General features: G+C 70.2%; 44 protein-coding genes. 19 read left to right on the forward strand and 25 right to left on the reverse strand.

The annotated features are described in order from the left end of the window. Positions 1 to 45: 45 nt before the first annotated feature. From ACE3TE_RS10265 to rpsU, 5 genes are all read right to left on the reverse strand, one after another. On the reverse strand, positions 46 to 2,010 hold the full coding sequence (locus ACE3TE_RS10265) for a S9 family peptidase (RefSeq protein WP_374604656.1): 1,965 nt from the start codon (positions 2,008 to 2,010) through the stop codon (positions 46 to 48). A gap of 155 nt (positions 2,011 to 2,165) precedes the next feature. Beyond that, positions 2,166 to 3,182 (reverse strand): mechanosensitive ion channel family protein, encoded by a 1,017-nt coding sequence (locus tag ACE3TE_RS10270; protein WP_374604657.1) that lies wholly within the window; start codon positions 3,180 to 3,182, stop codon positions 2,166 to 2,168. 8 nt (positions 3,183 to 3,190) lie between these two features. Beyond that, a complete protein-coding gene (dnaG, locus tag ACE3TE_RS10275) occupies positions 3,191 to 4,927 on the reverse strand; it encodes a DNA primase (RefSeq protein ID WP_374604659.1) in 1,737 nt (578 codons plus the stop codon). A gap of 87 nt (positions 4,928 to 5,014) precedes the next feature. Beyond that, on the reverse strand, positions 5,015 to 5,461 hold the full coding sequence (locus ACE3TE_RS10280; RefSeq protein ID WP_374604660.1) for a GatB/YqeY domain-containing protein: 447 nt from the start codon (positions 5,459 to 5,461) through the stop codon (positions 5,015 to 5,017). 103 nt (positions 5,462 to 5,564) lie between these two features. Beyond that, the gene (rpsU, locus tag ACE3TE_RS10285; protein ID WP_034223607.1) at positions 5,565 to 5,780 is read right to left on the reverse strand and encodes a 30S ribosomal protein S21; all 216 of its coding nucleotides are present in this window, start codon (positions 5,778 to 5,780) and stop codon (positions 5,565 to 5,567) included. A gap of 137 nt (positions 5,781 to 5,917) precedes the next feature. On the opposite strand from rpsU, the gene tsaD reads away from it, so the two are divergent. From tsaD to folK, 3 genes are all read left to right on the forward strand, one after another. Then, the gene (gene tsaD / locus ACE3TE_RS10290) at positions 5,918 to 6,940 is read left to right on the forward strand and encodes a tRNA (adenosine(37)-N6)-threonylcarbamoyltransferase complex transferase subunit TsaD (protein WP_374604662.1); all 1,023 of its coding nucleotides are present in this window, start codon (positions 5,918 to 5,920) and stop codon (positions 6,938 to 6,940) included. 95 nt (positions 6,941 to 7,035) lie between these two features. Next, the gene (gene folB / locus ACE3TE_RS10295; protein ID WP_374604664.1) at positions 7,036 to 7,392 is read left to right on the forward strand and encodes a dihydroneopterin aldolase; all 357 of its coding nucleotides are present in this window, start codon (positions 7,036 to 7,038) and stop codon (positions 7,390 to 7,392) included. Beyond that, a complete protein-coding gene (gene folK, locus ACE3TE_RS10300; RefSeq protein ID WP_374604666.1) occupies positions 7,389 to 7,913 on the forward strand; it encodes a 2-amino-4-hydroxy-6-hydroxymethyldihydropteridine diphosphokinase in 525 nt (174 codons plus the stop codon). The genes folB and folK overlap by 4 nt, the downstream gene beginning before the upstream one ends. Here folK and ACE3TE_RS10305 read toward each other — a convergent pair. Then, positions 7,910 to 9,571 carry a hypothetical protein gene (locus tag ACE3TE_RS10305; protein ID WP_374604668.1) on the reverse strand — a complete coding sequence of 554 codons (1,662 nt, stop codon included), beginning with the start codon at positions 9,569 to 9,571 and terminating at the stop codon, positions 7,910 to 7,912. The two genes, folK and ACE3TE_RS10305, sit on opposite strands and share 4 nt — an antisense overlap. A 127-nt stretch (positions 9,572 to 9,698) precedes the next feature. On the opposite strand from ACE3TE_RS10305, the gene ACE3TE_RS10310 reads away from it, so the two are divergent. Continuing rightward, the gene (locus ACE3TE_RS10310) at positions 9,699 to 10,532 is read left to right on the forward strand and encodes a DUF6159 family protein (protein WP_374604670.1); all 834 of its coding nucleotides are present in this window, start codon (positions 9,699 to 9,701) and stop codon (positions 10,530 to 10,532) included. Between the two features lie 111 nt (positions 10,533 to 10,643). Here ACE3TE_RS10310 and ACE3TE_RS10315 read toward each other — a convergent pair whose 3' ends face one another. After that, positions 10,644 to 11,384 (reverse strand): pteridine reductase, encoded by a 741-nt coding sequence (locus ACE3TE_RS10315; RefSeq protein WP_374604672.1) that lies wholly within the window; start codon positions 11,382 to 11,384, stop codon positions 10,644 to 10,646. 56 nt (positions 11,385 to 11,440) lie between these two features. Here ACE3TE_RS10315 and ACE3TE_RS10320 point away from each other — a divergent pair, with 56 nt between their 5' ends. Both ACE3TE_RS10320 and ACE3TE_RS10325 read left to right on the forward strand, forming a co-directional pair. Continuing rightward, positions 11,441 to 12,625 carry a class I SAM-dependent methyltransferase gene (locus tag ACE3TE_RS10320; protein ID WP_374604674.1) on the forward strand — a complete coding sequence of 395 codons (1,185 nt, stop codon included), beginning with the start codon at positions 11,441 to 11,443 and terminating at the stop codon, positions 12,623 to 12,625. After that, complete coding sequence (locus ACE3TE_RS10325; protein WP_374604676.1) at positions 12,625 to 13,023, forward strand: VanZ family protein; 399 nt, start codon at positions 12,625 to 12,627, stop codon at positions 13,021 to 13,023. Before ACE3TE_RS10320 ends, ACE3TE_RS10325 begins: the two co-directional genes overlap by 1 nt. A 69-nt stretch (positions 13,024 to 13,092) precedes the next feature. Here the strand turns inward: ACE3TE_RS10325 and ACE3TE_RS10330 are convergent, their stop codons facing one another. Genes ACE3TE_RS10330 through ACE3TE_RS10340 form a run of 3 tightly spaced genes read right to left on the reverse strand, consistent with a single transcriptional unit; the run spans position 13,093 to position 17,247 of the window. Continuing rightward, entirely contained in the window at positions 13,093 to 14,325 is a 1,233-nt protein-coding gene (locus ACE3TE_RS10330; protein ID WP_374604678.1) for a multifunctional CCA addition/repair protein, read from the reverse strand. Positions 14,326 to 14,329: 4 nt separating this feature from the next. Continuing rightward, the gene (locus ACE3TE_RS10335; RefSeq protein ID WP_374604680.1) at positions 14,330 to 15,271 is read right to left on the reverse strand and encodes a complex I NDUFA9 subunit family protein; all 942 of its coding nucleotides are present in this window, start codon (positions 15,269 to 15,271) and stop codon (positions 14,330 to 14,332) included. Then, positions 15,268 to 17,247 (reverse strand): transglycosylase SLT domain-containing protein, encoded by a 1,980-nt coding sequence (locus tag ACE3TE_RS10340; RefSeq protein ID WP_374604682.1) that lies wholly within the window; start codon positions 17,245 to 17,247, stop codon positions 15,268 to 15,270. The genes ACE3TE_RS10335 and ACE3TE_RS10340 overlap by 4 nt, the downstream gene beginning before the upstream one ends. A 49-nt stretch (positions 17,248 to 17,296) precedes the next feature. Here ACE3TE_RS10340 and ACE3TE_RS10345 point away from each other — a divergent pair, with 49 nt between their 5' ends. Beyond that, positions 17,297 to 18,091 (forward strand): sulfite exporter TauE/SafE family protein, encoded by a 795-nt coding sequence (locus ACE3TE_RS10345; protein ID WP_374604684.1) that lies wholly within the window; start codon positions 17,297 to 17,299, stop codon positions 18,089 to 18,091. 140 nt (positions 18,092 to 18,231) lie between these two features. After that, the gene (locus tag ACE3TE_RS10350; protein ID WP_374604686.1) at positions 18,232 to 21,123 is read left to right on the forward strand and encodes a TonB-dependent receptor plug domain-containing protein; all 2,892 of its coding nucleotides are present in this window, start codon (positions 18,232 to 18,234) and stop codon (positions 21,121 to 21,123) included. A gap of 658 nt (positions 21,124 to 21,781) precedes the next feature. On the opposite strand, the gene ACE3TE_RS10355 is transcribed toward ACE3TE_RS10350, so the two are convergent. From ACE3TE_RS10355 to ACE3TE_RS10365, 3 genes are all read right to left on the reverse strand, one after another. Further along, positions 21,782 to 22,498 carry an endonuclease/exonuclease/phosphatase family protein gene (locus ACE3TE_RS10355; protein WP_374604733.1) on the reverse strand — a complete coding sequence of 239 codons (717 nt, stop codon included), beginning with the start codon at positions 22,496 to 22,498 and terminating at the stop codon, positions 21,782 to 21,784. 140 nt (positions 22,499 to 22,638) lie between these two features. Further along, positions 22,639 to 23,508 (reverse strand): thiol:disulfide interchange protein DsbA/DsbL, encoded by an 870-nt coding sequence (locus ACE3TE_RS10360; RefSeq protein WP_374604688.1) that lies wholly within the window; start codon positions 23,506 to 23,508, stop codon positions 22,639 to 22,641. 94 nt (positions 23,509 to 23,602) lie between these two features. Continuing rightward, on the reverse strand, positions 23,603 to 24,403 hold the full coding sequence (locus tag ACE3TE_RS10365) for a cytochrome c (RefSeq protein WP_374604690.1): 801 nt from the start codon (positions 24,401 to 24,403) through the stop codon (positions 23,603 to 23,605). Between the two features lie 185 nt (positions 24,404 to 24,588). Between ACE3TE_RS10365 and yihA the strand changes: the two genes are divergently transcribed. Further along, positions 24,589 to 25,176: a ribosome biogenesis GTP-binding protein YihA/YsxC gene (yihA, locus tag ACE3TE_RS10370; protein ID WP_374604692.1), complete on the forward strand. Its 588-nt coding sequence runs from the start codon at positions 24,589 to 24,591 to the stop codon at positions 25,174 to 25,176. A 4-nt stretch (positions 25,177 to 25,180) separates the two neighbouring features. Here yihA and ACE3TE_RS10375 read toward each other — a convergent pair whose 3' ends face one another. The 3 genes from ACE3TE_RS10375 to ACE3TE_RS10385 are packed head-to-tail and all read right to left on the reverse strand — an operon-like array spanning position 25,181 to position 28,182. Further along, complete coding sequence (locus ACE3TE_RS10375) at positions 25,181 to 25,663, reverse strand: hypothetical protein (protein ID WP_374604694.1); 483 nt, start codon at positions 25,661 to 25,663, stop codon at positions 25,181 to 25,183. 27 nt (positions 25,664 to 25,690) lie between these two features. Further along, positions 25,691 to 26,602 (reverse strand): ABC transporter permease subunit, encoded by a 912-nt coding sequence (locus tag ACE3TE_RS10380; protein ID WP_374604696.1) that lies wholly within the window; start codon positions 26,600 to 26,602, stop codon positions 25,691 to 25,693. Then, positions 26,599 to 28,182 (reverse strand): ABC transporter substrate-binding protein, encoded by a 1,584-nt coding sequence (locus tag ACE3TE_RS10385; protein WP_374604698.1) that lies wholly within the window; start codon positions 28,180 to 28,182, stop codon positions 26,599 to 26,601. Before ACE3TE_RS10385 ends, ACE3TE_RS10380 begins: the two co-directional genes overlap by 4 nt. A gap of 54 nt (positions 28,183 to 28,236) precedes the next feature. Here ACE3TE_RS10385 and ACE3TE_RS10390 point away from each other — a divergent pair, with 54 nt between their 5' ends. From ACE3TE_RS10390 to ppc, 3 genes are all read left to right on the forward strand, one after another. Further along, positions 28,237 to 29,601, forward strand: coding sequence for a glutamate--cysteine ligase (locus tag ACE3TE_RS10390; protein WP_374604700.1), 1,365 nt, complete (start codon positions 28,237 to 28,239; stop codon positions 29,599 to 29,601). Next, a complete protein-coding gene (locus ACE3TE_RS10395) occupies positions 29,601 to 30,326 on the forward strand; it encodes a UPF0149 family protein (protein WP_374604702.1) in 726 nt (241 codons plus the stop codon). The genes ACE3TE_RS10390 and ACE3TE_RS10395 overlap by 1 nt, the downstream gene beginning before the upstream one ends. A 97-nt stretch (positions 30,327 to 30,423) precedes the next feature. Further along, a complete protein-coding gene (gene ppc, locus ACE3TE_RS10400) occupies positions 30,424 to 33,150 on the forward strand; it encodes a phosphoenolpyruvate carboxylase (protein ID WP_374604703.1) in 2,727 nt (908 codons plus the stop codon). 49 nt (positions 33,151 to 33,199) lie between these two features. Here the strand turns inward: ppc and ACE3TE_RS10405 are convergent, their stop codons facing one another. Then, positions 33,200 to 33,544 carry a hypothetical protein gene (locus ACE3TE_RS10405; RefSeq protein ID WP_374604705.1) on the reverse strand — a complete coding sequence of 115 codons (345 nt, stop codon included), beginning with the start codon at positions 33,542 to 33,544 and terminating at the stop codon, positions 33,200 to 33,202. Positions 33,545 to 33,676: 132 nt separating this feature from the next. On the opposite strand from ACE3TE_RS10405, the gene ACE3TE_RS10410 reads away from it, so the two are divergent. Next, positions 33,677 to 34,216, forward strand: a complete 540-nt coding sequence (locus ACE3TE_RS10410) for a hypothetical protein (RefSeq protein WP_374604707.1) — start codon at positions 33,677 to 33,679, stop codon at positions 34,214 to 34,216. A gap of 43 nt (positions 34,217 to 34,259) precedes the next feature. Here the strand turns inward: ACE3TE_RS10410 and ACE3TE_RS10415 are convergent, their stop codons facing one another. Continuing rightward, positions 34,260 to 37,508 carry an amidohydrolase family protein gene (locus ACE3TE_RS10415; protein WP_374604709.1) on the reverse strand — a complete coding sequence of 1,083 codons (3,249 nt, stop codon included), beginning with the start codon at positions 37,506 to 37,508 and terminating at the stop codon, positions 34,260 to 34,262. 278 nt (positions 37,509 to 37,786) lie between these two features. Here ACE3TE_RS10415 and ACE3TE_RS10420 point away from each other — a divergent pair, with 278 nt between their 5' ends. Beyond that, positions 37,787 to 38,605 carry a GGDEF domain-containing protein gene (locus tag ACE3TE_RS10420; protein WP_374604711.1) on the forward strand — a complete coding sequence of 273 codons (819 nt, stop codon included), beginning with the start codon at positions 37,787 to 37,789 and terminating at the stop codon, positions 38,603 to 38,605. Positions 38,606 to 38,719: 114 nt separating this feature from the next. Continuing rightward, the gene (locus ACE3TE_RS10425) at positions 38,720 to 41,128 is read left to right on the forward strand and encodes a TonB family protein (protein WP_374604713.1); all 2,409 of its coding nucleotides are present in this window, start codon (positions 38,720 to 38,722) and stop codon (positions 41,126 to 41,128) included. 107 nt (positions 41,129 to 41,235) lie between these two features. On the opposite strand, the gene ACE3TE_RS10430 is transcribed toward ACE3TE_RS10425, so the two are convergent. Beyond that, the gene (locus ACE3TE_RS10430) at positions 41,236 to 42,501 is read right to left on the reverse strand and encodes an amidohydrolase family protein (RefSeq protein WP_374604715.1); all 1,266 of its coding nucleotides are present in this window, start codon (positions 42,499 to 42,501) and stop codon (positions 41,236 to 41,238) included. Continuing rightward, positions 42,498 to 43,889, reverse strand: a complete 1,392-nt coding sequence (locus ACE3TE_RS10435) for an amidohydrolase (RefSeq protein WP_374604717.1) — start codon at positions 43,887 to 43,889, stop codon at positions 42,498 to 42,500. Before ACE3TE_RS10435 ends, ACE3TE_RS10430 begins: the two co-directional genes overlap by 4 nt. Positions 43,890 to 44,029: 140 nt before the next feature. Here ACE3TE_RS10435 and ACE3TE_RS10440 point away from each other — a divergent pair, with 140 nt between their 5' ends. Next, positions 44,030 to 44,803: an AMP nucleosidase gene (locus ACE3TE_RS10440; RefSeq protein WP_374604719.1), complete on the forward strand. Its 774-nt coding sequence runs from the start codon at positions 44,030 to 44,032 to the stop codon at positions 44,801 to 44,803. A 4-nt stretch (positions 44,804 to 44,807) separates the two neighbouring features. Then, entirely contained in the window at positions 44,808 to 45,422 is a 615-nt protein-coding gene (locus ACE3TE_RS10445; protein ID WP_374604721.1) for a class I SAM-dependent methyltransferase, read from the forward strand. Between the two features lie 85 nt (positions 45,423 to 45,507). Here ACE3TE_RS10445 and ACE3TE_RS10450 read toward each other — a convergent pair whose 3' ends face one another. The 5 genes from ACE3TE_RS10450 to ACE3TE_RS10470 all read right to left on the reverse strand — a co-directional run bounded on the left by ACE3TE_RS10450 (position 45,508) and on the right by ACE3TE_RS10470 (position 49,416). Further along, a complete protein-coding gene (locus ACE3TE_RS10450) occupies positions 45,508 to 45,846 on the reverse strand; it encodes a hypothetical protein (protein WP_374604723.1) in 339 nt (112 codons plus the stop codon). Between the two features lie 153 nt (positions 45,847 to 45,999). Further along, the gene (grxD, locus tag ACE3TE_RS10455; RefSeq protein WP_374604725.1) at positions 46,000 to 46,929 is read right to left on the reverse strand and encodes a Grx4 family monothiol glutaredoxin; all 930 of its coding nucleotides are present in this window, start codon (positions 46,927 to 46,929) and stop codon (positions 46,000 to 46,002) included. A 134-nt stretch (positions 46,930 to 47,063) separates the two neighbouring features. Continuing rightward, entirely contained in the window at positions 47,064 to 47,702 is a 639-nt protein-coding gene (locus tag ACE3TE_RS10460) for an SGNH/GDSL hydrolase family protein (protein ID WP_374604735.1), read from the reverse strand. Positions 47,703 to 47,715: 13 nt separating this feature from the next. Then, a complete protein-coding gene (locus ACE3TE_RS10465; RefSeq protein ID WP_374604727.1) occupies positions 47,716 to 48,957 on the reverse strand; it encodes an aminotransferase class I/II-fold pyridoxal phosphate-dependent enzyme in 1,242 nt (413 codons plus the stop codon). A gap of 72 nt (positions 48,958 to 49,029) precedes the next feature. Beyond that, positions 49,030 to 49,416 (reverse strand): DUF4345 family protein, encoded by a 387-nt coding sequence (locus tag ACE3TE_RS10470; RefSeq protein WP_374604728.1) that lies wholly within the window; start codon positions 49,414 to 49,416, stop codon positions 49,030 to 49,032. A gap of 61 nt (positions 49,417 to 49,477) precedes the next feature. Here ACE3TE_RS10470 and rsgA point away from each other — a divergent pair, with 61 nt between their 5' ends. Continuing rightward, on the forward strand, positions 49,478 to 50,557 hold the full coding sequence (gene rsgA / locus ACE3TE_RS10475; protein ID WP_374604730.1) for a ribosome small subunit-dependent GTPase A: 1,080 nt from the start codon (positions 49,478 to 49,480) through the stop codon (positions 50,555 to 50,557). Positions 50,558 to 50,574: 17 nt separating this feature from the next. Continuing rightward, positions 50,575 to 51,819 carry a flavohemoglobin expression-modulating QEGLA motif protein gene (locus ACE3TE_RS10480; protein WP_374604731.1) on the forward strand — a complete coding sequence of 415 codons (1,245 nt, stop codon included), beginning with the start codon at positions 50,575 to 50,577 and terminating at the stop codon, positions 51,817 to 51,819. Positions 51,820 to 51,898 lie beyond the last annotated feature (79 nt).

Here is a 51,898-nt window from a genome sequence, read left to right on the forward strand (position 1 = left end):
AAATTCGACTCTGACCCCGGTTTTTCCGCACCCGTCCCCCGAAGCTCACTCCGCCAGCAGGTGCTCCTGCCAGAACAGCATCGCCGCCGCGCCGAAGTAGTCGCTGTTGCCCTTCTTGCGGAAGCCGTGGCCCTCGTCCTTGAACATCAGGTACCAGACCTCGCCGCCGTTGCCGCGCACCGCCTTCACGATCTGCTCGGCCTCGGTCCAGGGCACACGCGGGTCGTTGTAGCCCTGGGCCACGAACAGCGGTGACGTGATGCGGTGGGCGTTGTTGAGCGGCGCGATGCGGTCGTGGAAGGCCTTCATTTCCGGGATGCGCTCGTCGCCGTATTCGGCCCGGCGCAGGTCGCGGCGGTAGTCCTCGGTGTTCTTGAGGAAGGTGCCGAAGTCGGAGATGCCGACCACGTCGATGCCGGCGCGGATGCGCTCGGGGTAGTCGACCATCGAGGCCAGCACCATGTAGCCGCCGTAGCTGCCGCCCATCACGCCGACGCGGTCGGCGTCGAGTTCGGGGCGGGTGCCGATCCAGTCGAGCAGGGCGCCGATGTCCTTCACCGAGTCCTTGCGCAGCAGGCCGTTGTCGAGCTGCAGGTAGGTCTTGCCGTAGCCGGCCGAGCCGCGGACGTTCGGCACCAGCACCGCCACCTTCAGTTCATTGAGCAGGAACTGCGTGGTCGGATTGAAGGTCGGGAAGGCCTGCGATTCCGGGCCGCCGTGGATGCTCACGACCACCGGGAAGGGGCCGTCGCCCTCGGGGCGGTAATAGAACGCGGGAATGGTGCGCGGCTTGCCGTCCACCTGATCGAAGCTCGGGAAGCGCACCAGCTCGGGCGCGCGGAAGCGCGAGGCGTCCAGGCCGCCGACTTCGCTTTCGGTCCAGCGCACCAGCTCGCCGCCGGCCAGGTCGACCACGTAGACGTCGCTGGGCGAGGTCGCGCTGTTGAGCGTCATCGCCAGGCGCTTGCCGTCGGGCGAGAAGCCGAAGCCGCCGATCACGCCGACCGGCAGCTCCGGCATGCGCACTTCCTTGTGGCCGGGCAGGCTGACCACATGCAGCTTGCTGATGCCGTCCTCGTTGGTGGCGTAGGCGAGGTGGCTGCCGTCCGGCGCGATGTCCAGGTCGGTCACGTTCCAGGGAATGTGGCCGCTGACGAAGCTCGGCGCGCCGCCGCGCGGATCGTGGTGGCGCAGGGTCTGGAACTCCCGGCCCTCGTCGGACACGTAATACACGCTGCGGCCGTCCGGGGCGTACACGAAGGCGCTGAAGCCGGCCCGGTCGCCATCCACCGGGAACAGGCGCAGTTTTCCGGTGGCCAGGTCGACTTCACCCGGGTAGGCCTCGTTGATCGACACGTACTTCATCACCAGCAGGCGCTTGCCGTCGGGCGAGAAGTCCATCGCCGTCCACATCCCGCCTTCCTGCAGCACGATGCGTGCGTCGCCGCTGGCCAGGTCGCGGACCCAGATGTCGTAGTCGGTGCCGTTGCGGGCCGTGCTGGCCCAGGCCAGCTGCTTGCCGTCGGGCGAGAACAGCGGCTGGGTGTTCTGGCTGCGGCCACCGTCGGTGAGCATGCGGGCGTCGCGGCTGTCGAGGTCGTACCAGAACAGCTGCCAGAACTCCGAACCGCCGACGTCCTTGCCGAACACGAAGCCGTTGCGGCCGGGCGTGGTGGTCACGGCCGACAGCGGCTCGTTGTAGAAGGTGATCTGCTCGCGCATCCCCAGCGGTTCGCGTACGCGATGCACCTGGCTGGTCTCGCCGAAGCGGGTGCTGATCGCCAGGCTGCCGTCGGGAAGCCAGCCGGAGAAACTGGCGCCGCGGGTGTTCTGGTAGCGGTTGAGGCGCTCGACCAGTTCGGCCGGCACCTCGGGCAGGTTCTCGCTGACCCGGTTGCCGGCCTCGAGGCGCGCGACCGGTTTCGCGAGCGGGACGGGTTCAACCTGGGACTCGGCCAAGACGGGCGGCGCCAGCAGGGCCGCGGAGAGGATCATGGCGATCAAACGCATGCGTGGGTTCCCCGATGTGGTCAGGCACCCAGCATAACCGGGGTCAGAGTCGAATTTCCGGACTGCTGAAGTGCGCGGGGATGCGGAAATTCGACTCTGACCCGGGTTTTGGAAATTCGACTCTGACCCCGGTTTTTTGCCCGTCCCCTTCTTTGCTACTCGCGCGGGGCCGACGGGTCCAGCAGGTTTTCGCCGGCGGTTTCGCGCTGCTCCTGGTCGATCTGGCGGTCGATGTCGTTGCGGGCGCGGGTGTCCACGGGCGGCTCCAACGGGGTCTGCGTCGCTGGTGCCGACGGCGGGGCCGGCCTGGCGCCGGCGTCCGTCTTGTTGCTGATCTGCACGCGGTAGGTGGGTTCGGGCATGTCCAGGCCGGCGCGTTCAAGCGCCAGCTTCACGCGGCGGATGGCCTCGCCCATCACCGTGCCGAAGTCATGGCTGCGCTGGTCGACCCAGCCGAAATAACGCACCTTCACGCTGGAGTCGCCCAGCCCGATGATCTGCGCGCGCGGCGGCGGTTCCGTCAGCAGCCCCTCGATGCCGCGCAGGGTTTCCACGCCCAGTGACTGGGCGTGCACCAGGTCCTCGTCCACGCCGATGCCGACGTCGAATTCAAAGCGGCGGCTCGGGTTGCGCGTGTAGTTGAGCGTGACGCCGCGGAAGACCAGCGCGTTGGGCAGGCGCAGGTGGTTGCCGTCGGGGGTCATCAGGATGGTCGCGCGCGAGGTCAGCGCGACGATCACGCCCTCGTTGCCGTCGATCACCACGTGGTCGCGCGGCGCGAAGGGCTGGCGCAGGCTCATCAGCAGGCCCGCCAGGTAATTCTCCAGGATGTCCTTGAAGGCGAAGCCCAGCGCCACGCCGAGCACGCCGGCCGTGCCCAGCACGGCGCCCACGAGCGCCGTGGCGTCGAGGATCTCCAGCGCTATCAGCAGGCCTGCCAGCAGCACCAGCCAGCGCACCGTCGTGCGGGCCAGGTCCTGCATGAAGGGGTTCCTGCGCGCGATCCGGCCCACGATCGCGCGCCGCGAAAGCCAGCCGCCCAGCAGCCAGGCCAGAAGCACCACGACCAGCGCGACCGCAAGCAGCGGCAGGTACTCCAGCCAGGCCTGCGCCTCCGCGGCCAGGCGTTCCAGGCTGGGGGCGAGTTCGGTGGCGCGGGTGTCGGCGGCCATGCGGTCTCCTATCGTGGGGTGGCGTGCAGCTCCCGCAGCTCCGCCTTCTCGGGATCGCTCAGGCCGGACATCCCGACCTCGCGGATGCGCGCCTGCAGCTCGTCGATGCGCTGCTGGCTGACCTGGCGGTCGAGCTGGGCCAGCGCATCGACCAGCTCATGTCGCCACGCGGCTTCTTCGCCGGGGAAGCCCTGCAGCGCGAGCTTCTGCAGCGCCGGCTCTTCCTCGCGATCGGCGAAGTGCTCCAGCACGGCGCCGGTGGTGATGCCCGGGCGGTTGCGCACCAGCTCCAGCAGTTCCACCAGCAGCGGGATGCCGGGCTGGCGCAGCACGGCGAAGCGGTAGGGCGGCTCGATCGCCTCGGACAGCGTGGGCTTTTGCAGCAGCAGCGCGATCGCGGTGCGTACCAGGCTGCGCCGGGGTGCCGCCGCGCCGCCGCGGTTGCCGCGCATGGACGGGGTGGGGCGCGTGGGCTCGGCCGCGGGCGCAGGCTGGCCGACGCCGGTGAGTTCGGTCAGGCGCTGCTTCATCAGGTCGAGGAAGGCGCCGTCGGGAATGCCGGCGATCAGCGGTTTGGCGCGTTCGGCCAGGCGCGCCTTGCCCTCCATGCCGGCCAGGTTCACGTCCTTGGACAATTCGTTGAAGAAGAACTCCGACAGCGGCGTGGCCTGCGCCAGGCGCGCATCGAAACCGGCCGCGCCTTCCTTGCGCACGATGCTGTCGGGGTCCTCGCCTTCGGGCAGGAACAGGAAAAACGCCTGGCGGCCGTCGCGCATGCGCGGCAGCACCGATTCGAGCCCCTTCCACGCGGCGCCGCGGCCGGCGCGGTCGCCGTCGAAGCAGAAGTACACGTCGGCGGCGTTGCGGAACAGCAGCTCGGCGTGGTCAGGGGTGGTCGCGGTGCCCAGCGTGGCGACGGCGGTGTTCACGCCGAACTGGAACAGCGCCACGACGTCCATGTAACCCTCGACGACGATCAGCCGCGGGATCTTCGCGTGCGCCTGGCGCACCTGCCACAGGCCGTAGAGTTCGCGGCCCTTGTGGAAGAGCGGGGTTTCCGGCGAGTTGAGGTACTTCGGGCCGTCGTCCTTTTCCAGCACCCGGCCGCCGAAGGCGATGACGCGGCCGCGACGGTCGTGGATCGGGAACATCACGCGGTCGCGGAACTTGTCGTAGACGCGGCCGGCGTCGTTGCGCGAGAACAGGCCGACTTTTTCCAGCAGGGCCAGCCGGCGTTCGTCGGTGCCCAGCGCGGACTTCAACCCTTCCCAGCCATCGGGTGCGTAGCCGATGCCGAAACGCGCCTGGTTCTCGGCATCGACGCCGCGGCGCTCCAGGTAGGCGCGCGCCTTCGGATTGCCCTGCAGCTGCTGCTGGAAGAATTTCGCGGCGGCGTCGACGGCAAGATAGAGCTCGCGTGATTCACCCGACTCGTTGCGCTGGCGCGTGTCGCGCGGCACTTCCATGCCCACGCGCTTGGCCAGCTCCTCGACCGCGTCGAGGAACTCGAGGCGGTCGTAGTTCATCAGGAAGCTGATGGCGGTGCCGTGCGCCCCGCAGCCGAAGCAGTGGTAGAACTGCTTGGTCGGCGACACCGTGAACGAGGGCGAACGTTCGTCGTGGAACGGGCACCGCGCCGAATACTCCCGCCCCTGCCGCTTGAGCGGCACGCGCGAACCCACCACCTCGACGATATCCGTCCGGGCGAGCAGGTCGTCAATGAACGCGTCGGGTATCCGTGCCATGGCGTTGAGAATGCCATGTGGGAGGGACTTCAGTCCCGATGCTTCCGGCCCCGGATCCTCGGGACTGAAGTCCCTCCCACAGTGGCGTCAGCCGGCCAGGGACTTCTTGACGAGCTGGGAGACCAGGCCCATGTCGGCCTTGCCGGCCAGGCGGGGCTTGAGCGCGCCCATCAGCTTGCCCATGTCGGCCGGGCCCGCGGCGTTGGTCTCGGCCTTGGCGCTGTCGATCGCGGCCTGGATCTCGGCTTCGGACATCTTCTCGGGCAGGTAGGTTTCGAGCACGCCCAGCTCGTAGCGTTCGACCGCGGCCAGGTCCTCGCGGCCGGCGCCTTCGTACTGGCTGATCGAGTCCTTGCGCTGCTTGACCATCTTTTCCAGCACGGCCAGCACCAGTTCGTCGGTCATCTCGACGCGCTCGTCGACTTCCTTCTGCTTGATCGCGGCAAGGATCAGCCGGACCACGCCGAGGCGGTCCTTTTCGCCGGACTTCATCGCGGCCTTCATGTCTTCGGTCAGCTGGGTCTTGAGGCTCATCGGGGTTCTCCGGGGGTCAGGCGGTCAGGGCGCCGGCTTGGCGCCAGAAACACAAAAAGCCGGCCACGCTCGCGCGTGCCGGCTTTCTGGCAAGCTACGCGGCTCAGTACAGGCGCTGGCGCTTGGTGACGTCGCGCGAGCTGCGGCGCAGCTGGCGCTTCACCGCGGCGGCGGCCTTGCGCTTGCGCTCCTGGGTCGGCTTCTCGTAGTACTCGCGCTTGCGGGTTTCGGCGAGGACGCCGGCCTTCTCGCAAGTGCGCTTGAAGCGACGCAGCGCAAACTCAAACGGCTCGTTTTCGCGGACTTTGACAGACGGCATGTTCGGTTCCTGGGATCTATGGATGTCGCACGGCAACGCCGGCGAGCCGCGTATGATACGCGGGTCCGGCGCCGGCAGGCAAGCCAGCCCGGGCTTTTTCCCCCGAGGCACCCCCTAAATCCCGAAAAAACAGGCACATGCGCGTCCTGGGAATCGAAACCAGCTGTGACGAAACCGGCGTGGCGGTCTACGACACCGACCGCGGCCTGCTGTCGCACGCGCTGTTCAGCCAGGTCGCCCTGCACGCCGAGTACGGCGGGGTGGTGCCCGAGCTGGCCAGCCGCGACCACGTGCGCAAGCTGCTGCCCCTGGTCCGGCAGGTCCTGGCCGAAGCCGGCCTGGCCCCGGCCGACCTCGACGGCGTGGCCTACACCGCCGGCCCCGGCCTGGTCGGCGCCCTGATGGTTGGCGCCGCCACCGGCCGGGCCCTGGCCTGGGCGCTGGACCGTCCCGCCGTCGGGGTGCACCACATGGAAGGCCACCTGCTCGCGCCGCTGCTCGAAGACCCGGACTTGAAGCCGCCCTTCGTGGCCCTGCTGGTCTCGGGCGGCCATACCCAGCTGGTCGAGGTCGCCGCCATCGGTGAATACCGCCTGCTGGGCGAAACCCTGGACGACGCCGCCGGCGAGGCCTTCGACAAGACCGCCAAGATGATGGGCCTGCCGTACCCGGGCGGCCCGGAGCTGGCCCGGCTGGCCGAAGCCGGCCGGCCCGGCGTTTTCACTTTCTCTCGCCCGATGACCGACCGGCCCGGACTCGATTTCAGCTTCTCCGGCCTCAAGACCCAGGTATTGCTGGCCTGGCAGGCCTCGGACCAGGCCCCGGAAACCCGCGCCGACATCGCCCGCGGTTTCGAGGACGCCGTGGTCGAGACCCTGGCCATCAAATGCCAGCGTGCGCTCGACGCCACCGGCGCCAGCACCCTGGTCGTGGCCGGCGGCGTCGGCGCCAACGTCCGGCTGCGCGAGCGCCTGAAGAAACTTGTGGGAGGGCCGCGTGTTTGTTTCCCGCGCCCGGCCTTCTGCACCGACAACGGCGCGATGATCGCCTTCGCCGGCGCCCTGCGCCTGCAGGCCGGCCAGCACGAGGCCGCCGTCGTCACCGTGACGCCACGCTGGGACATGGCAAGCTTGGAATCTGTCAAACCAACCCACCTGTAGGAGCGCCTTCAGGCGCGAAGCCGTTTTTTGCCAAGGGCAAAGTCAAAAGATTCGCGCCTGAAGGCGCTCCTACAGGGTCAACGCCGGGAGATCACGTGGACAAGGTTTTCATCGAGGCGCTCGAGATCGAGTGCGTCATCGGCATCTACGACTGGGAGCGCAAGATCCGCCAGCCGGTCGTGTTCGACATCGAGATGGCGTTCGACAATACCCGGCCGGCCGCGACCGATGACATCAGGGACACGCTGGACTACAAGGCCGTCAGCAAGCGCCTGATCCAGTTCGTGTCCGAGTCCGACTTCGGCCTGGTCGAGTCCCTGGCCGAACGCTGCGCCGCGATCATCCTGGACGAATTCGGCGTGCAGCACGTGCGCCTGAAGCTGGCCAAGCCCGGCGCCGTGCGCGGCTCGCGCGCGGTCGGCGTGATCATCGAGCGCCAGCGTCCCGCGTGAGCACCGCCTGGCTGAGCCTGGGCAGCAACCAGTCGCCGACGGAAAACCTCGCCGGCGCCGCCCGCGCCCTGCGTGAAGAGTTCGGCGAGGTGGTGTTCTCGCCGGTCTACCGCACGCCGGCGGTGGGCTTCGAGGGCCCCGATTTCCTCAACGCCGCCGCGATCATCAGCACGACGCTGTCGCCGGTCGCCCTGAATGACTGGCTACACGCGCTCGAGGACCGCTTCGGCCGCGATCGCAGCGGCCCGCGTTTTTCCAGCCGGCCGCTCGACATCGACATCGTTTTCTACGACGACCTCGTGCTCGAGGGCCCCGGCAACCTGAAGCTGCCGCGGCCCGAGCTGCAGTTCGCCTTCGTGCTCAAGCCGCTGGCGGACATCGCGCCAGCCCATCCGGTGCCCGGCGATGGCCGCACGCTGGCCGACCTGTGGGCCGCGCACCCGGAGAACGCCGCGCCGCCAGCACGCGAGCCGATGGACCTGGCCCGCGCCGCCGCCAAGCCCGCGGACCCCGCGGCCTAGTCGCAGCGCCCGGCGCCGCCGGCGAAATCGCGGTTCATCCGCTGCACCGGCTCGCGCAGCGAGGCCGGCGTGCCGTCGAGTTCGTACAGGCCGCCGTACTGCACGTGGTCGAAGATCATCGCGTCGCGCAGCGCGAACCCGCCGCTGCGTGCCGCCAGCGCGAATTCCAGCCCCGCCTCGCCCGGCACCGGCGCGATCGCCGCGCAGCGACGCTGGGTACCGGCTTGATCGAAGTCGAGCAGCACCGGCTCGCCGCCGGCGCGGACCTCGATGACGCCCGGCGCGCGCACCTCGGCCTGCACGCAGACCTGGTCCTGCAGCGTGTCGCCGCTGCGCGGCAGCCGGCCATGGCGTTCCGGCACCAGCTGCGCCAGCCGGTCGCCGGCCGCGAACGCCAGCTGGAAGTCGCCGCCGGGCAGGCGTTCAAGCGCGTCTTCGACGGCGCCCTGTGCGCGCTGCAGCGACCAGCCCTCGAGGCCATAACCGAAGGCCGGGTTGTGCAGCGGGCTTTCGGCGTAGTCGCGCGCGGTCCACAGCCCGTAGCCGAGCACGTCGTGCCGGGCCATCGTGCACACCGCCGCATGCAGGAAAGCGGCGGTTTCTTCCGGGCGGATCACCGCGTTGTTGTCGTAGCCCGGCGTGTTGTCGACGAAGTTGAACTGGTCGATGAACATCGGTCGCCCGGCCTCGCCGAACCGTTCAAGCATCGAGTCCAGCAGCTGCAGGCTGCGCGCTGCCGGCAGTCGTTCGCCCTGGTTGAGCGCGCCCCAGAACGGCGCCCAGTACAGCGTGAGCGGCTGGCCCGGCGGCAGCTCGAGCATGCCCGGGTGGCCGATCCATTCGGCGACCACCGGCTGGCCGTCGGGGCCGGTTTCGTAGCGCGGATCGCTGTCCACGCGCACCTCCAGCGAAAACGCCGGGAACAGCTCCGCCGCGGGCGGCACCAGGCGCTGCGCCAGCAGCCAGTCCCAGAAGCCGTGGAAAAGGCGCGCGTCGCGCACCGGGTCGGGCAGGGCGGTGCTGCGCGCCGGGTCGGCCGGCAGGGTCGCGAGATAGGCCTCCCAGTCCGCACGCGCGCTCTCGTCCACGCGCCGCAGCCACAGGTCTTCCCAGCTCATGAAGGCCAGCACGACGTGGTCCTGCCCCTGCACCTCGCGCGCGACGCGCTGGAGGAAGGCGTTGAAGGCCTCGCGCACTTGCGGATCGTTGAGCACGCGCTGCTGGCGCTCGCCGATGTCGCCGGCGTCGGGGTGGAAACTCCAGCCGTAGCCGAGCCGCAGCATCACCTTCAGGCCGGCCTCGTCGGCGCGCTCGAGCAGGAAACGCAGGCGTTCGAACGCGCGTTCGTCGTACTCGCAGCACGGGTCGAACACCGGCTGGAAGTCGCCCCAGGCCACCAGCAGCACCACGGTGTCGAAGCCGTCGGCGCGCAGCCGGGCGAAATCCTCGGCGACGTGTTCGCGGCGGAAGCCCGACAGGAAGTTCTTCGGCCACTGGCGACCGAACCAGTGGGCGGCGACGTGGCGTTCGGGTGCGTCCGCGACGACTGCCGGCACCGGCGCGTCCTGCGGCGCCGGCGGGGCCGGTTCGACGGGGCGGCAGCCGGCCAGAAAGGCAAGGCAGGCGAGCGCCGCGGTAACGGCGAGGCGTCGGGGCATGGGCAGGTCCGGTCGGAGTTCCGGCCGGATTATAGGCGGGTGGCGGTGCGGGCCAGGGGTGACTTCCGGCCTTGCGGCGCTGCAGCAAGGCCGCATAATCGGGGCGTCATTCGGGGAGGAAGATGCCATGTTCGACAGGATTTCCCGCAGCTGGCACCTGGTCAAGGCCAGCGCCGGCGTGCTGCGCACGGACAAGGAGCTGCTGCTGTTCCCGGTCATCTCGGGTTTCGCCACGCTGCTGGTGACGCTGACCTTCCTGCTGCCGGTGCTGGGCCTGCGCCTGCTCGAGGGCGGCGACATCGGGCCGCTGGGCTTCGTGATGCTGTTCCTGTTCTACGTCACCCAGTACTTCGTGATTTTTTTCTTCAATACGGCGCTGGTGGGCGCGGCGATGATCCGTCTCGAAGGCGGCGACCCGACCGTCGCCGACGGCCTGCGCATCGCGCGCTCGAAGATCGGCGTGATCCTGGGTTACGCCGCGATCGCCGCCACCGTCGGCCTGGTGCTCAAGTCCCTGGGCGAGAAGGCCGGCGGGCTGGGCAGGATGGTCATCAACATGATCGGCATGGCCTGGACCTTCGCCACCTTCCTGGTGGTGCCGATCCTGGTCACGCGCGACGTCGGGCCGATCGACGCGGTGAAGGAAAGCGTCACGCTGCTCAAGCGCACCTGGGGCGAAAACGTCGTCGGCAATGTCGGCATCAACTTCGCCTTCGGGCTGATCACCGCCGCGGTGGTGGTGCTGGCGATCGCGATGGTGTTCGGCGCGGCGATGCTCGGCGGCCCGGAGTTTGCGGTCGCGGCCGCGGTGGTCGGCGTGATTGCCGTGGCGGGCGTGGCGGTGTTCCAGGCGGCGCTGTCGGGCATCTATTCGGCCGCGGTGTATCGCTACGCGATCGACGGCCAGGCCCCGGAAGGTTTCGCCGGCGGCGAACTGCAGGCCGCGTTCCGCCCGAAGTAGCGGCTTCCTGTGTAGGAGCGCCTTCAGGCGCGAATCCCTTCCTGGCCAAAGGCCAGGTCGAAAGATTCGCGCCTGAAGGCGCTCCTACAGGTGGGGCGGGTGGTTGCGGGGTCAGATGTTCAGCGAGCGGCCGCCGTCGACGCGGATCACCTGGCCGGTGGTGTAGCGCGCGTCCTGGACCAGCCAGCGCACGGCATCGGCCACGTCCTGCGGCTCGCCGGCGCGGCCCAGGGCGGTCGCGGCCAGCATCGCCTGCTTCTCGTGTTCGGCCTTGCCTTCCTCGGGCCACAGCACGGCGCCGGGCGCGACGGCGTTGACGCGAATCCGCGGGCCAAGCTCGCGCGCCAGCGACTGGGTCATCATTAGCAGGGCCGCCTTGGCCATGCAGTAGATCGTGTGCGCGGGCAGGGGGCGTTCGCCGTAGATGTCGGCCAGGTTCACGATGGCGCCGCCGGCCTCGCGCAGCAGCGGCGCGGCGGCCTGGGCCAGGAAGAAGGGCGCGCGGGCGTTGGACGCGAACAGCTCGTCCCAGTCGGCCGGCGTGGCCGCGCCGACCGGCGTCGGCCGGAAGCTGCTGGCGTTGTTCACCAGGGCGTCGAGCCGGCCGAAGCGCGCCTGCACGGCCTGCACCAGCGCCGCGGGCGCGGCCGGGTCGGCCAGTTCGGCCTGCAGTACCAGGGTGCTGCCGGCGCGATCGGCTTCGAGATCCGCCACCAGCGCCGCCATCTCGTCCGCGGAGCGGCGGTGGTGCAGGGCCAGGTCGAAACCGGCGGCATGCAGGCGGCGGGCGATCACGGCGCCTACGCGCCTGGCGGCGCCGGTGACAAGCGCGACGGGACGGTCGGTGGGCATTCAGGGGCTCCGGGTATTTGCCGGTATCCTGCGCGTTGGCAGATGAAGATTCCAACATGAGTGCAAGAATGCCGGCGCCCGGCGCCGACGCCCGGGCCCACAGCGACCGCCTGCTGGCCCTGGTCAGGGACCAGATCGCCGCCGCGGGTGGCGCCATCCCGTTTTCCCGCTACATGGAGCTGGCGCTGTATGCGCCGGGCCTGGGCTATTACAGCGCGGGCGCGCGCAAGTTCGGCGCCGCCGGCGATTTCGTCACCTCGCCGGAGCTGGGCCCGACCTTCGCCGAATGCGTGGCGGCCTGCGCCGCCGACGTTTTCGCCCAGCTGGGCGGGCGCGCCGAGTTCCTGGAACTGGGCGGCGGCAGCGGCGCCTTCGCCGAGGCCGCGCTGCGCCGGCTCGACGAGCTAGATGCCGTGCCCGCGCGCTACCTGATCCTGGAACCCAGCGCCGACCTGCGCGAACGCCAGCTTGAACGCCTTCGCGACAACCTGCCGTCGCGCCTGTCCGACCGCGTGCACTGGCTCGACGGCCCCCCGGAAAAAACCTGGCGCGGCGTCCTGTTCGCCAATGAAGTGATCGATGCGCTGCCGACGCCGCGTTTCGCGATCCGCGACGGCGAGGTGTACGAGGAGTACGTGGCCCTGGGTGCCGACGGCCAGCTGACCCGCGTCGACCAGCCCGCCGACGCCCTGCTGAACGCCGCGGTGCGCCACGTCGAACGCGACCTCGGCGCGCCCTTCGCCGACGGCTACCGCTCCGAGCTGCTGCCGCAGCTTCCGTACTGGATCCAGGCCGTGGGCGGGCTGCTGCACGACGGCATGATGCTTTTCGTCGACTACGGCTACCCGCGCCGCGAGTACTACCTGCCCGAACGCAGCGACGGCACGCTGGTCTGCCACCGCCAGCACCACGCGCACGGCGACCCCTTCGACCTGCCCGGCCTGACCGACATCACCGCCTTCGTGGACTTCACCGCGCTGGCCGAAGCCGGCGTCGGCGCCGGTTTCGACCTGGCCGGCTACTGCGCGCAGTCGAGCTTCCTGATCAACAGCGGCCTGCCCGAACGGCTGGCCGCCATCGAAGCGATCCAAGACCCGGTGGCGCGGCTTGCACGCACCAACGAAATCAAGCGCCTGACCCTGCCCGGCGAGATGGGCGAACGTTTCCAGGCCATGGCCTTCCAGCGCGGTGTCGACGTGCGCCCGCTGTTCGCGCGCGGCGACCTGGGCCGGAGGCTGTGATGCTGCGTCCCTTTCGTTTCCCCGGGCTCTGGCTGGGGCTGTGGCTGCTGGGCTGGCTGCTGTGCGTGGTGCTGTCGCTGATGCCCTCGGTGAACCTGCCGGGCCCGGCGCACTCGGACAAGATCGGGCATTTCCTCGCCTATTTTTCCCTGACCGCCTGGGCGGTGTGGACCTTCCGCGCCCGCCGCGCGCACCTGCTGGCGGCGCTGGCCCTGGTCGGGCTGGGCATCGCGATGGAGTTCGCCCAGGCCAACCTGACCAGGGTCCGGCTGGGCGACGTGCGCGACGCGCTGGCGAACACGCTGGGCGTGGCGGTGGGCCTGTCGCTGACCTTCACGCCGCTGCAGTTCCTGCTCGAGCGCGTGGACCAGGCCCTGTTTCGCCCGAAGAACCCGTAGGAGCGCCTTCAGGCGCGAATCTTTTGACTTGGCCTTTGGCCAGGAAGAAATTCGCGCCTGAAGGCGCTCCTACCGGGGCGTCGATTCCCTGGCGGCTTTGATGGCCTCGATGCGCGCCTCGCGCAGCCAGTCGCCCACGGCCGGCCCGCTCAGGCCCTTGGCGACGGCGTGGCCGGCCGACACCGACGCGGCGGCTTCGTGCAGTTTCAGCAGCAGGCCAGCCGACGGGTAATCGGCCTCTTCGCGCCCCAGCCGGCCGCGTGAGTCGGCCTCGCAGACCAGCGTCAGCTGGCGCACCCGCCCGGGCTTGCGGAAGGCGTCGCAGCGCGAGAGCAGTTCGTGCACGGTGTCCGGGCGCAGTTCGGCCAGGCGATGCACGTTCAGGTGTTCACGGCAGCAGATCTCGGCGACCGCGGCGTATTCGGCAGGAACCTTGTAGCGCGCACAGACCGCGCGCAGCGGCCGCACGCCGGAATGTTCGTGGCCGATGTGGCGCGGCAGCTTGTCCGACGGGGTCAGCGCCTTGCCCAGGTCGTGGGTGAGCGCGCAGAAACCCACCAGCGCATCACCTGGCGCCAGGCGCGCGGCCATGTCCAGCACCATCTGCACGTGCACGCCGGTGTCCACTTCCGGGTGGTATTCCGGACGCTGCGGCACGCCGTACAGCGCGTCCACTTCCGGCAGCAGCGTCGCCAGCGCGCCGCAGTCGCGCAGCAGGGCGATGGCGGCGGACGGGCGCGGCATTTCCAGCGCCTTCTTCAGCTCCTGCCAGACGCGTTCGGGCACCAGGTGGTCGACTTCACCAGCCGCGACCATGTCGCGCATCAGCGCCAGCGTTTCCGGCGCCACCGTGAACCCCAACGGCGCGAAGCGCGCCAGGAAACGCGCGGCCCGCAGGATGCGCACCGGGTCTTCGGCAAAGGCCGGCGAAACGTGGCGCAGCACGCGCGCTTCGACGTCCGCCGCGCCGCCGAAGGGGTCGGTGAGCGTTCCGTCCTCGGCCTGCGCGATGGCGTTGATGGTGAAGTCGCGCCGCGCCAGGTCCTGGTCCAGGGTGACGTCGGGCGCGGCGTGGAAAACGAAGCCGTGGTAACCGGGCGCAGTCTTGCGCTCGGTGCGGGCCAGCGCGTGTTCTTCCTTGGTTTCCGGGTGCAGGAATACCGGGAAGTCCTTGCCCACCGGCAGGTAGCCGGCGCGGATCATCTCTTCGGGCGTGCTGCCCACCACCACCCAGTCGCGGTCGCCGCCCGGCTGGCCGAGCAGCCGGTCACGAACGGCGCCGCCGACCAGGTAGCGCTGCATGGCTTCAGCGTGCCGCGCGGAAGCGCTGGTAGCGGGCCTGGCGCTCGTCCACGTGACCCAGGATCGCCGGCAGCTTGTCGGCCACGCGCGTGGCCGGGATGCCCAGGCGATGCAGGCCGTCGATGCCGCCGACCGAGTCGGTCATGAGCGAACGGAAGTTGTCGGACGAAAACGGCTTGCCCGGCACGAAGTCGAAGGCCAGCGCTTGCAGGCGCCCCAGCGCATCGGGAAGCGGCAGCACGAAGCGGCGCAGGCCCATCTGGCGCGCGGTCATCCGCACGATCTCGGCCAGGGTGAAAACGTCCGGCCCGTAAAGTTCGTAGACCTCGCCGCGGCTCGAGCGCAGGTACAGGCAGCGGCGCATCGCCTCGACGACGTCGCCGACGTAGACCGGCGCGAACTTCGCCTTCGCGCGCGCCAGCGGCATCACCGGCGCGATGCGCAGCAGACCGGCGAAGCGGCAGAACAGCCCGTCGCCCGGGCCAAACACCACCGACGGCTCGAAGATCGTCCAGTCCAGGCCCGAGGCCTTCACCGCCGCCTCGGCCTCGCCGCGCGACTTGAGGTAATGGCTGCGGCCGCGGCCGGCGTTGAGCGAACTCATCTGCAGCAGGCGGCGCACGCCGGCCAGCTGCATCGCGGCGATCACCAGCTTGGTCAGCTCCACGTGCGCACGGCGGAAACCGCGGCCGTTGTCGCCCTTTTCATTGAGGATGCCGACCAGGTTGATCACCGCGTCGGCGCCGGCAAACGCCGCGCGCAGCACGTCCGGGTCGTAGACATCGACCTCGCGCAGGGCCACGCCGGGCGGCAGCAGGCGATCGTAATGCGGGCCCAGGTTGCGGCTGAGCAGGGTGACGGCGTGGCCGTCGGCGGCGAGGCGGGCAACCAGGTGGCGACCGATGAAGCCGGTGCCTCCCAGGACGACGATCTTTAGCGGGGTCATGGCGTGGAGTCTGGACCTGGCGGAGTGGGGCAGGCAAAGGGGCGGCGGGCGGTCTTGGCCACGGTTCGGCCAAGCATGCGTTCGGTCACCGGCACCGCGGTGCCGTCGAGCCGCCAGTCATAGATGACGCTGAAGGCAAGCACGCGGGCGACGTACTCGCGGGTTTCCTTGTAGGTGACGGTTTCGATCCACAGGTCCGGGTCGAAGCCCGGGCGGTCCCGGTTCCACCGGTTCACCGGCGCGGGCCCGGCATTGTAGGCGGCGATGGCCTGGTAGGCGATGCCCGCGTGCCCGTCGAGCTCGTGGCGCAGGTGGGCGATGCCCAGCACCATGTTGGTTTCGGGGTTGTACAGGCTGTCGGCCCCGGTCCAGGGAATGCCCAGGCGCCGGGCGGTGCGTTCGGCGGTGGACGGCAGCAGCTGCATCAGGCCCATCGCGTTGGCATGCGAGCGCGCGCGCGGCATGAAGGCGCTTTCGGCGCGGGTCTGGGCGGCCACCCAGGCCGGGTCGACGCCGTGGCGGCGGGCTTCGCGGCGCAGCACGTTTTCGTGGTGCAGCGGGAAACGCAGCGAGTAGTAGCGCAGGTCGTCGGGCTTGTCGCCGATGGTGAACACCGCGCGGTCGTACCAGTGGGCGTCGCGGGCGAATTCGATCGCGACCTTGCGTTCCTCGTCGCTGAGCTCGCGCAGCAGCGCGGCCCATTCGCGGATCGCCGGCAGGCGGCGGTCGATCAGGTGCAGCTCCAGCGCCCGCGCCAGCCCCGGATGCCGGGCCACGCGGGCGCGCAGCGCGGCGTCGGTGGACGGCTCCAGCGGGCACAGCGCGTACGGCTGGCCCAGTCGGTCGGCGGCGAGGAAGCCGTGGAAGGTGGCGGTGCCTGCCGCCTTCGCGAACAGCGCCCGCGCCGCGTCCTTGCGACCCAGCCGTTCGAGCACGCGGGCTTCGAAGTACTGCCAGCGCGAGTCGTTCCGCTGCGCGGCGGGCATGCGCGACAGGGCATCGAGCGCGCCGGCGTCGTCGCTGCGGTTCAGGGCCTCGCGCACGCGCCATTCGTGCAGGCGTTCGTCGTAGGCGGCGGCGGGCACGGCCGCGAGGCGTTCGCGGGCGCCGGGCAGATACGAGGCCACGGTCCACAGCGCCACCTGGTAGAGCACCTTGCCGCGCGCGGCCTCGTCCAGGGCCAGTGCCTTGTCCAGCGCCGCCAGCCGGGTTTCGGCTTCGTCGGGCGACTTGCGCGCCAGCCGGGCCAGGCCTTCAGCGGCCACCGCGCGGCTGCGTGCGTCCTTCGGCCAGGCGGCGGCGCCGTCGTGGGGTTTGTCGATGAAATCGGCGTAGCTGTTGGCGCGCGTTGTTTCGGCAGCCGGCAGGTCGCGGGCCAGGAAGCGGGCCAGGCCGGTCTGGCCGGCCAGCAGGGCCAGTTCGATGCGCTGCCAGCGCAGGTCCTGGTTGATCTGGCCCAGCGACTGCAGCGAGGCGAAGGGCGTGTCGCAGGTGGCCGGCAGCGATTCGGCGGTCAACCACAGGGCCTTGCCGTCGGCGATCCAGGCGGCGTCGGTGGCGCCGGTGGCCAGGCGGGCGGCGAGGTGGGCGCAGCGCATTTCCAGCGAGTCGGCGGGCCGGTAATCGGCGAGGAAATCCGCCCAGCGGCGATTCGCCGCCAGATGATGCAGCCAGGCGCTGCGCAGCCAGTCCCCGGCGGCCTGGCCGTCGTAGCGGGCCAGCGCGGCGCGGATGTCGCGCGTGGGCGTGCCGGCCATTTCGCGGCGCAGCTGGGTGGCTTCCACCCAGGGCAGCAGCGGGTGGTCCTGGACGCGGGCCAGGTCGGTTAGGCTCAGCTGCCCGCGTTCGGCCAGCCGGAAGGCTTCAAGGATGGCCGGGCGTTCGCCGGTAAGGTCCGGCGGGCGCGCCGGGTCCGCGGCCGCGGCGTCCGCCGCCAGCAAACCAGCCAGAAGAGCAGTAAGGATTCGCCTCGACATGCCCCAGAGTCTAGCCCATGCCCCCTGAGTCGCCCGAGCGGTCCGCCTGATGCTGGCCTGGAGCCTCTACCTCGCCCTGGGCGCCCTGGCCGGCGTCCTGGCCGGACTGCTGGGCATCGGCGGCGGCCTGGTGCTGGTCGCGGCCCTGGTCTGGCTGCTGCCCACCCAGGGCGTGCCGGCCGAACACGCGGTGCACGCGGCCCTGGCCACGGCGCTGGCGAGCATCGTGCTCACCGGCCTGTCCTCGGCCCGCGCCCACCACCGCCGCGGCAGCGTGCTGTGGCCCACGGTGGCCTGGCTGGTGCCGGGCCTGCTGGTTGGCGGCTGGCTGGGCAGCGGCCTGGCGGTCCAGCTGGACGGCGACTGGCTGCGCCTGTTCATCGCCGGCTACTGCGGCCTGGCCGCCGTGCAGATGGCGGCCGACTGGCCGCGTGCGCGCGCCGAACGGCCGGATCCGCCGCGGGGGCCGGGTTACTCGCTGGCGGGCGGCGGCATCGGCGCGGTGTCGGCCCTGGTCGGCATCGGCGGCGGCTCGATGACGGTGCCGCTGCTGGTCTGGCGCGGCGTCCGGCCGGTGCGGGCCGTGGGCACTTCCAGCGCCTGCGGGGTCGCGATCGCGCTGGCCAGCGCCGCGGGCTACGCCCTGCAGGCGGCCCCGGCCGGTTTGCCGGCGGGCAGCTGGGGTTACGTCTTCCTGCCGGCGGCGGCGGGCATCGCGCTGGCGTCGGTGCTGGCGGCGCCGCTGGGCACGCGGCTGGCCCACCGGCTCAGCGGTCCGGCGCTGCGCCGGGTGTTCGCCGTGTTCCTTGCCCTGGTCGGCCTGGGAGTTTTTTTCGCACCCTGAACAGGTTGGCGAAAAATGTTCAAAGTCGCTAACAGGGTGAGGAAGCGTGATGCTTGTCACGTTTTGACGCTTTCTTTACAACAGGGCTGGGCCGGCGCATTGGGGGCAAGGCGCGGGTGACTCCAACCAAGGGAATCGTCATGAAGACCATCCGTAACTCCCGCCTGAGCCTGGCGGTCCGCGGCGCCTTGCTGTTCGCTCTGGTGCCCGCCGTGTCCCTCGCGCAGGACGACAGCAGTGAAGAGATCAAGACCCTCGACCGCGTCGAGGTCACCGGCACCCGCATCAAGACCTCCGAAGCCGAAGGCCTGGTGCCGGTCCAGCGCATCACCCGCGAGGACATCGACCGCAGCGGCCTGACCTCGATCGGCGACGTCGTGCAGGCGCTGACCGGCTCGGGTTCGGCGCTCAACACCAAGTTCAATTCCAGCGGCAACTTCGGCTTCCCGCCGGACGGCAGCGGCGTCGGCGCGGGTTCCGCGCAGGCCGACCTGCGCCACCTGGGTTCCAAGCGCGTGCTGGTGCTGGTGGACGGCGTGCGCTGGGTCAACGAAGCCTCCGCCTCGGGCGTGGGCGCGGCGACCGACCTCAACACCATCCCGCTGGCCATCGTCGACCGCATCGAAGTGCTCGAGGACGGCGCGTCCTCGCTCTACGGTTCGGACGCGATCGCCGGCGTGGTGAACATCATCACCCGCAAGAATTTCGACGGCCTCTCGCTCAACGCGCAGGTCGGCCAGTACGGCGAAGGCGACGGCACCACCTCGTCCGCGGACGTGGCCTGGGGCTGGAACAGCGATCGTGCCAATGTCTTCCTGGGCCTGAGCTACACCAAGCAGGACGTCATCTATTCGCGTGACCGCGAACAGTCCAGCTTCCCGGTGCCGGGCACCGGCGTGAGCTTTGGCAGCTCGGGCACCCCGACCGGCCGCTTCATCTTCGTCGACCCGAACACCGACGTCGTCTACGACATCACGCCGAACAACGGCGCCAGCAACCCGAACTTCGACCCGACCCAGACGGGCTGCGTGCGCACCGACGACTACCACTGCTTCGGCACGGCCGACCGCTTCAACTTCTCGCAGTTCAACCTGCTGCTGACCCCGTCCGAACGCCTGGGCGCCTTCGGCCAGGTGCGCTTCCAGTTCAGCGACGCGGTCAGCGGCTACGCCAAGGTCCTGTTCAACCGCCGCGAGTCCACCAACCAGGCGGCGCCCGAGCCGTGGTTCCTCGGTCCCGAGGCCGGCACCGGCAACCCGCTGGCCGACGGCATCTTCATCTCGGCGCTCAACCCCTTCAACCCGTTCGGCTTCGACCTCGATGGCCGCACGTCCACGCCGGCCGCCGATCGCAACCTGATCCTGATCGGCCGTCGCCCGGTCGAGGGCGGTGCGCGCGTGTTCGAGCAGGAAGTCGACACCTGGTACGTCGGCGCCGGCCTGGAAGGCGTCATTGACGCCAACCGCACGCTGTACTGGGACGTCAACGTCGCCTTCAGCGAGAACAAGGCCGAGCAGACCAACTTCGGCAGCTACAACATCCGCAACATCGCGCTGGCCCTGGGCGACCCGGCGGCCTGCGCGGCCGTGGCCGGCTGCACGCCGCTGAACATCTTCGGCGGCCCGGGCACGGTCACGCCGGAAATGCTGGCCTGGATCCAGCCGATCGTGCGCGACCGCAGCCAGAACGAACTGGCCTTGGTCACCGCCAACCTCTCGGGCAGCCTGTTCGACATGGCCGCCGGTTCGGTGGACTTCGCCACCGGCTTCGAACACCGCCGCCTCGACGGCTGGTACCAGCCCGATCCGCTGACGGTGGCCGGTGACTACAACGGCGTGCCCTCGCTGCCGACCTCGGGCGAGTACGACGTGAGCGAGCTGTTCTTCGAGCTCAACTTCCCGCTGCTCGAGAACACCGACCTGGGCCAGCGCCTCGACTTCACCGTCGCCGGCCGTTACTCGGACTACTCGACGGGCATTTCCGAGTTCACGCCCAAGTACGGCCTGCGCCTGCAGGTGGTGGACGAACTGGTGCTGCGCGCCAGCTACGCCGAAGGCTTCCGGGCGCCATCGATCGGCGAGCTGTTCGGCTCGGCCAGCCGCTTCGACGCCCAGATCAACGACCCCTGCTCGACGCCGCTGCTCGACCCGTCGCTGGCCGGCAACTGCGCCACGCTGGGCGTGCCGGGCAACTACCAGCAGCCGAACCCGCAGATCTCGGTCACCACCGGTGGCAATGACGAACTCGATCCGGAGTTCTCCGAGAGCTTCGCGGCCGGCTTCATCTGGAGCCCGTCGTTCCTGGAGAACTCGGAGCTGGCCGAGCGCGTTGATTTCGAGGTCACCTACTACCGCCACGAGATCGAAGGCGCCATCCAGGCGATCGACGCGCAGACCCAGCTCGACCTGTGCGTGCAGACGCTGGACCCGCTGTACTGCGACGGCATCACCCGCGCCCCGACCGGCGGCATCAACGGCTTCAACAACCGCCTGACCAACCTGGGCACGATCGAAACCGACGGCTGGGACATCGACCTGTTCTGGGTGTTCCCGGATTCGGACCTGGGCAAGTTCTCGGCGGCCTGGCGCAACACCCTGGTAGGCGACTACCGCGCGGTGGGCGCGGCCGGCCAGGTGCAGCCGCAGGGTCCGGGCATCGAGGTGGTGGACAGCGCGATCCCGGAGTGGACCTCGAACTTCACGCTGGACTGGAAGCTCGGTGGCTGGAACGCGGCCTGGACGGTGCGCCACATCAGCGAGTTGCGCGAGGAGTGCGGCAACGCGGTGAGCTTCCCGGTGTGCTCGAACCCGGCGACGGGCACGAACGTGCTGGCTGCGACGACCTACAACGACCTGCAGCTGGGTTACCGCTTCGGCGAGGGCGAGGGCCTGGGCCTGACCTTCGGCGTGAACAACGTGTTCGACAAGGATCCGCCGATCTGCCTGTCGTGCTCGCTCAACGGCTACGACGCGTCCACCTACGACATCCCGGGTGGCCGCTTCTTCTACGTGCGCGCCGACATCAAGTTCTGAACCCGCAAGTTGCTGCAAACCAAAGGGCCGGCGCCAACGCGCCGGCCCTTCTTTGCTTCTGTAGGAGCGCCTTCAGGCGCGAAGCCCTTGCCTTGCGGCAAGAAGTGCGTCGTTCCCGAACCGTCTGCGATGGCACCGCCGCTTTGCGCGGTGAGGCGCCGCCCGGCTTCTTGCTAGCGCCATCCATGGCAGCAAAAGCCGGGTCGCTCCCGCGCATCCATGCGCTCCGCGACACTTGGGCATCCTGCCCGGCGCCGCTACGGGCTTCCTGCCCTCCGCTTCGGACCTCACCGCGCAAAGCGCCGTTGCTCCAACTGACTTCGGATCCGAATACTCCGAGCTCGCCCCTTCGGGGCGACACGCGGTTGGCGACTGCGGTCGGACCACGACGTGTTCTTCGCCGCGCAGCGGCGGGCTGGCAATCAGCGGCCTGTGCGGGAGTCGGAGCGACGTCGTGCACGCTATGTCCTCGACGAAGCGGAAGGCAGGATGCCTGTAGCGGCCGGCCGTAAGCTGGTCATGGATGACGCTTGCGCCCGGCCGGGCGGCGAGGACGTAGCGTGCGCGGCGGCGCCTCCGACGAAATCCGCAAGAACGACGCCCTTCTTGCCGTACGGCAAGGCCAAAGATTCGCGCCTGAAGGCGCTCCTACGGGACCTTATCTGGGGCGCAGTTCGACGCCGACGGCCATGTGGTCGGAGCCGGCGGCCGGTACGGCCTTGTAGTCGAGCACGTCGAAGCCGCCGACCAGGACGTGGTCCAGGCAGCGCTGCGGCGCCCAGCTCGGGAAGGTGCACACCCGCTCCGGCGGTGGCTCGAGCGAGGTTTCCCGGTAGAGCCGGCGCATTTCCGGCGCGTCGAAATCGCAGTTGAAGTCGCCCATAAGCACCAGCCGCGGCGCATCCGACAGCAGCTCGGCCAGGAAACCCAGCTGCAGCTGCCGCGACTTCACCCCCAGCGACAGGTGCGTGATCGCCAGCGTCCAGGCCTTCTTGCCCTTGCCGAAATTCGCCAGCAGCACCCCGCGCCCGGCGATGCGGCCAGGCAGGGCGTAGTCGAGCATCTCGGTCGGCTCCACCCGGCTCAGCAGCGCATTGCCGCTGCCTGCGATCCGCGAGATGCGCCGGTTCGGCTGGTGGCTCCAGAACGGGAAGTGCGCCTGTTCGGCCAGGTAATCGGCCTGGTTCGTGAAACCCGAGCGCAGGCTGCCCGGGTCGGACTCCTGCAGCCCCACCAGGTCGTAGTTGCTGGCCAGCTTGGCCAGGGCGTCGAGGTTGATGCGCTTGCCGTTGGGCAGCACGTGCGACCAGCTGCGGGTCACGTAGTCGCTGTAGGCGCGCGTGCTCGAGCCAGCCTGGATGTTGGCGCTGAGCAGGCGCAGGCGGTCGTTGGCGGCTTCGGGCGGGACGGCGGACATGCCTGACATGGTGGGGTGCCCTGCCCGCGCGGGCAAGGCGAAAAAGGAAAAGGGCCGCGTTGGCGGCCCCTTTCGTTCAGCTTGCGGTCGTTCGCCGTTTAGGGCGTGCTGCCCGCGCGCTCGTGCGCGACCAGCCAGTCCACCGTGTCCAGCAGGCCTTCCATGCCGCGGTCGGCCGTGGCCATGGCGCGGTACTTGCCGTTGACGATGATCATCGGCGTCGCATCCACGCCGCCGCGCAGCGCGAACTGGCGGGCGCGGTTGAACTTGGCGGTCACGGCGATGCTCTGCATCGTCGACAGGAAGGCCTCGCGGTCGGCGCCGTAGCCGGCGTACCAGTCCGCGATCTCCTCCGGCGACGCCGAGGTGAACTTGCGCTCGATCAGCACGGCCTTGAACAGGTCGTCGTGGGTCTTGTCGACCAGGTTCATCACTTCCGCGGCGTAGTAGGCGCGCGCGAAGTTGTCGCTGGCGCCGCCGAACACGCCCGGCACGTACTCGAAGCGCACGTCGGCCGGCAGGTCGGACTTCCAGGTGTTGAGCACCGGCTGCAGGTTGGCGCAGTGGATGCACATGTACGAGAACACCTCGGCGACCTCGATGCCGCCCTGGCCGATCGTCGGCATCGGCTCGGCCAGCGGCTCGTAGTCGGTGCCCAGGCGCGGGACCTTGGCCGGATCGACCACCGGCGGCGCCGGGCGCGGGGCTTCGGCGGCGGCTTCGGCGTCCGTCGCGGCTTCGGCCGGGGCGGCTTCGTCGGCGCTGGTCTCGGCAGCCTCGTCGGCGGCCATGTCTTCGACGCGGGTTTCGATGACGTCGGGTGCGTCCGCAGCGGTGGCCTCGGCGGGCGCGGCGGTGGCCGCGGTATCCGCGGCCGGGGCGTCGGCCGCAGGGGCGGCGGCGTCGTTGGCGGACTCGCCGCAGGCGGCCAGGGCCAGGGCGAAAATCAGGGGCAGCAGGCGCTTCATGGACGGGTGGCTCCTTGGAAAGGTCGCCTACCTGACCACGGCCGGCAGGCAAGGTTCAAAACACGGCGGCCCGGCGGGCCGCCGCGTCACGGGTTCAGCCCTGCGGCTGGCCGGCGGCCACCGCGTCGGCCGACGGGGTGTCGGCGGCGTTGTGCAGGCCTTCGATGTAGCTGGCCAGGGCCTGGATCTCGTCATCGCTCAGGCTGGCGGCGACGCCGGCCATGATGGCGTTGGCGTTTTCGTCCTTGCCCCAGACCTTGCCGTCGCGGAAGGCGGTGAGCACGGTGGCGGTGTAACCGGCGTGCTGGCCACCGAGCGACGGCCAGGCCGAACCCGGGTTGCCGGCGCCGGTGGGGCCGTGGCAGGCGGCGCAGGCCGGGACCGAACCGTCGGCCTTGCCGTAGCGGTAGATCTGCTCGCCCACCGAATAGAACTTGCGGTCGGCATAGGGGCCTTCGGCGATCACGGTGTCGTCGGCCACGCCGGCCACGATCTTCTGGCTGGCGAAGTAGGCGCCGATGTCACGCATGTCCTGGGCGCTGAGGCCGGCGGCGAAGCCGAGCATGATTGCGTTCTCGCGCTCGCCGGTCTTGTACAGCGACAGCTGGCGGGCGATGTAGCGCTCGTGCTGGCCGGCCAGCTTCGGGTACTGCGGGTCGGCGGAGTTGCCGTCGGCGCCGTGGCAGGCGGCGCAGGCGATGGCCTTGCCGGCACCGGCCTGGGCATCGCCGCGGCTGGCCTTGGCGCCGTCGACCTCGAGGGCCTCCACCGGGGCCGGCACGGCCTCGGGGGCCGCCGACACGGTGGCAGCGGGCTCCACTTCGGTCTCCTGGGCCACGGCCACGGCCGAGAAGGCCAGGGCGGCGGCGACACCAAGGATGCGCGTGAACTTCATGGGCTGCTCCGGAAAGCTGGTTTCAATGGGATGAAGGGCTTGCGCGGCGGACGCGCAGGAAGGCGCGGATTATCCCAGCCGGCGCCCGCGACGGTCAATTGAGCCGGGCCCCGGCCGGGGCCAAGGCTGGTCAGGAAGGCCGGCAGGGGCCATGCTTGGCGCCTTTCCCGCCCCGGCGACCCCTGATGTCCAACGCCCTGGCCCGTGCCAAATACATCAATTCCGTGCATTCCCTGCGCCAGCTGCCGCCCGACGACGGCCGCGAGGTGGTGTTCGCCGGCCGTTCCAACGCCGGCAAATCCAGCGCGCTCAATGCCCTGACCAACCAGAAGGGCCTGGCCCGGGTGTCCAAGACGCCGGGCCGCACCCAGGCGCTGAACTACTTCGAGATCGACCCGGGCCGCTACCTGGTGGACCTGCCGGGTTACGGCTACGCCAAGGTGCCCGAGGCGATGCGCGAGGCCTGGAAGGGCACGATCAACCGCTACTTCCACGAACGCGCCTCGCTCAAGGGCCTGGTGGTGGTGATGGACATCCGCCACCCGCTGCGCGAATACGACCTGCAGATGCTCGACTACGCCGTCGAACGCGAGCTGCCGGCGCACTGCCTGCTGACCAAGGCCGACAAGCTGGGCCGCGGCGAGCAGGGCAACATCCTGCTCAAGGTCCGCAAGGAGCTCGGCGACCGCGCCAGCGTCCAGGTCTTTTCCGCCGACGCCAAGCTCGGCCTCGACGAAGCCCGTGCCGTGGTTACGGGTTGGCTTGAAGTCTGAGCCTTCAGCGCGGGTGGCGCCCGCAGTACACCAGCCGGTCGGTGGGCTTTCGGTCGGGTGACACCAGCAGGTCGTCGAGGTAGTCCGGGACGTACCAGTCGTCCCAGGGCATGAGCCCGAAGTAGGCGTTCACGAATTCATCGACGATGTCGCTGCCGACCACTTTGGCGCCGACGAACCCGACGTCCCTCAGCGACTCGTTCGGCATCCCGGGCCGGGCGAGCGCGCTGGCGCGGCGCCCGACCACCGGCCATTGCCCCAAATCCAGGGCATCCCGGCTGACGAACAGCTTCGAGAAGATGCTGTCGGCGGCAGGCTCCCACGACTCGCTCCACGCCCCCCTGGCGTCGAACAGCGCGATCGCCACGCAGTTGAGCAGGTCGGGTTCGCGCCCGACGACCTGGCCGGGACAGTGGCTTCCGTCCCTGAGCGGGACCAGGAAAACATCGCCGATGACCCAGGGGTGTTTTTTCCGGCGTGCACTCAAGGGATGTCTCCTGGCGGGAAGCAGGGTTTACCGAAGCCGCGGATCCATGCGGCCGCGAAGCCAGTCCACCAGCGCGTTGATGACCACGATCGCCGCGCCGACCACGAGCACCACGCCCAGCACCAGCGTGTAGTCGCGGTTGAGCGCGCCCTGCACGAAGTATCGCCCGATGCCCGGGATGCCGAACACTTGTTCGACCACCGCCGAGCCGCTGACCACGTTGATCAGGGCCGGGCTCAGCCAGGCGACCACCGGCAGCAGCCCGGGCCGCAGCGCATGCTTGAACAGCAGCCGCGCCCCGGCGATGCCGCGTCCGCGCGCCGCGCGCAGGTAGTCGGCGCCCAGCACTTCCAGCAGCGAGCCGCGGGTGAGTCGCGCGCAATAGGCCAGGTTCGGCAGCGCCAGCGCGATGACCGGCAGCACCACGCTGCGCCAGCTGCCGTCCCAGCCGCCGGCCGGCAGCCACTGCAGGCTGACCGCGAACACCAGCACCAGCAGCGGCGCGACCACGAATTTCGGGATCGACAGTCCCAGCCCCGCGCCGAACATCAGCAGCCGGTCGGTCCAGCTGCCCGAGCGCAGCGCCGCCCATGCGCCCAGCGGCACGCCCAAGCCCAGCGCCAGCAGCAGCGCCAGGCTGCCATTGAGCACGGTGATCGGCATCGCCGCAGCCAGCAGTTCGCTGACCCGGTAGTCCGGGTACTGGAACGAGGGCCCGAGGTCGCCGCGCACCACGTCGGCCACCCAGTAGACGTATTGCATCGGCAGCGGCTGGTCGAGCCGGTACTGGGCGGCCAGCGCGGCCTCCACCTCCGGCGGCGCGGCTTTTTCAGCGTCGAAGGGGCCGCCCGGCGCCGCGCGCAGCAGCACGAAACACAGCGTGGCCAGCAGCCACAGCGTCAGCAGCGCTTCGGCGCCGCGGCCGGCCCAGGCCTTCATGGCGCGGGCTCCAGCGACAGGAAGCGACTGGGGTGATGGTCCAGCGGGTTGGCCTCGAAGCCCTTCACCTCCGGCCGGACCAGGTGCTTGGATGTGTAGAAGTAAAGCGGCAGCACCGCATGGGCGTCGAGCAGGCGCGATTCGGCCTCGCGCAGCAGCTGGCGGCGTCGGGCCAGCGTCGGCGCGGCGTCGGCGGCGTCGAGCAGGGCATCGAAGCGTGGATCGGCATAACCGCTCCAGTTCGAGGCATCGCCGCTGCGGAAGATGCCCAGGAAATTGCGCGGGTCGTCGATGTCGGCGATCCAGCCGCCGCGGAAGACCTGGGTGATCACGCGCTGGCGGCGCGTACCGACGAAGACCTTCCATTCCTCGTTGCGCAGCGTGACGCGCGCGCCCAGGGTTTCGCGCCACATGGCCGCCACCGCAAGCGCCAGGCGCCGGTGCGGCGTGGAGGTGTTGTAGCGAAGTTCGACCTGCAGCGGCTTTTCATCCGAGTAACCGGCCTGCGCGTACAGCTCCCGCGCCCGCTGTTCGCGACGGGCCTGGGTCCAGGCACCGGCCGCTGGCACCGGCGGTTCGTAGTCGGCCACGCCCGGCGGCACCACGCCGAAGGCCGGGCTTTCGCCCAGGCCGGTGACGTGGCGGGTGAGGATGTCGCGGTCCACGGCCAGCGAAAGCGCCTCGCGCAGCGCCGCATCGCCCTTGAACGGGGGGCGTTCGAGGTTGAAGCCGAGCCAGAAGCTGCCCAGGTAGGGGCTGATGCGCAGCTGGTCGCCGAAGCGTTCGCGCAGGTGCGCCAGCGGCTGCGGCGGCAGGGTTTCGGTGATGTGCAGGCCGCCGGCCTCGAAGCGGCGCAGTTCGCTGGCGGCGTCTTCGGTCACGTGGAAACGCACGCCGGGGATCGGCGCCGGCTCGCGGAAGTGTGGGTTGCGTTCGAGCGTCACGTGCGCCTGCGGCAGCCAGTCGGCCAGCCGGTAGGCGCCGTTGGACACCAGGTTGCCGGGGCGGGTGTGGCGGGCGCCGTGTTCGGCCAGCGCCGGCAGGTAGACCGGGTAGGCCACCGGCAGCGTCAGCAGGCGGGGCAGGTCGGCGCTGCGGCTGAGGCTGAAGACCAGCGTGTGCGCGTCCGGCGCGGCCACGCCCAGGGCCTCGGGCGGCTGCAGGCCGCGCTGCACGGCGCCGGCGTGGGTGATCGCATCCAGATGGCCGGCGAAGGGCGCGGCCGTGGCCGGGGCGAAGGCGCGGCGCAGGCTGGCCAGCACCTGCGGCGCATCCAGGGATTCGCCGTTGGACCAGCGGGCGTCGGGGCGCAGGTGGAAGGTCCAGGTGCGGCCGTCTTCCGATGGCTGCCAGCGCTCGGCCAGGCCCGGGACCAGCCGGCCGGCGCCGTCCACCGCCACCAGGCCCTCGAACAGGTCGCGCAGGATGTTGGCGCAGGCCACTTCCGGGCAGCGGTGCGGATCGAGCGTCGAGGGCTCGGGCCCGTTGCCGCGCTGCAGGGTCTGCGCCAGCGCGGCGCCGGAACAGAGCAGGACCGCCAGCAGGACGCCAGGCACCGCGGCGCGGGTTACGATTCGCATCCCCGGATTGTAGGCCAGCGGCCGGCCGTCCCCACCCCCTCGCAAGGACTCCTCTTGTCCGGACCCAGCAACGCCAAGGACGACCCGATCACCGACCACCGCGTGCTGGTCGATTACCTCGCCACGGGCGGAAAACCCCCGGAGGCCTGGCGCATCGGCACCGAGCACGAGAAGTTCGGCTTCCGGCTCGAGGACCTGCGGCCGCCCACCTGGGACGGCGAGCGCGGCATCGAGGCCCTGCTGCGCGGGCTGACGCGCTTCGGCTGGGAGCCCTTCGAGGAGCACGGCAAGCTGATCGCGCTGGCCAAGGACGGCGCCTCGGTGACGCTCGAGCCGGCCGGCCAGCTGGAGCTGTCGGGCGCGATGCTGGAGAACATCCACGACACCTGCTGCGAAACCCACACCCACCTGCGCGAAGTGAAGGCGGTCGGCGACGAGCTTGGCCTGGGTTTCCTGGGCATGGGCTTCCAGCCCAAGTGGCGCCGCGAGGACATGCCCTGGATGCCCAAGGGCCGCTACAAGATCATGCGCGAGTACATGCCCAAGCGCGGCAATCTCGGCCTGGACATGATGACCCGCACCTGCACCGTGCAGGTGAACCTGGACTTCGCCAACGAAGCCGACATGGTGAAGAAGTTCCGCGTGTCGCTGGCGCTGCAGCCCATCGCCACCGCGCTGTTCGCCGATTCGCCGTTCACCGACGGCAAGCCCAACGGTTACCTCAGCTACCGCTCGCACATCTGGACCGACACCGACCCCGACCGCACCGGCATGCTCGACTTCGTGTTCGAGGACGGCTTCGGCTTCGAGCGTTACGTGGACTACCTGCTCGACGTGCCCATGTACTTCAGCTACCGCGACGGCGAGTACCTGGACCTGGCCGGCCGCAGCTTCCGCAAGTTCCTGCGCGGCGAGCTCGACGAACTGCCTGGCCAGCTGCCGACGATGCGCGACTGGGCCGACCACATGACCACCGCCTTCCCGGAAGTGCGGCTGAAGAAATACCTGGAAATGCGCGGCGCCGACGGCGGCCCCTGGAACCGGCTGTGCGCGCTGCCGGCGTTCTGGACCGGCCTGCTGTACGACGACGCGGCGCTGGATGCAGCCTGGGACCTGGTGAAGGACTTCAGCCGCGAAGAACGCCACGCGCTGCGCGACGGCGTGCCCCGGCACGGCTTCAAGCTGCCGTTCCGCAATGCCACGCTGCGCGAGCTGGCGCTGGAAGCGCTGAAGATCTCCGGCCAGGGCCTGGCGCGGCGCAACCGGCTCAACAGCTCCGGCGCCAGCGAGGCGGTGTTCCTGGAGCCGCTGCTTGAGTTCGCGCTGGCCAATGAAACCCCGGCCGAGCGCAAGCTGGCCCTGTTCCATGGCGCCTGGGGCGGCAGCGTCGATCCGGTGTTCCGGGAGTTTGCGTACTGATGGCCACAGCAAAAGCCGACTGGTTCCGCGCGGACGATGCCCGCATCGACGAACTCGACCGCCTGCTCGAGCAGCGCGCCGTGCCCTTCGGCGGCCTCGGCCTGGAGCCGCTGGACGGTTACCTCACCGCGCTGGCGGTCAGCCCCGGCGAGGTGACGCCGGCCGACTGGCTGCCCCGCGTCTGGGGCAAGGCGCCGCCGCGCTGGGAGAACGCCGAAGAAGAAGCCCAGGCCACCGCGCTGCTGATGCTGGCCTGGGAGACCGCCCGCCGCCGCGTACGCGTGCCGGGCGACGACCTGACGATCGAAGGCGCGCTGCTGTGGTGGCTGCCCGAGGATCCCGAAGGCGAGCACGGGCCGGAGGTCGACATCGGCGCCGCCTGGGCCGGCGGCTTCCTGGAAGGCATGGACCTGCGCTCAGAGGCCTGGGATGCGTGGATCGCCGAAGACGACTGGATCGGCGAAGTCGAGGCCTACATCGAAGCCCTGGCCGTGGGCAGCTACCCGCCGGAGGAAGAGGGCGGGGCGCCGGTGCCGCTCGATTACCGCGAGCGCCTGGAAATCCACGCCGGCCTGCCGGACATGCTGCACGACCTGCACTGCCACCGCATCGAATCCCTGACCCCGCGCGAACCCGTCCGCCGCGCCGCCACCCCCGAACGCAACGACCCCTGCCCCTGCGGCAGCGGCAAGAAATACAAGAAGTGCTGCGGCACCAACCTGTAGGAGCGCCTTCAGGCGCGAATTTGTTCTTGGCCAACGGCCAAGTTAAAGGATTCGCGCCTGAAGGCGCTCCTACATGGGCTTGGGGTAGGCTTTGCGGATGAGCCAAATCCCCGAATCCCTGCGCGACATCGACCTGCCCGCCACCGACGACCTCCTGCGCGAGGACGTCAAGCGCCTGGGCGCCCTGGTCGGCGAGATCCTCGCCGAACAGGTCTCGCCGGCCTTCCTCGATGAAGTCGAAACCCTGCGCATCGCCTCGATCCGCCGTCGCGAGGACGGCGCGCCGCTCGAGGACGTCGCCAGCCGGCTGCGCGCGCTGCCGCTGGATCGCGCCGAACTGCTGGTGCGCGCCTTCGCCAGCTATTTCCAGGCGGTGAACCTGGCCGAGCGCGTGCACCGCATCCGCCGCCGTCGCGATTACCAGCGCCTGGGCGAAGCGCCGCAGCCCGGCGGCCTCGAGGATTCGCTGCGCAAGCTGCGTGACGAAGGCGTGCCCGCCGAAGCCGTGCTGGCCCTGCTGCCGCGCCTGCGCGTGGAGCCGGTGTTCACCGCCCATCCCACCGAGGCCGTGCGCCGCGCGCTGCTGGAAAAGGAAAGCGAAGTCGTGCGCTGCCTGGTCGAGGACATCGACCGCAACCTGACGCCGCAGGAGCGCCGCGCCGACATCGAACGCATGCGACTGGCCCTGACCGCCAGCTGGCAGACCGACGAAACCCCGCCGGAAAAACCCACCGTCGCCGACGAATTCGAACACGTCGCCTATTACCTGTCCGACGTGCTCTACCGCGTGTTGCCGGTTTTCCACGAAACCTTCCTCGACGCCCTGCACGCCGTCTACGACAAATCCCCCGGCGAACTGCCGCCGCTGCTGGGCTTCGGTTCCTGGGTCGGCGGCGACATGGACGGCAACCCGAACGTCGGCGCCCACACCATCGCTGCCACGCTGTCGAGCCAACGCGCGATCGTGCTCGGTCGGTACCGCCGAGAACTGGAGAAGCTGGCCGACCTGCTGAGCCAGACCGAAGGTCGCGTCGGCGTGTCCGACGCCATGATCGCGCGTGCCGACGATTACGCCCTGCGTTTCCCGGACGCCGCCGACGCCATCAAGGCGCGCCACGCCGACATGCCCTACCGGCGCTTCCTCAGCCTGGTCGCGGCGCGCATCGAGGCCACCGCCGGCGATGACAAGGACGGCTACGCCAGTCCCGACGACCTGTTGGCCGACCTGCGCCTGGTCGAAGCCAGCCTGCAGCAGCACCGCGGCGACCACGCCGGCGGCTTCGCGGTACGTCGCTTGCTGCGCCGCGTGCAGGCCTTCGGCTTCCACCTGGCCACGCTCGACCTGCGCCAGGAAAGCAGCCAGCACGACGCCGCGCTGGCCGCGGTGTTCGCCGACGAAGGCTTCCCCGACCGCGACTGGCAGGATCGCGCGCAGCGTCTGCGCGACCTGCTGGCGGACACGACGAAGGCCAGCAACCCGACGGCCGACGACGCCCGCTCCGTGCTCGACGTGTTCCGCACCGTCGCCGATTCCCTGCCGCGCTACGGCGCCCGTGCCATCGGCCCCTACATCATCTCGATGAGCCGAAGCGCCGCCGATGCGCTGGCCGTACTCACACTGGCCAGGCTGGGCGGCTGCGTCGACGGCAATGGCGACGTGCCGCTGGACGTGGCGCCGCTGTTCGAAACCGTCGACGACCTCGACAACGCCGCCGACACCCTGCGCTCGCTGTTCGCCGATCCGGTCTACCGCGCGCACCTGCGTTGCCGCGGCGACCGCCAGGTGGTGATGCTGGGCTACTCCGACAGCGCCAAGGACGGCGGCCTGGTCGCTTCGCGTTGGGCCCTGCAGCAGACCCAGGTGGCGCTGACGTCACTTGCCGCCGAAGCCGGCGTGCGCATCGCGTTCTTCCATGGTCGCGGCGGCTCGCTCTCGCGCGGCGGCGGCAAGACCGGCCGCGCCGTCATCGCGGCGCCGCGCGGTTCGGTCGACGGCTACCTGCGCCTGACCGAACAGGGCGAGGTGATCCACCGCAAGTACGGCATCCGCGCCATCGCGCTGCGCAACCTCGAACAGGCGACCGGCGCCGTGCTGCGCGCGACCCTGCGCCCGCGCCAGCCCGAACCGCGCGAAGCCCGCTGGCGCGAAATGGCGGCCCACATCGCCGCCACCGCGCGGGCCCACTACCGCGGCTTGGTCTACGAAAGCGAAGGCTTCGTGCCTTACTTCCGCGACGCCACGCCGATCGACGTGATCGAGCGCCTTCGCATCGGCTCGCGCCCGAGCAAGCGCGGCAACGCCGGCGGCGTGTCCTCGCTGCGCGCGATTCCCTGGGTCTTCGCCTGGTCGCAGAACCGCTGCGGCCTGACCGCCTGGCTGGGCGTGGGCACCGGCCTGGCCGAAGGCATCGCGCGCTACGGCCAGGACGCCGTGGCCGAGATGGCCCGCGACTGGCCCTTCTTCGCCACGCTCGTGGACGACGTCGAGATGGTGCTGGCCAAGTCCGACCTGGGGATTTTTGAACGTTATTCGCAGCTGGCCGGTGATGCGCACGCGCGCTTCTTCCCGGGCATCGCCGAGGAGTTCGCCCGCACGCGCGAGGTCATCCTCGCGATCAAGGACAGCCCGCGCCTGCTCGACGGCGACTTCCGCCTGCGGCAGTCGATCCGCCTGCGAAACCCTTATGTCGATCCGATCAGCCTGCTGCAGGTGGACCTGCTGGCGCGCTGGCGCGCCGAAGGGCGGCCCGAGCAGGGGCCGCTGTTCCATGCGCTGGTGACCACGGTGAACGGCATCGCGGCCGGCGTGCAGAACACCGGCTGAGGGGACGGGTGCAATTTCCCTAAGGAAATTGCACCCGTCCCCTTACCGGCTAGGGATTACGCACGTCGGCCAGCACCCAATGATCGCCCGCCAGCCACTTCAGCCGCTGCTTCAGGATGCCGCTGGAAATCGAGGTGGTGGCGTGCAGTTCGATCTTCAGGTCTTCCTGCTTGCCGACCACCGTGGCTGCCGGGTCGGTGGCGCCCAGCGCCTCGTCGACCTCATCCGGGTCTTCCTGCATCGCGCGCCAGCGCTGGAAGAGGGTGTCTTCGCGCAGGGCCGCCTGCAGCTCGCCCGCCAGCCCTTCGGCGCCGTCGGAGCGGAAGGACAGGCTGGGCTCGGCGCCGCGCGCCTCGGAGGGTTTCGGCAGGCGCAGGATGTATTTGACGGCCATCAGGCTTCTCCTTGGATTGCATCGGCGAATACCCCGAGGTTACCCCGCGTTGCCCGCCAAAGGCTTGCTGCTGGCGGAACCGGCCGCATTAGTGCGTAAGCGAAGGCACGATCCCCGAAACCGGAGCCGGCCATGCGCCATTCCCCACTCGCCCTCGTTCCCGCCTTGGTGCTGTTGGCTGCTTGCGGCAGCGACAAGGCCCCCGATGCGCCGCCAGCCGACACCAGCAAGGCTGCCGCCATCATCGCCGCCGCCGCCGACCAGGCGAGCCAGGCCCCGGGCAAACCCGGCAACCGCGCGCTCGCCGCGCCCCTGCCGGGCGGGGTGCTGCCGGACTTCCCCTACAACGCCACCGTGGACATGAGCACCACTGCTGGCATCACCATGCGCCAGATCCACCTGGACCTGCCCGAACACGGCGCCCAGGCGGCGATGGACCGCATCGTGGCCCAGTTCGAAGCCGCAGGCCTGGACGTGGGCGACCAGTCCCAGGAGAAGAACACCCTCGTGCGCTCGGCGTGGACGTCGGTCGAAGGCGGCGCCAAGGGCATTGCCGTCGTCGACGCCGGCGGCAGCCACGTCGTGATGATGGCCACCGACTACGAGGCCGACCACAGCCGTCGCGACGACGGCTATGTCGCCGCGCTGCGCCTGCAGGTCAGCTCGAGGTAGGGTCGGCCCGTCACCGCGTCGGCTTTCGGGCCGGGTGGCCGCGTCAGTGCCGGTGCGGATCCGACTTCGGGCAGTGGCAGGGCACCGTCGGGCCGTAGCCGACGCCGGCGGGCACGCCGGCGGCGCCGCCGCGCTGCCAGAAGAATTCCGGCGCCGGGCGCTGCCTGCCGCCGATTTCCGACAGGTCGTTCGCGTTGAACAGCCGGCCGTTGACCATCACCATCGCGGTGTCGTCGCTGCGGCGGATGTCCTCGAGCGGGTTGCCGTCGACGACCACCAGGTCGGCGCGCTTGCCGGTTTCGATCGAGCCGATTTCCTTGTCCAGGCCGAGGTAGGCCGCGCCGTCGATCGTGGCCGCGCGCAGCGCTTCGAACGGCGTGAAGCCGCCCTGGTTGAGCGACCAGATCTCCCAGTGCGGGGCCAGGCCCTGCATCTGGCCGTGGCCGCCAACCAGGATCGGCACGCCGCTGTCGCGCAGCTTCTTGGCGGCCCTGGCGACTTCCACGTGGTAGTAGTCCCACTCCGGGCCGGCCTCGCGGCGGATCGTGCGGTCATCCACCGAGCCCTTCGGGAAGAAGCGGTTCAGGCGCTCGTTTTCCCAGAGGTTGTCCTTGGCGTACCAGTAGTACTCGGCGTTGAGTCCGCCGTAGTTGACCACCAGCGTCGGCGTATTGCCGACGTCGGTGTGCCGCCACAGCTCCATGACGTCGCGGTACAGCGGCGCGACCGGGATGTTGTGTTCGATGCCGGTGACGCCGTCGACCACCATGGTCATGTTGTGCTGGAAGGTGCTGCCGCCTTCCTCGACCACCAGCATGCCCAGCTCGCGCGCGGCCTGGTTGATCTGCTGGCGCTGGTCGCGGCGCGGCTGGTTGTAGCTCTTCACCGAGAACGCGCCGTTGGCCTGCATGCGGCGCAGGTGCGAACGCGCGTCGTCGAGCGAATTGACCACCGCCTTGAAGTCGCCGTCGGCGCCGTAAAGGATGGTGCCGGTCGAGAACACGCGCGGGCCGACCATCTTGCCGGCCTTCACCAGTTCGGACTGGGAGAACACGAACTCGGTCGTCGCCGACGGGTCGTGCATCGTCGTGATGCCGAAGGCCAGGTTGGCCGCGTAGGCCCAGTTGTTCTGCGGAACCACGCCCTGGCCGAAGTGCGCGGCGTGCGCGTGCACGTCCACGATGCCCGGGAACACGGTCTTGCCGGCCACGTCCACTTCGCGGGCGCCGGCCGGGATGGCCACGTCGCCACGCTTGCCCACGGCGACGATGCGCTTGCCGCGCACCACCACCACGCCGTCCTCGATGACTTCCTGGTCGTTGTCGGCGTCACGCATCGTCACCACGCGGCCGCCCACGAGCGCGAAGGTGTCCTCGGGCTGGTCGCTGTTGATGCGCAGGCCCACCGGCACGCCGGCGTCGGCCTTGCCGGCCGCCAGCGCGCGCGTGTGGTAGCGGTCACCGACCATCCAGTGCACCGACTTCGAGTCCGCGCCCCAGTGCAGGTAGCTGCCCATGTCGGTGCCCAGCGCGGTCACCGGCACCGCCTTGGTGTCCTTGTTGAGCTCGATCGAACCGCCGGTGGCCGGCAGCGGCGCCACGTAGCCATTGAACAGCTCGGTGAAGGCCACCGACTTGCCGTCCGGGCTGATCGCGACGTGGTCCACGTATTTGAGGCTGAATACTTCGCGCGGCTGTTCGCCGTGCAGGCCGGCGCTCATCAGCTTCTTCTCGAGGCCGCCGCCGGTAAGGAAATACACGCGCTCGCCGTCGGCCGAGAACTGCGGGTCGGCGCCGTTGCCGGCGATTTCCACCGGCTCGCCACCGGCCGCCGGCATAACGAAGATGCCGCGGCTGCCGCTCCAGAGGCTGCCGGTGAGGCCGCCGCCGCCCTGGCGCGAATAGACCACGCGCGAACCGTCGGGCGAGTAGCGCGGGCCGTAATAGAAGCCCGGCTCGGTGCTCAGCTTGCGGCTCTGGCCGCTGGCGAGGTCGAGCTCGTGGATCGCGCCCATCGCCTCGTCCGACCAGGTGGTGAACAGCAGCTTGCGGCCGTCGCGACTGAAGCTGGGCTGGTACTCGAAGCGCGAATCGTCGTTCATCAGCCGGCGCGGCTGGCCGTTGGGCAGCGCCTTGGTCCACAGCTGGCCGACCGCGTGGAAGACCAGGGTCTTGCCGTCGGGGCTGGTGGCGACGTCGCGGATCATCTTCGGCGCGAAGCTGTCGCCTTCGATCTTCTGCTCGAAGCGCAGCGCCGGCAGCACGCTCTGCTCAACCTGCGCGGTGAACGGAATATTCGCCGGCTTGCCACTGGCGATATCTACCTGCCAAAGCTTGCCCTGCGCCCACAGCACCACGGCCTTCGAGTCGGGCGTCCAGTCGAAGCCGGGGTAGGGGCCGAAGATCGCCCAGGCCTCCTGCTGGTCATGCGAGAGGCCGTCCCAGACCGGGCGCACGAAGCCCGAGTCGAGGTCGATCACGTGCAGCACCGACTTGTCGCGAACGCGCTTCACGAACGCCAGCTGCTTGCCGTCGGGCGAGGGCTGCGGGCGCACCGCGCCGCCGGCGCCGGCGACCACGGTCTGCGTTTCGCCGGTTTCGCGGTCCAGGCGCTTGATCGCGTAGATGGTGCCGTGCACATTGCGGTTGTACTGGAACATGCCGCCCGGGCTGATGTCCTCGGAGTAGTACACGTAGCGGCCGTCGGCCGACACGGCGGGTTCGCCGAGGTCCTGCTGGTCGTTCTTGCGCTTGGTCAGCTGCAGGCCGCTGCCGCCGTCGCGGTGGAACATCCACAGCTCGCCCGCACCGAGCGAACGGCCGGAGGTGAAGTGCTTGCGGCCAACCAGGTACTGGCCGTCCGGCGTCCAGTAGGGGCTGTTGAGCAGGCGGAAATCTTCCTTCGACACCTGGGTGGCGCCGCTGCCGTCGGCCTTCATGCGCCAGAGGTTGTTGCCGCCGCCGCGGTCGGAGGTGAAGGCGATTTCCTTGCCGTCGGGCGAGAAGCGCGGCTGGATGTCCCAGGCCGGGCCGCTGGTGAGGCGCCGGGCCTGGCCACCGCCGGCGGGGAGCTCGTAGATGTCGCCCAGCATCGAGAACACGATGCGGCCGCCGTCCGGGCTCAGGTCCAGGTCCAGCCAGGTGCCTTCGTCGGTGTCGAAGCGCACCGTCTTGCCCTTGGCGTGCGCCGACTGCACGTCCCACTTGTCTTTCTTGTCCTTGTCGGCGGCCTGGGCGGTGGCGGTGAGGGCCAGGGCGAGGCCGAGGGCGAGGGCAAGCGGGCGAGGCGTCATTGAAAGGCTCCGGGAGATGGGGCGAAACGACCGACTCTAGGCCAAGCGCGGGTCCGGCCCCTAGGCCGAAGGTCATGGGCCCCTGAAAGCGTGAGCCGCCTCCCAGCTTCGGAAGGGGACTGCCCGGCTTGCTTGTGCTGGGGCGCCGGCTGCCGGAAAGTAGCCGCATGGACGCCGCCCCCCGCCGTTGTCGCCCCGTGTTTCCGGCTGTCTTGCTGCCGGCAGGCCTTTGCGCCGGGCCGGCGCTGGCTGCCGGCACCGCCCCCGCACCCGCGGGCGTGGCCTTCGCCTGGCTGATGGTGGGCCTGGCCCTGGGCCTGGCGGCGGCGATGCTGGCCTGCTGGACGGTGATGCGCGAACGGCTTCAGCCACGTGAAGGCTGGGGTCCGCAGGCGGGCGCCGCGCTGGCGCTGCTGGTGGCGGCGGTGTTTCTGGCGGGTTCGTATCCGTGGATCCTGGCCGTGGCCGGCGCCGCCGTGGCAGCCTGGGGCCTGTGGCTGGTGCGCAGCCTGTCGGGGCGCATGCGCCAGCTGCTGCACGAACGCGACCACGCCCGCGCCGAAGCCAGCCGGGTCAAGGCCGATTCCGAACGCGACCCGCTCACCGGCGTGCTCAACCGCGGCGCCTGGCGCGCGCGCCTCGAGCGGCTGTCCGAAGACACCCAGCAGGACAAGCGCCCGCTGTCGGTGCTGTTCTTCGACATCGACCTGTTCAAGCTGATCAACGACAGCCTCGGCCACCAGGTGGGCGACGACTGCCTGAAGGCCGTCGCCGATACGGTGGCGGCCGAACTGCGCGGCGGCGACATCCTGGGCCGCCTGGGCGGCGAGGAGTTCGCCGTGGCGCTGCCCGGCGCCCGCCGCATCCACGCCCTGGCCGTCGGCGAACGCGTGCGCACCGCGGTGCAGAAGCACTGCCAGCTGGTCGGCGAAGAGGTCGTCGAGCTCACCGTCAGCGTCGGCGCTGCCGAATACCTGGGGCCCGAAGAAACGCTCGACGCCCTGGTCGACCGCGCCGATCGCGCCATGTACACGGCCAAGGACTCTGGCCGGAACATGGTGGTGGCGGACGCCGCCGTGCCGCCCGGCGCAAACTGACCCGTCCCGGGGGCCGTTCAGGCCCGCTTTTCGCGTTGGCCCAGCTTGAGCCAGCGATCCCGCGCCAGCGGGCGTATGCTGGCCCCGCGCAGGACGAATCGGGGGGTTGGTTGCATGCGCAGCGTCATCCAGGTCGGGGACCGCATCGGGCCGTTCACCATCGTCGCCAAACTCGGCCGCGGTGGCATGTCCACGGTCTACAACGCTTACGAAGCCGGACTCGAGCGCGAGGTCGCGCTCAAGGTGCTGCCGATCGACCTGCTCGAGGAGCCTGGCTTCGCCGAGCGCTTCGAACGCGAGGCGCGGCTGATCGCCAAGCTTGAGCACCCGCACATCGTGCCGCTTTACAACTACGGCATCGACGAAGGCGTGCCGTGGATGGCACTGCGCCTCGTGCGCGGCGGCCACCTCGGCGAACGCCTGGAGCGCGACGCCATCGGCCGCGAGGCCGGCCTGGCCTATTTCACGATGGTTGCCGACGCCCTGGACCATGCCCATAGCCTGGGCGTGGTGCATCGCGACCTGAAGCCGCAGAACGTGCTGCTCGGCGAACACGGCGAACTCTACCTCGCCGACTTCGGCATCTCGCGCATGCTGCAGGGCCGAACCACGATCACCAGCACCGGCGCCGTGCTCGGCACGCCGCAGTACATGTCGCCCGAACAGGCCCAGGATTCGCAGGTGGGGCCGGCCACCGACATCTACGCGCTGGGCGTGATGGTCTACCAGTGGATGACCGGCGTGCTGCCCTTCGACGCCGATACGCCGTACGCGGTGATGTACAAGCACGTGAATGCACCGCTGGCACTGGGGCCGCTGGAGCCGTTTCCCGAACGTTCCCGTGAAGTGCTGGCGCGCGCCCTGGCCAAGGCCTCGGACGAGCGCTGGCCCAGCGCCGGCAAGTTCATCGAGGAGCTCGCCGGTGCGCTGGGCGTGCAGGAAGTGCCGGGGCAGGTGCTGGCGGCCGGGCGGCTGCCGTCGTCGGTGGCCGCGGCGATCTCCGCGCGCAAGCTCTCGCGCGTGCCGGCCGCGCCGACCGAGTTCATGGGCCAGACGCCGACCGGCACGCCGCCGGTGGGCATGCGCACGCCGCGGCCGGACCTGGAAACGCCGCGGCAGGGCATCGCCACCCCGCGCTCGGGTTCGAACCACCCGGTGCAGCCGACGATCGTGCAGGGCGCGGGCTTGCCGGAAGCACCAACCGCGGCGGGCCGCGCACTGCCCCCGACCGGCGGTGCGGGCGGCGGCGCCGGGAATGGAGGCGACGCTGGTGGCACGGTCGGCAGCAGCAGCGGCCAGGTGCCGCCGGGCGAACTGCAGTTCCGCCCGCGCACCCCACCGCCGCCCAAGGCGAAAATGGACCCGAAGCTGCTCGGCATCGGTGCCGGTTCCGCCCTGCTGCTACTGCTGGTGCTGGTGTGGGCTTTCAGCGGCGGCGATGACGAGCCGCCGCTCGCCGAGCCGGTGATCGCGGCCGAACCCAGCGAAGCCGAAGCGGCCCCCGAAGACCCCGCCGAACCGCCGCCGCTGCCCGCCGGCGACGCCCGACTGCTGCTCGAGGCGGACCTTGCCTGCGACCTGTCGATCAACGGCGTGCGCCGCGGCGAGCTCAAGGCGATGACGCCGCTGCGGCTTGAACTGGCCCCCGGCCGCTACCAGCTCGCCTGCGCCCCACCCGCACACCCGGACGTCGTCTCCTCGCAGGTGGCGACGGTGGTTCGCGAGGAACCGACCGTCGCGCTGTTCGAACTCAAGTACGAGATCGAGGAGCGCGAGCGGCAGAAGCAGGCCGCCGAACGCCGCCGCAAGGAGCAGGCGGAAGCCGAGGCACTGGCCCGGCAGCGCCAGGAGGACCAGGAGGCCGCCGAGGCCCGCCGCCTGGTCGAAGAGGCGAAGCGCCGCGAGGAGGACCGCCTCGCCCAGGAGGAACGCAAGCTGCAGGAGGCGCGCAACGCGGCGGAGCGTCGTCGCCGCGAGGAAGCGCTGAAGCTCGACGAGGCGCGGCGTGCGGCGGCTGCCCGCCGGAGCGGCACCAGCCCGGCCCAGGCCAGCGTGGCAGCCGCGCCGGACACCGGCGACCAGGCCCGGCAGGAAGAAGCCCGGCGCCAGGCCGAGGCCCGGCGCTTGGCCGAGGCAAAACGCAAGGCCGACGAGGAGGCCGCCCGCCGGGCGGCCCGGACGGCAGCGGCAGTCCCGCCGCCCGCTCCGGCGACATCACCTGCTGATGCCGCTGCGGTAGCTGCCGCCCCCGCTGTCGCGGCACCGCCGCCGCGGCGACTGACGCCCGTTCCGGTCAGCACGCCGCAGCCGTCCTATCCGCCCAATGCGCTGCGCGGCGGCATCACCGGCGACGTCCAGGTCGAAATCACGATTGGCCGCGATGGCCGGGTCAAGGACGTGCGCGTGCTGCAGTCGCGCCCGCGCGGCACCTTCGAACGCGAGGTCACGAACACCGTTCGCAACTGGCGCTTCGAAGCACTGGACGAAGAGGCCACGCTGACGCGCACCTTCGTCTTCCGCTAGTCCGTCCCCTGCAGGGTAGGAGCGCCTTCAGGCGCGAATCCCCTCTTTACCAAGGGCAAATTCAGAAGATTCGCGCCTGAAGACGCTCCTACAGATTGGGCCGTGCGTCAGCGGGTGGGATACGCCCGCGGCAGCGCGCCTTCCGGCGCCAGGTAGCGGTCGCGCAGTTCGGTCTGGCGCGAGCTCATGCGGGCGGCAATGCCGTTGAACCAGACCTGTTCGGCCCAGGTGTTCACTTCCAGCGGATCGCCGCTCCACAGCACCAGGTCGGCGGCCTGGCCGACGGCGATGCGGCCGCGGTTGGCCACGCCGAAGGCATCGGCCGGCACGGCGGTCAGGCCGGCCAGGGCCGCGTCCCAGGGCAGGCCGTGGGCGACGGCATTGCCGGCCAGCTGGCGCTGCTTGCGGGCGTTGTGGGTGGCGTCGCCGCGCTGGCTGAAACCGACCTTCACGCCGGCCCGGTGCAGGCGCGCGGCCGTGTCCAGGCCCGAGGCCAGGCTGTCGAAGCTGCCGGGCAGGTTGGCCAGCGCATCCACCAGCACCACCGCGTCGGCGGCTTTGAGCTCCGCCGCCACGCGCCAGGCTTCGGCGCCGCCGGCGATGACCGGGCGCATCCCGTTCTTCTTGGCGAACGCGAGCACCTGGCGGATGTCGGCGGCGCGATCGACCTGGAACACCACCCGGCCACCGGCCAGGTAACGGGCCAGCGTGGCGCGGCCGGCGCGGGTCAGCAGATCGCCGTTGCCGGCACGCGCTTCGGCCACGGCCTGCTCGAGCAGCATCCACTGGCCGGCGCGGCTGCCGCCCGACAGCGGCGAGGCATCGCTGCCGAGGTCAATGAACAGGCTGCGGCTGCCGTCGAGCGCGGCGTCGTAACGACCATCAAGCAGCACCGCGCTGCCCTGGCCGGCGACGAAGCTGCCGCCCGGCAGCGCCGACGGCGACAGCACGGTGAAGGTGATGCCTTCGACGCGGTTCACGCCGATCGCGGCCGAGTGCGGATTGAAGGCCACGTCGACGTCGAACTCCGGGCGCCAGGACGAACCCTCGTGCGCCGGCGTCATCGCGCCCAGCGCGAGGCCGGCGTCGACGGTGGCGGCTTCGCCCGAGACTTCCTCGATGCCCAGGCCGGTGAGGCCACCGAACAGGCCCGGCGTCAGCGGCCGGCCCTTGGCTTCGACCACCGGCACGCCGGCGGGCGCCGCCAGGTCGGGGCCGATGGCGCGCACCACGCCGCCCTGCACCAGCACGTCGTGGTCCTTCAGGGTGCCGGCGGCGGCCGCGGTGTGCACGGTCGCGTCGCGGATCAGCAGGTCCTGGGCGGCGGCGGGCAGCGCGGCGGCCAGCAGGACGGAAATCAACAGGCGCTTCACGGTGACACCTCCTGGCCCAGCATGAAGTCGGACACCGGCTGGCGCGCCGGGTCGTTGCGGTCGTAGAGCAGGGCGCCGTCCACGTAAACCTTTTCCGCCTTGGCGTAGACCGAGAACGGGTTGCCGTTCCACAGCACCACGTCGGCCATCTTGCCTTCGGCCAGGGTGCCGGTGGCGTCGGCGACGCCGATGGCCTTGGCGGCGTTGGCGGTCAGCCAGCGGATGGCGTGTTCGGGCGGCAGCGACATGCCGACGCGTTCGCCGCGGGCCATCACCTTCGCCGCTTCCTGGTTCAGGCGCTGGATGCCTTCGCTGGAGTCGGAGTGCACGACGGCGCAGCCGTTCTTCGGCCGGTCCACCAGCGCGATGTTTTCCTGGATGCCGTCGTAGGCCTCCATCTTGAAGCCCCACCAGTCGGCCCAGAGCGCGCCGCAGATGTTTTCCTCGGCCAGGGTGTCGGCCAGCTTGTAGGCCTCGACGCCGTGGTGGAAGGCGGCGATCTTGAAGTCGAACTCGCGCGCGAGGTCGATCATCAGCGCCATTTCGTCGGCGCGGTAGCAGTGGATGTGCACGCCGATCTCGCCGCGCAGCACGTCGGCGAGGGTGTCCATGCGCAGGTCGCGGGTGGGCGGCTGGCCGTTGCCTTCCGACGACTTGCGGCGACGCTTGCCGTCGTCCTTGTTGGCGGCTTCGTACTTGTCCCACGCCTCGCGGTACTTCTGCGCCTCGATGAAGGCGGCGCGGTAGCCGGCCAGGTTGCCCATGCGCGTCATCGGTGCCTGGCCGCGGCTGCCGTAGACGCGCTTGGGATTCTCGCCGCAGGCCATCTTCACGCTGTGCGGCGCGTCCGGGAACTTCATCGCCTGCATGGTGGTGGCGGGCACGTTCTTCAGTACAACCCCACGACCGCCAATGAGATTGGCCGAGCCGGGCAGGATCATCAGCGAAGTGACGCCGCCGGCCAGGGCCGCGGCGAAACCCGGATCCTGCGGCCAGACGCCGTGTTCGGCCCAGACCTGGGCGGTGACCGGAGAGGTCATTTCATTGCCGTCGCCGTGCGCCGTGGCGCCGGGGCTCGGATACACGCCCAGATGGGAGTGCACGTCGATGATGCCGGGCGTCACCCACTTGCCGCGGCCGTCCACGACGGTGGCGCCGGCGGGGTCAAGGTCGGTGCCGACGGCGGCGACCTTGCCATCGCGCATCAGCACGTCGGCGTTCTCGAGGCGCTGGCCGTCGCCGGTGAGCACGGTGGCGTCGGTGATCAGCACCGGGGCCGAAGCCAGCGGCGAATAGGTGCTTGCGAACGGCGATTCGGCCGCCGGCGCCAGGGCCGGAAGCGCAAGCAGGGTAGTGGCCAGCAGGCTGGCCCGCAGGTGTGGTCGCATCAGGTGTCTCCCCCGGTTATCCGGCAACCCTAGCCAGCAAGGCGCGGGTTTGCCAAGTGCTTGAAGCTGGCTCCGGCCACGCGCGTGGCACAATGGAACCGCGTTACGGATAAGAAGAACAAGACAAGGATCACGAAAACATGAAGGACAAGAACGAGATCGTCAGCAACTGGCTTCCCCGCTACACCGGCGTCCCGCTGGAGGAGTTCGGGCAGCACATCCTGCTGACCAACTTCAGCGGCTACCTGGGCACCTTCTCGCGCATCACCGGCGCGAAGATCGTCGGCATGGACCGGCCGATGCCCAGCGCCACCGCCGACGGCATCACGCTGATCAATTTCGGCATGGGCAGCGCCAACGCCGCCACCGTGATGGACCTGCTGTCGGCGATCAACCCGCAGGCCTGCCTGTTCCTGGGCAAGTGCGGCGGGCTCAAGCGCAAGAACGAACTGGGCGACCTGATCCTGCCGATCGCCGCCATCCGCGGCGAGGGCACCAGCAACGACTACCTGCCGCCGGAAGTGCCGGCGCTGCCGGCCTTCGCGCTGCAGCGCGCGGTGTCGACGATGATCCGCGACCTCGGCCACGACTACTGGACCGGCACGGTGTACACCACCAACCGGCGGGTCTGGGAACACGACGGCGAGTTCAAGGACTACCTGCGCAAGCTGCGCTGCATGGCGATCGACATGGAGACGGCGACGGTTTTTTCCGCGGGTTTCGCCAACTCGATTCCTTCGGGCGCGCTGCTGCTGGTGTCCGACCAGCCGATGGTGCCCGAGGGCGTGAAGACGGAGGCCTCGGACCGCAAGATCACCGAGAATTTCGTCGAGCGGCACATCCAGATCGGCATCGAGGCCCTGCGCCTGATCCGCCGCCACGGCAAGTCGGTCAAGCACCTGCGCTTCGACTGAGGCCATGGGCAGCGAACACTGGCGCGACGTTTACCGGACCAAACCCGCCGACGGCGTCAGTTGGTACCGGCCGCACCTGGACATGTCGCTGCGCCTGCTCGAGGGCGCGGGCCTGGGGCCGCAGTCCCGGGTCATCGACGTCGGCGGCGGCGCCTCGACCCTGGTGGACGACCTGCTGGCGCGCGGCGTCGGCGAGGTGACCGTGCTCGACCTCGCCGACGAGGCGCTGGCCATCGCCCGCGAACGCCTGGGACCCCGCGGCCCGGCGGTGCACTGGCTTGCTGCGGACGTCACCCGCGCCGGGTTGCCGGAGGCGGGTTACGACCTGTGGCATGACCGCGCGGTCCTGCATTTCCTGGTCGACCCCGAGGCTGCCGCGGCCTATGTGGCGCAGGTGCGGCGGGCACTGGTGCCGGGCGGGCACGTGGTCATCGGCGGATTCGCACCGGGCGGCCCGGAGCGCTGCAGCGGCCTGCCGGTCGCCCGGCGCTCGCCTGCCGACGTGGCGGCCCTGTTCGGCCCGGATTTCAGCCTGGTCGGCGAAGCGGGCGAAGACCACCAGACGCCGACGGGCTCAATCCAGGCCTTTTCCTGGGCCGTCCTGCGAAAGCAATTGTAGGAGCGCCTTCAGGCGCGAATTGCTTCTTTGCCAAAGGCAAAGCCAAAAGATTCGCGCCTGAAGGCGCTCCTACGGGGACTGCGGCTTACCAGTTGAAGACGAAGCCGACGACATCCGGCTGCGGTTTGGCTTCGGAGAAGCGCACCGTGCACTCCACGATCTGTTTGGCCTCGGTCGTCAGGCCGGGTTCGATGGTGATCGGCGCCGTCAGGAACTGCTCGCCGTTGGGAACGTCCTTCATGCTGGCAGCGAGTGCCTGCAGGTCGAGTTCGTAGAGTTTGCCGTCCAGCCGCGACTTCGCCGCCGCTTCGCAGGCCTGCGCCGCGAGTGAATTGCGGTCGTTGTTGCTGGCCCCTCCGTCGGCGCCGCCGCCACAGGCCGCGAGGACCAGGGTCGCGGGAACCGCCACCAGCCAATTGCGCATAAGTTGTCTCCTGGGTGCTACCACGCCCTTGCCTTGGGGGGATGACCCGGTTGGGCGGGTTTGGTTGCCCGCAAAAGTTAGCGCAATTGCTCTAAAGTCGCCAGAAAGGCCGCGTGAAGGCCCGGGTCGGCGAACCGCCCGGGCCGGTGTCGGTCAATAGCGCGGCAGCGACGGGTCGATCTCGGTCGACCAGGCGTCGATGCCGCCCTCGACGTTGTACAGGTCGTGGAAACCCAGGCCGCGGAAGTACTCGGCCGCCTGGCGGCTGGAGTTGCCGTGGTGGCAAATGAAGGCCAGCGGCAGGTCCTTGGGCAGGGCTTCGAGACGTTCGCGGCTGTCCTCGTCCAGCACCTCGTGGGGGTGGGGGAAGGGCACGCGGGCGCGGTCGGCGGCCGGGCGCACGTCGATCACGTCGATGGTGCCGGCGATGATGTGGTCATGCAGCTGCTGCACGCCCATCGGCTTCACGGCCGGCGGCGCGTTGGGGTTGTGGATGGCCAGGCCGGCGCCGCGGGCGTCTTCCACCCAGTCGATGCGCAGGCCGCGCGCGCGCGGCACGCTGGCCAGGTCCAGGTGCAGGCGGATGCCGGCGGATTCGGTCACCACCTCGTGGCCGGTGGCCGGCTTGAGTTCGAAGCGGGCGTTGAAGCGCGGGTCCACCGACAGGTGCAGCACCGCGTCGCCGTCGCCGTTGTCCAGCGCGCGATTGATCGCTTCGGCGGCGGCCGGGGTGATTTCGATCGCGGGCGGGCTGCGGTCCGGCGCCGGCAGGCCGAGCATCTGGTGCAGCTCGCCGCTGTTGAGCATCTGCTCGATGATGTCGCTGCCGCCAAGCAGTTCACCGCCGACATACAGCTGCGGGATCGTCGGCCACTGGCCGTAGACCTTGATGCCCTCGCGAACTTCCGGGTCCGACAGCACGTCGACGTGGCCGAACGACGGCACCAGTCCCTTCAGGATGCCCGCGGCCTTGGCCGAGAAGCCGCACTGCGGCGTGTCGGGGCTGCCCTTCATGAAAAGCACGACGTGGTTCGCAGCGAGGATGCCTTCGATGCGGGCGCGGGTATCGGGGGAGAGGGACATGGGGGAACTCCTTGGAAATCCTCGCAATTGTAGCGTGGCTGGCAAAGGGGACAGGTGCATTTGTGCGCTTTGCGCGCAAATGCACCTGTCCCCTGTTCAGCGAAGCTTCGGGACTGAAGTCCCTCCCACAAGGGCTAGCGGAGCAGGCGCTCGGCGACGGGCAGGGCCAGCGCCGTCCAGTCGGCATAGGCCCGGGCCGAGGGGTGCAGGCCGTCCTCGGCGATGCGGTCGGGCTGGTCGCCCGGCGAGCGGCTGGCCGGGGTGATGTCCACGAAGGCGACGCCCCGGGTCGCGCATTCGGCGGCGGCGGCGGCGTTGTAAGCGTCGAGTTCGCGGGCGATCGCCGCCGTGTCGCGGCCGCTGGCCTGGCCGAAGGGGGTGACGCCCCAGTCCGGGATCGACAGCACCAGCACGCGGTCGGCGCGGCCGCCGGCCAGCCGGATGCTGCGGTCGAGCAGGCTGGCGAATTCCGCGCGGTAGTCGTCCACGGGCCGGCCGCGGTACTGGTTGTTCACGCCGATCAGCAGCGACACGAAGTCCCACTGCCCCAGCGGTTCGGCGGCGTCCATCGCCGCCGACAGCTCGTCGGTGGTCCAGCCGGTGGTGGCGATGATGCGCGGCCCGGCCAGGGCGATGCCGCGCTCGCGCAGCGCCGCGGCCAGCTGCACCGGCCAGCGGCCTTCCTCGGGCACCGATTCGCCGATGGTGTAGGAGTCACCCAGCGCCAGGTAGCTGATTTCCCCGGGCTCGCCGGCAGGCAGCGCGAGGGCCATCGCCAGCAGCGCCTCAGGCCACATGGCGCTTGCGCTGGCCGGCGCGCGCGGACAGCACGCGGTTGATGCGCTCGAACACCTCCCGCACCACCGGCGCCTCCGGCAGCAGGGTGATGCGGAAGTGGCGCGAGCCCGGCACGTTGAAGCCGCTGCCCGGCACCACCAGCACGTCCTCGTTTTCCAGCAAATCCAGCGCGAACGCCTGGTCGTCGAAACCGTCGGCCGCCGGGCCCACGACCTGCGGGAAGGCGTACAGCGCGCCCATCGGCGCCACTACCGACAGGTGCCCGCTGGCCGTGCAGCCGTCGATCACGGCCTGGCGCGATTCGTACAGGCGCCCGCCCGGCACGGTCAGCGCACGGATGGTCTCCGGCCCCTGCAGCGCCGCCGGCACCGCGAACTGGCCCGGCACGTTGGCGCACAGGCGCATCGCGCTGAGCAGGTCCAGCGCATGGTGGAAATCGCCCACCCGCAGCGGGTCGCCCGACAGCACCGCCCAGCCCACGCGCCAGCCGCAGGCGCGCCAGACCTTGGACAGCCCGCCGAAGCTCAGGCAGGGCACGTCGCCGGCCAGCGGCGCCAGCGGCGTAAACACGGCGTCCTCGTAGGTGATGCCGTCGTAGATCTCGTCGGCCATCAACAGCAGGCCGTGGCGCGCGGCGATGTCCACCAGTCGCTGCAGCAGCGCCGGCGGATAATTGGCGCCGGTCGGGTTGTTCGGATTGATCACCACCAGCGCGCGGGTGCGCGGCGTCACCAGCTTTTCGATTTCGTCCGGGTCGGGCAGGAAGCCGTTTTCCGGGGCGCAGCGGTAATACACCGGCCGTCCCTGGTTGAGGATGGTGGCGGCGCTCCACAGCGGATAGTCGGGCGAGGGCAGCAGCACTTCGTCGCCGGGGTTGAGCAGGGCGCGCAGCGACATGTCGATCAGTTCGCTGACGCCGTTGCCGACGAACACGCGCTCGGCGCAGGCATTGGGCGTGCCGCGCTCGCGGTGGGCGGCGGCGACGGCTTCGCGGGCCAGCGGCAGGCCCTGCTGGTGGGTGTAGGCGTCGGATTCGGCCACGTTGCCCGACAGGGCTTGCTGCAGGTGCTCGGGGGCGCGGAAACCGAAGGCGCCGGGGTTGCCGATGTTCAGGCGGATCAGGTCGCGACCCTGGCCTTCGAGCTCGCGGGCGCGGCGGGAAAGTTCGCCGCGGATGTCGTAGCGGACCTCGCGCAGGCTGTCGCGGGTCGGCATGGGGCTGTGGGGCATGGTGCAGCGGGCTCGGGCAGGGGGTCTGGGCCCGAGGTTAACGGAATCTTGACGGGCTTTCAGCCGGGCATTTCAGCCAGCGCGCGGCCTGCGACGCAGGGCCAGGATCGCCGCGGCGGTGAAGCCCAGCTCCCAGACCAGGGCGCCGGCGAAAAAGCCGGTGAACTCGCCGCTCAGCGCGATGCCCAGCAGGCGGGCGGCCGCGATGCCGCCGTTGATCAGCGCCACCGACCACAGGCCGGCTTCGCGCCAGGCCGGCCGCGCCGCGCAGACCAGCAGGAAGCTGCCGAGGCCCAGCTCCAGGCCGCCGTAGAAGGCCCGCAGCTCGACCAGACCCGCCGCCGTGCCGCCAATGCCGACGCCGCCGAGCACGGCCGCCGGCGCCGCGGTGATGGCGATGCCGAAACCCAGGAAGCCCAGTCCGGCCAGCACCAGTACCCATTTGCCGATTTTGTCCATGGGCCCAGCATGGCCCCGGAAAAGTGAGCAGGGCGTGCAGGCCGGCGTATCATCGCGGCCAATGTTGCCCATCGAAGACGACCTCGCCCCCCTGCGCGCCCTCGGCTGGCCCGACGACGCCGCGGCCCGCGAGGCACTTGCCGCCGCCGCCGGCCACCGCCTCGCGCGGGTCGCCAGCCAGCACCGCACCGCCTACGACGTGGCCACCGGCCCCGACGAGATGCAGATGAAGGTGCAGCCGCCGATGCCCTGGACCCGGCCGCGGTTCCCGCCGGACCAGCGCGCGGCGGTCGGCGACTGGGTCACGCTGGATCAAAGCGGCAAGACCATCGTCGACCTGCTGCCGCGGCGATCGATCCTCAAGCGCGGCGCCGCCGGCGAGCACCACCGCCAGCAGCTGATCGCCGCGAATGTCGACCACGTGCTGGTGGTGGTCGGGCTTGACCAGGACTTCAACCCGCGCCGCATCGAACGCTACCTCGTGCTTATCCGCGCCAGCGGCGCCGACCCGGTGCTGGTGCTGACCAAGGCCGACCAGTGCGAGATCGTCGAGGACTGCATCGACCTGCTGGCTGAAGTATCCGAGTCCGGCGTGCCCATCCACGCGGTCAATTCGAAGGACCCGGACAGCACCGCGGTGCTGCATCCCTACCTGGGCCCGGGCCGCACCGTGGTGCTGGTCGGCAGCTCCGGCGCCGGCAAGTCCACGCTGACCAACACCCTGCTGGGCCGCGAGAAGATGAAGACCAACGCCGTGCGCGCGAACGATTCGCGCGGCCGGCACACCACCACCGCGCGCGTGCTGATGCCGCTGCCGCAGGGGGGCTGCCTGATCGACACGCCCGGCATGCGCGAAGTGAAGCTCAGCGGCGACGAAGACGTGGCCGACGCTTTCGAAGACGTCGAAGCCCTGGCGGCGAACTGCCGCTTCCGCGACTGCGCCCACGTGAACGAACCCGGCTGTGCGGTGCAGGCCGCCGTCGAGGACGGCAGCCTCGACGAGGCGCGCTACGCCAACTACGCCAAGCTGCGCGACGAGATGGAAGCCGCGGCGACCTCGCAGGCCGAGCGCAAGGCCGATGCGCGTGCGGTGAACAAGCCGCCGAACAAGCGCCTGAAGGACAAGTACGGCCGCCGCTGATGGCACCGGACCCGCGAATGCTCGAACACCACGCCGCGCTCGATGCGCGCCTGGTGGCGGCGGTGCGCGGGATCCGGCTGCTGCAGGCGGTGAGCTGGCCACAGCACGTGCAGCAGGATTTCCTGGCGGGTTGGCGGGCTGGCCGCAGCGTGCTGCCGCAGGTGCGCTACGACGCGCCGGAGTTGGGCGACGTGCGCCGGGAGCTGGCGGCGATCGCCGCGGCGGCCGATGCCGACGAACCGCTGGGAATGTACCTGCGGCGCACCGCCGACAGCTGGTCCGTCGCCACCCAACTGCTCGAGGCGGTGGGTACGCCGGCCGTGACCGAACATTCCGTTCGCCTGTTCGGCCGCCCGGGCGACATCCTTCCGGGCGACGGCCCCAGCAATCTTGATGCGGCCCGGCATTTCATCGGGTTCGCCGACGAACTGGACCAGGAACTGCACGTCGCCGAGGCCGACTACGTGCTGTCGGCGCAGACCGTGCAGGCCGAACTCCAGCTGGCGATGGACCGGTTCTTCGTGCATCACGCGGTGACGGTGGAACTGGACCCGGAGCTGATCGCCAAGGCCGCCGCCGGCCCGACCCGCATCCGCCTGCGCAGCGGCACCGGCTTCAGCGAATACGACCGGCACCAGTTGCTGGAACACGAAGCCTTCGTGCACACGCTGACCGGCCTCAACGGCCGCGAGCAGCCGCACTTCAAGTCGCTGGCGCGCACCTCGCCGCGCGTCACCGCCACCCAGGAAGGCCTGGCGACATTCGCCGAGCTGGTGACGGGCGCGATAGACATCGAACGGCTCAAGCGCATCAGCCTGCGCATCGTCGCGATCCACATGGCGATGCACGGTGCCGACTTCGTCGAAGTCTTCCGTTTTTTCCTCGACGCCGGGCAGACCGAGGCGGACAGCTTCGCCTCGACCCAGCGCGTATTCCGCGGCGTGCCGACCACGGGCGGCGCCGCGTTCACCAAGGACACCGTGTACCTGCACGGGCTGCTGAGCGTGCACACCTTCTTTCGCTGGTGCCTGCGCCATCGCCGGCTGCGCCTGACGCGGCTGCTGTTCGCCGGCAAGATGACGCTGCAGGATGTGTTCGCGCTCGAACCGATGTTCGACGCCGGCGTGCTGGCCGAGCCGTTGTACCAGCCGCCCTGGGTGCAGCGCGCCGCCGGCCTGGCGGGCATGCTGGCCTTCTCGCTGTTCGCCAACCGCATCCGCCTGGACCGCGTCGACGCCGACGACCTCGTCCTGGGCCTCTGACTGCCCCTGTAGGAGCGCCTTCAGGCGCGAATCTTTTGGCTTTGCCTGCGGCAAAGAAGAGATTCGCGCCTGAAGGCGC

The sequence above is a fragment of the Arenimonas sp. genome (genome assembly GCF_041919775.1).
Taxonomy (GTDB): Bacteria; Pseudomonadota; Gammaproteobacteria; order Xanthomonadales; family Xanthomonadaceae; genus Arenimonas.

Bases quoted from the DNA above. Each gene is read 5' to 3' on its own strand.
- ACE3TE_RS10265 (WP_374604656.1), bottom strand. From the start codon at position 2,010: ATGCGTTTGATCGCCATGATCCTCTCCGCGGCCCTGCTGGCGCCGCCC.
- ACE3TE_RS10270 (WP_374604657.1), bottom strand. From the start codon at position 3,182: ATGGCCGCCGACACCCGCGCCACCGAACTCGCCCCCAGCCTGGAACGC.
- dnaG (WP_374604659.1), bottom strand. From the start codon at position 4,927: ATGGCACGGATACCCGACGCGTTCATTGACGACCTGCTCGCCCGGACG.
- ACE3TE_RS10280 (WP_374604660.1), bottom strand. From the start codon at position 5,461: ATGAGCCTCAAGACCCAGCTGACCGAAGACATGAAGGCCGCGATGAAG.
- rpsU (WP_034223607.1), bottom strand. From the start codon at position 5,780: ATGCCGTCTGTCAAAGTCCGCGAAAACGAGCCGTTTGAGTTTGCGCTG.
- tsaD (WP_374604662.1), top strand. From the start codon at position 5,918: ATGCGCGTCCTGGGAATCGAAACCAGCTGTGACGAAACCGGCGTGGCG.
- ACE3TE_RS10305 (WP_374604668.1), bottom strand. From the start codon at position 9,571: ATGCCCCGACGCCTCGCCGTTACCGCGGCGCTCGCCTGCCTTGCCTTT.
- ACE3TE_RS10310 (WP_374604670.1), top strand. From the start codon at position 9,699: ATGTTCGACAGGATTTCCCGCAGCTGGCACCTGGTCAAGGCCAGCGCC.
- ACE3TE_RS10315 (WP_374604672.1), bottom strand. From the start codon at position 11,384: ATGCCCACCGACCGTCCCGTCGCGCTTGTCACCGGCGCCGCCAGGCGC.
- ACE3TE_RS10320 (WP_374604674.1), top strand. From the start codon at position 11,441: ATGAGTGCAAGAATGCCGGCGCCCGGCGCCGACGCCCGGGCCCACAGC.
- ACE3TE_RS10325 (WP_374604676.1), top strand. From the start codon at position 12,625: ATGCTGCGTCCCTTTCGTTTCCCCGGGCTCTGGCTGGGGCTGTGGCTG.
- ACE3TE_RS10330 (WP_374604678.1), bottom strand. From the start codon at position 14,325: ATGCAGCGCTACCTGGTCGGCGGCGCCGTTCGTGACCGGCTGCTCGGC.
- ACE3TE_RS10335 (WP_374604680.1), bottom strand. From the start codon at position 15,271: ATGACCCCGCTAAAGATCGTCGTCCTGGGAGGCACCGGCTTCATCGGT.
- ACE3TE_RS10340 (WP_374604682.1), bottom strand. From the start codon at position 17,247: ATGTCGAGGCGAATCCTTACTGCTCTTCTGGCTGGTTTGCTGGCGGCG.
- ACE3TE_RS10345 (WP_374604684.1), top strand. From the start codon at position 17,297: ATGCTGGCCTGGAGCCTCTACCTCGCCCTGGGCGCCCTGGCCGGCGTC.
- ACE3TE_RS10350 (WP_374604686.1), top strand. From the start codon at position 18,232: ATGAAGACCATCCGTAACTCCCGCCTGAGCCTGGCGGTCCGCGGCGCC.
- ACE3TE_RS10360 (WP_374604688.1), bottom strand. From the start codon at position 23,508: ATGAAGCGCCTGCTGCCCCTGATTTTCGCCCTGGCCCTGGCCGCCTGC.
- ACE3TE_RS10365 (WP_374604690.1), bottom strand. From the start codon at position 24,403: ATGAAGTTCACGCGCATCCTTGGTGTCGCCGCCGCCCTGGCCTTCTCG.
- yihA (WP_374604692.1), top strand. From the start codon at position 24,589: ATGTCCAACGCCCTGGCCCGTGCCAAATACATCAATTCCGTGCATTCC.
- ACE3TE_RS10380 (WP_374604696.1), bottom strand. From the start codon at position 26,602: ATGAAGGCCTGGGCCGGCCGCGGCGCCGAAGCGCTGCTGACGCTGTGG.
- ACE3TE_RS10385 (WP_374604698.1), bottom strand. From the start codon at position 28,182: ATGCGAATCGTAACCCGCGCCGCGGTGCCTGGCGTCCTGCTGGCGGTC.
- ACE3TE_RS10395 (WP_374604702.1), top strand. From the start codon at position 29,601: ATGGCCACAGCAAAAGCCGACTGGTTCCGCGCGGACGATGCCCGCATC.
- ppc (WP_374604703.1), top strand. From the start codon at position 30,424: ATGAGCCAAATCCCCGAATCCCTGCGCGACATCGACCTGCCCGCCACC.
- ACE3TE_RS10405 (WP_374604705.1), bottom strand. From the start codon at position 33,544: ATGGCCGTCAAATACATCCTGCGCCTGCCGAAACCCTCCGAGGCGCGC.
- ACE3TE_RS10410 (WP_374604707.1), top strand. From the start codon at position 33,677: ATGCGCCATTCCCCACTCGCCCTCGTTCCCGCCTTGGTGCTGTTGGCT.
- ACE3TE_RS10415 (WP_374604709.1), bottom strand. From the start codon at position 37,508: ATGACGCCTCGCCCGCTTGCCCTCGCCCTCGGCCTCGCCCTGGCCCTC.
- ACE3TE_RS10425 (WP_374604713.1), top strand. From the start codon at position 38,720: ATGCGCAGCGTCATCCAGGTCGGGGACCGCATCGGGCCGTTCACCATC.
- ACE3TE_RS10435 (WP_374604717.1), bottom strand. From the start codon at position 43,889: ATGCGACCACACCTGCGGGCCAGCCTGCTGGCCACTACCCTGCTTGCG.
- ACE3TE_RS10440 (WP_374604719.1), top strand. From the start codon at position 44,030: ATGAAGGACAAGAACGAGATCGTCAGCAACTGGCTTCCCCGCTACACC.
- ACE3TE_RS10445 (WP_374604721.1), top strand. From the start codon at position 44,808: ATGGGCAGCGAACACTGGCGCGACGTTTACCGGACCAAACCCGCCGAC.
- ACE3TE_RS10450 (WP_374604723.1), bottom strand. From the start codon at position 45,846: ATGCGCAATTGGCTGGTGGCGGTTCCCGCGACCCTGGTCCTCGCGGCC.
- grxD (WP_374604725.1), bottom strand. From the start codon at position 46,929: ATGTCCCTCTCCCCCGATACCCGCGCCCGCATCGAAGGCATCCTCGCT.
- ACE3TE_RS10460 (WP_374604735.1), bottom strand. From the start codon at position 47,702: ATGGCCCTCGCGCTGCCTGCCGGCGAGCCCGGGGAAATCAGCTACCTG.
- ACE3TE_RS10465 (WP_374604727.1), bottom strand. From the start codon at position 48,957: ATGCCCCACAGCCCCATGCCGACCCGCGACAGCCTGCGCGAGGTCCGC.
- ACE3TE_RS10470 (WP_374604728.1), bottom strand. From the start codon at position 49,416: ATGGACAAAATCGGCAAATGGGTACTGGTGCTGGCCGGACTGGGCTTC.
- rsgA (WP_374604730.1), top strand. From the start codon at position 49,478: ATGTTGCCCATCGAAGACGACCTCGCCCCCCTGCGCGCCCTCGGCTGG.
- ACE3TE_RS10480 (WP_374604731.1), top strand. From the start codon at position 50,575: ATGCTCGAACACCACGCCGCGCTCGATGCGCGCCTGGTGGCGGCGGTG.